Genomic DNA, 57,671 nt, shown 5'->3' with positions numbered 1-57,671 from the left:
TTTTGATATGGCCAAAAGAAATGGCTATCCCAAATTTTACATTTTAAAAGCTTCTTTACAAGAAGACGTTCCACATCTATGGTCACCTGTAGTTTCCAGATTAGCCGAGATGTACCTAAATAAAGCCGAGGCTTACGCAAAAATGGGTAATATTCCCATGGCACTAGAAAATTTAAATGTGATAAGAGAAAGGGCAGGAATTCCTGCTATCTCGGGTGAAACCGACCTGGAAGCCGGCCAATCAATACTTGATGTAGTATTAGCCGAAAGAAGAAGAGAATTGGCCTACGAAGGACATCGAAAATTTGATGTTTTTAGAAACAACAGAACTATGAATCGTGATTATCCAGGTACGCATTTAGTTGGAAATAACCCTTATTATGAAATACCGCCCACAGCAGACCGTGTTGTTGAATATATCCCTCAGGCTCAGATCAATGCACAACCTTCGTTAATTCAAAATGATTAAAAGCTCTAACTGTCATATAGGGAATCTAAAATTCAGGAGATTAATTATAAGTCTTTTAATATTGGGCTCAATTGCATGTAAGCCCGACACCATATATGACAGTGGGGATCGGTCTAAATCGCCGGAGATAAGCTTATCTGTTAGAATTCCTGCAGGAGGAAATAGCTGGGTAGTTAATGATTTGGAAAGAAATCAATTCTTAATAACAAATTCAGGTATCCATAATTGGACGAATACGAAGGATGTTATTAGGATCTATTTTTATTCGGAAGTGGCAACCAAAGTTCGGATGGGATTAAATATTAAAGTCCCATCTGGTACTTCGGTTATTCGATTAGGGCTTGATGGATCCATGAACGATTATGAGTTTAATAATGAAAGTTATAGGGATATGTATGTTGATGAATTTTACCTGGACAAGCCTGGCTATCACTATTTTGAATTCCAGGGAGTAAGTAAAACAGGTACTTATATCGCTGATATTAATGAAGTCTTATTAGGTGGTAGTATTTCTGATGAAGATATTCATTTTGTGGCTAAAGAAGAGAATTTTTATTTCGGTAGAAGAGGTCCTTCCGTTCATCTTACCTATGAGCAACCTGAGGGTAAAGATGTGATATTCTTTTATAACGAATTGACAGTACCGGAAGGAAAAGATAAGATAGGTTCTTATTTTATGGCCAATGGTTTTGCAGAGGGGTATTTTGGAATGCAGGTTAATAGTTCACAAGAACGTCGAATTCTTTTTTCAGTCTGGAGTCCCTACCAGACGGATGACCCAGATAACGTTCCCGACGATGCACGCGTTCAGCTTTTATCCAAAGGCGAAAATGTAATTACAGGGAGGTTTGGTAATGAAGGCTCCGGTGGGCAGAGTTATTTGGTGTATGGATGGAAACCTAATTTGACCTACCAGTTTTTATTAAAGGGAACACCCAATAATGATAATTCGACAACATACTCTGCATATTTTAAAAATATACAGGAAGAAGACTGGAAGTTTATCGCTGCCTTTAGAAGACCTCAAATAAATAGTTATTTAACCAGGCTTCATTCATTTCTTGAAAACTTTAATCCTGATACAGGTAATTTAACAAGAGAGGTTTTACTTGGTAATCAGTGGATATTTGATACAAATGGCAATTGGACAGAACTGAGCAAAGCCAAATTTACCACCGATGATACGGGAAGAAGCAACATTCGGTTGGACTTCAAAGGAGGAGTTGAAGGGAAAAGATTTTTTTTAAAAAATACCGGTTTTTTTACTGGTTATACAGAAATAGAGAAAGATTTTTCGCGTGGCTTAAATAATAAAAATCCAGGAATCGATCTTTCTAAATTTGAAAATTAGGAATAAGAAATCTATAAGAGAATCATGAAATCAAAAATTTTGTAGTAGTAGTTTTAGTTAATTTGAGTTAGTTAGTTGTCATTAAAGCTTATGAGCAACTTAACGGAAAGTGCACGTCAAAATAGAGTCTATCTAATGACGTGTACTTTTTTAATTAAAGATGCTGTGGTCATGGTTCGCAACAATAATTTTAGGTGTTAATAATTTTTCATAAACGTAATATTCATGAATGAAGTAAAAGTAAGGTCTATTTTTTTTAACCTTTTGTTCTTGTGGACTGGATTAGGTATGGTCGGACAAAACATTCCTTCAACCTTAAAGAACTATATTGAAAACCCACAAATGATCGGGGAAAACAAAATGCCACCACGAAGTGGATTTGAATCCTATCCTTCGGAAAGTGCTGCTTTTCAGGCAAAAAATCCTAATAAACTTGATCTCAATGGACCCTGGAAATTTAAATGGGTCCAATCACCTAAGGATCGCCCTGTAGATTTCATAAATCCTTCCTTTAATGACAGAGATTGGAATGAAATCCAGGTACCCTCCAATTGGGAAGTCGAGGGGTATGGTGTACCTATCTATGTTAATCATCAATATGAATTTGCAGATTATAAAGCGCCTATTTCGAAGGAAATGAAATTCGTAGATAAAATTTATCCTGCTAATCCAGGGAATGTACCAGATGATTATAATCCCGTAGGTTCTTATCGAAAGGAAATAACGCTGGAAAAAAATTGGATGAAAGACCAGACTGTTTTTTTGCATATAGGAGCTATGAAATCTGGAGGCTTTGTGTGGGTTAACGGAAAATACGTGGGGTATTCTCAGGGCAGTAAACTCCCGGCTGAATTTGATATTTCTAAATTCTTGGTAAGCGGTAAAAATATTATTGCGCTTCAAATTTTTAGGTGGACGGATGGCTCTTATTTAGAATGCCAGGATTTTTGGAGAATTTCTGGAATAGAAAGAGATGTATATCTCTACAAACAACCAATAGAGAGAATTCGAGACCTACAGGTCACGGGTACTTTAGACGAGAGTTTTCAGGATGGAGAATTGGATGTCACCTCATTTTTTGAGAATGCAGAGGATATCATTTTACAATATTCCCTGACTGATCCAAATGGAGAGGAAGTAGTCAAGGGAGAAATCAATGGGAAAAAGGGTGATAGTATTCATTTTCATAGAGAGATTTCAAACATAAAACCTTGGTCCGCTGAGCATCCGAATCTATATAACCTGATGGTAAAGACATTAAATGCTAAAGGTGAAACCTTGGAAGTGATTCCTTTACGAATCGGATTTAGAACAGTAGAAATCAAAAATGGTATACTAAGGTTAAATGGGCAGCGCATTACTTTGAAAGGTGTTAATACACAGGAAACCAGTCCTGAAACTGGTCATGTAATGAGTGAACACTTAATGCTGAAGGATATTCGGATGTGGAAGGAGAATAATATTAACGCTGTGCGTCTGAGTCATTACCCTCGCAGTGATCGATTTTATGAATTATGTGATGAATATGGGATTTATGTCGTTGATGAGGCCAATATTGAATCTCATGGAATGTATTATGGAAAATATTCATTAGCCAAAAATCAGGTTTGGGAAAAAGCACACTTGGCCAGGATGATCAATATGGTCGAAAGACATAAAAATCATCCTTCCGTTATTATTTGGAGTATGGGTAATGAAGCAGGAAATGGAATTAATTTCTACAAAGGCTATAAAGAAATTAAAAAACACGATCCTATCAAACGGCCGGTTCAATATGAAAGAGCTTATAAGGAAGAGGACGGTAATCTTCTGGATATGGACTGGAATACAGACATTATTGTTCCCCAGTATCCTTCTCCACAAACCTTTGAATATATAGGAAACTTGCTAACTAATAAACCTTTTATTCCATCGGAATATGCTCATGCCATGGGAAATAGTACGGGTAATTTTCAGGATTATTGGGATATCATTGAGCACCATGATAATCTCCAGGGGGGATTTATATGGGACTGGGTAGACCAATCCCTCTGGAAGACAAATGATAATGGAGATCGGTTTTATGCCTATGGAGGCGATTATGGAAAGGATATGCCCAGCGATAATACGTTCTTAAACAATGGAATCGTTTTCCCGGATCGTAATCCACAGCCCGCTTTGCATGAAGTTAAAAAGGTCTATGAATATATCAATTTCAAAGAAGAAGGTTATACGGAAAACGATGAGCTCAGGGTCTTCATTGAGAACCGATACGATTTTACAAATTGCGACCGCTTTGATTTTAAGGGAGTGGTTTGGTCTGAAGGTGATACTCTTAAAAGATTAGCTCCCATTACCATCGATATCAAACCGCATACCGGAGAATTATTAAGAGTAGATCTGGGCGATATTGCAATGGAGCCTGGTAGAGAATATTTTCTCAATCTTTCTGCTAGTTTAAAAAGTGGCTGGGGCCTTTTACCCAAGGGTTACTTAGTAGCCCATGAACAATTCAAACTTAGGAATATGGGCGAAGGAAAAGGGCAAAGAACTTTGCCTAAATATGCCCAGCTAAATGATTATCCAAAATATATTAAGTCAGAAGGGAATGATTTCGAAATACATTTTGATAAAAATTCCGGAAGAATCATCAAATATGTATTTAAAGGATGGGATCTTATTAAAGATAAAAAAGGTCCACTTCCTAATTTCTGGCGAGCTCCTACCGATAACGACCTCGGGAATAGGATGCATTTTAAAAATATAGCATGGAAAATAGCCAGTATGCCGTTAAAGGCTGACCAGGTTAAAATTATTAAGGAAAATAATCATCAAGAATTAAAGGTAGTTTACGATTTAAAACCCGTTGGAACCAGCGTTTCTGTTATCTATGAGGTTTTTGAAAATGGAGCAGTAAAAATTCAATCAACCTTATTACCTGCAAAAGATCAGAATGATATTCCACGATTTGGCTTTAGAATGCAAATGCCTGGGGAATTTGACAATCTGGAGTATTATGGAAGGGGCCCCTGGGAAAATTACCAGGATAGAAATAATTCAGCGTTTATAGGCATCTATAGCTCAAAGGTTTTTGATCAATACGTGCCATACATTCGTCCCCAAGAAAATGGAAATAAAACGGGAGCTCGTTGGATTTCCTTATCCAACAATTCAGGAGTAGGTTTAATTATTGTTAATGATACGAATAATAAAAATTATTTAGGGTTTAGTGCTTTACCCATGAAGAATGAAGATTTCGATGTAACGGCTACGGACGATTACAAAAACGCACCAGACCTAAATTTTTCTAAACATACAAGTGATATAAAAAAACAGGATTTGATCCAACTGAATATTGATATGATGCAAAGGGGAGTAGGTGGAGATAACAGCTGGGGAGCCAAACCTCAGAAACAATATCAAATAAATCCAGCTATAAAACATCAATATTCATTTTACCTAATTCCCTGTCTCTCCCAGACACAATCACTATTCGATATCTATAGAAACTATCAGCAATAATAGAGCAAATACCACAAATAATATACTCCCTGGAACCTATTCAAATTCTTTTAAAGAAATAATACCTAAAATGACGATGATTAATAAAAGAATTAATATAACGGTAATCAAAATGTTTTCATTCAATATTACTTGAGTAAAATCTGTCTTTGAAATCAATAAGTACCAGAAGATTATACAAAATGAATATCCTAATTTCTTAAATAAAGTCAGTTTCATGAAATAAAAAAGAAACCAGATGACCCCTGGATTAAATGGTATTTATAGGGCCACCTGGCTTAAAAATAAAACAAACGGTAAAATTTTAATTTTGAAATGAAGTAATGATTTCTGGATTCCTTTTCAGGAACCTAAAGATTGCTTTTTTTAAAGCCTGAACTTCCTCAATATATTTTTCAATTTTTCTTCGTATTACTAATTGAGCCCTGAGAAATGCATAATCGCAATCAATTTGATCACATTCTTTTTGATTTTCCAGCTTATTCTGTGAATTGTAGCACTCCTGAAGGTATAGATCATTCCATTTTTTCAGCTTCTTTAACTCATAGAGCAAAACATCGGCTTTTGCCTGTTTGATTTTTGTTTTCTCTTTCAAAGGATTACTGAGCAGTTCTTTATAAAAATCTAATTCTTCCGAGAGGAAACCAAGTTCTTTAATCCAATAATGATTTTGATTTTCGAACTTCACGATCTGGATTTCCTCCTCCCTATGGTGTTGTTGAATATCCTTTATCATATTTTTTATTTATTATTTCTGGGTCAATCTGAGCCACCTTTTTAATCTTTATCTGGCTTTCTCCCATTGGGAACATCCAGGTTATTTCATCTCCCTCTGCATATCCAAAAAGCGCCAAACCCATAGGCGCCAACACGGAAACCATATTTTTTCGAATATCTCCCTTTTCAGGTGTGACGATCTGGTAGGTTTTAACTACATCATATGGAGTTTCTATAGTAACTAAGGAATTCAGTCGGATAACATCCTCCGGCATCTTATTCTTAGGAATTAATTTGGCACTTTTGAGCTCTTCGCTCAATTTGTATATCGAAGCTTTATAAGTGGTATCTTTATAATATTTAGCTAAAGACATAATTTGTTTTAGAAACTCATATTCTTTTTTTTCTACAATCAGATTTCCGTATTTCATTTTATAAGTTTTTAATAGCGTTGATAATTTTAAGGGAAAATCCCGCGTTGGTTGTACGCAGTTTCAATGCGCAATATGGCGAGGATGTAGGCTGCCGTTCTCCAGTCGACATTCCGTTTTTTAACTTCCGAGTTTATTTTGTGGAAATTTTGAGTGATCTTTTTTTCAATTTTTTCCATGACCTCTTCAAGTTGCCACAATTCACCATTTCGGTTTTGTAACCATTCAAAATAACTGCCAATAACTCCGCCGGAATTACAAAAGATATCGGGAATAATGGTAATTCCCTTTTCCAGCAGGATTTTCTCACCTTCACTATTGGTAGGACCATTGGCACCTTCCGCCACTATAGCTGCTTTGATTTTAAAGGCATTATCCTGGGTGATTTGATTCCCAAGGGCGGCAGGAATCACAATGTCACAATCAAGGCCCCAGAAATCTTCCGGGTCAATCTCCGTAGCGCCCTTGAAGCCTTTGATGGAACCTTTCCGAGGTTCACAATGTTGTGCCAGGGCCTCGGTGTCGATACCATTCTCATTAAATAGACTGGCATGCGCATCCTGAACTGCTATTAGTGTACCCCCATCTTTGGAGATGAAATGGGATGCCCAATAACCGACATTACCGAATCCCTGGACTATGAATTTTTTATTCTTAAAATCTTCATTTCTAGTTTCTAAAAGGAGTTTTATACTGAGATAAACCCCAAAACCTGTAGCGCGATCCCGACCTTCCAATCCTCCTGCTCCTATAGGCTTTCCGGTAACTACATGCTGATTGTGAGATCGTTCAGATGAAGAAATGGTAGACATGTAGGTATCTGCGATCCATGCCATAGTTTGGGCATTAGTGTTTACATCAGGAGCTGGAATATCATGTTCGGGACCAATATTTTCCCCTAGTGCGTAAGTAAACCGTCGGGTGATACGTTCTAATTCTGAATCGGAATAATTACGGGGGTCGATTTTAATGCCTCCCTTGGCTCCACCATATGGGAGACCGGCTAGTGAGGTTTTCCAGGTCATCCACATGGCCAAAGCTTTGGCGGCATCAATATCTACTGTGTCGTGGTATCGTAAACCTCCTTTGTATGGCCCGAGGGCATTATTATGTTGCACCCGGTAGCCTGTGAAAACCTCCACCTTTCCGTTATCCATTTTTACAGGAAAATGTACAATGATCTCATTGTTGGTGATCCCTAAAATCTTTCGGATGTTAGGATTTAAATCTATGATATCTGCAGTGGAATTAAACTGATTCATTACAGTTTCATACATAGATTGGCGATTTATTTTCTGAGTATTTATCATTCTTTTTTACTTGAAATGTTCACATATTAATTTTCGATCTTCTTTCCAGATGCAATATTTTCGGTGGTCACAATTAAAACACAAACCTTTGAGCATCTCCTGAGGTATTTCAGTTGAAGATTTGTTCGAGGGTAACTCCTGATTTATTTTTTCTTTTGTCAAATTCATTGTTTTCAACTTTGTGTGTACCATCAAAGTCAAAGTACATGCCGGTTAATAAATTAATTTCATACTTTATTCGTAAGTAACTGTAAAAGAAATATTTAAACTTTTAAAAAAGATTTTCAAGTTCAAGGCTAGTGGAGAAGAATGATTCAGCTGGGGAGTTTTGTACCGGTATATAGGCCTGCAGAAAATGGGGTTATATAGGTAAAAAGATAAGATTTTGTATTATTAGTCTCCTTTTGAACATTTTAGGGTAGAGAAAAATATCTTCCATTTTGAATTTCACACAAATAATCCAAAAAATATGTGGTTGAGCCTCTTTGAGTTTTTTTATTTAAGCAGGTATTTCTGTGCTTGCGGAATAGCTTTTAAGGAGCTTTTTAATTTTCGCTTTTGCTGCAGGATCTGCACATTGTGAACTCCAAAGAGGCAAGGGTTTATTGTGTTCTGTACAATACTTTATTAGCCATGCAGCGCAATCATATCCTGTGGGTTTATCCTTTCCGAGGTCATGGTCAAAGCAAATTCCTTTAGGAAGGCCATAGTTGCAAATCCAATTTTGGAATTCATGAAAATTCTTCACCCAAATCACTTCAACTTCACGTCCTACCGGACTAAAAGATAACCAGTCCATTCTGGTATCCATGGGGTTTAGTCGATCATCAAGCCACAACAATGTTTTAGTATCTCCTTTAGAGCTATGAGGAGGTTTTAGATTTTTGGTACGGATCAGCTTCTGTATTATGGGTAATGAAAGCAGCACAGAAACCCAATTTCTTAAAGCAGATAGGACCATGGCTTTGGGAATAAGATAATTTAATAACAAAGAAGAGAAGAGAGCGCGGTTTCAATAAGAGCTATTATAACAAATCTTTATTCAACTTTTTTCTTCTAAGCAAGTTGATTCCCACTCCGAATAAAGCAATAAGAATGCTGATTATAAAAACTACGGTAACCGGATTATTTTCCCAAATCATGTAATAGAAATCCTTTTGTAGAAAAAGAGAACGAATGATTACTATTACTAGGACTAACATCAAGGTTTTGATAAAATTTTTGAACATATCCCGAAATTTGATGAATAAAAAATTTCATATATGGATAAGTCAAACTGTATGCCCGGAAAGAAATAACAGTATATTTTAATTTAAAAAACTGAAAAACAGTTAGTTAAAATATAAGTAAATATAATGTGCATGGGAGAAATACCCCGGCCGGGGAAAAAAGTACCGCTGGTATTATTTTAGTTTATTGCGGAGCGTCTTTCGATCGATTTGAAGTATTTCTGCTGCTTTTGTTTTATTATTCTGGACACTCGCCAGTACCCTTTTTATATGTGCTTTTTCCATTGCTTCCAGGCTCTGTAATTCGCTGCTTATTTGTGGATCTGGATACTTGAGATATTCGGGTAGATTGGCGATTTCAATTTCGGAATCGCTCATGATTATGGCTCTCTGCAGGGCATTTTCCAATTCACGAACGTTGCCGGGCCAATTATAACGGATCAAGATTTCCATGGCCTTATCAGAAATTCTTATCTGAGGTTTCCCATATTCGCGGCCGTACTTTTTCAAAAAATGTTGGGACAACTGCGGGATATCATCCTTTCTGTCCCTCAGGGGTGGAGTGGTTATATTAACAACATTTAATCTGTAATAAAGATCTTCTCGAAAACTTTCATTTTTGATCATTTCTTTTAGATTACTATTTGTAGCTGCTATAATTCGAATTTCGATCTTTTTAGCCCTTTGTTCTCCTACTTTTCTCACCTCTTTTTCCTGGAGAACACGTAATAATCGTATCTGAACATTTAAGGGGGCAGTACCGATTTCATCTAAAAAGATAGTTCCTCCAGCCGCAGCCTGAAAAAAGCCATCCCTATTTTCCACGGCTCCTGTAAAGGCCCCTTTTTTATAACCAAAAAGTTCGGATTCCAACAGATCCTTCGGAATTGCCCCACAATTAACCGCAATAAAAGGGTTCGCAGCAAAGGAGCCTTTATAATGAATAGCACGGGCGACCAGTTCTTTTCCGGTACCACTCTCTCCTTCAATTAGCACTGTGGCTCGATTGTTTTTTACTCTTTCAATAATATCGATTAATTGGTTGATCTTTTCTGACCGGCCAATAATGCCTGCATAAATTCCCTCACCAGATGCTTGAATTGATTTATAGTGTTGCTTTTCTAACGGCATTGATTTTTCTACCGACTTTATTAATTCTTCAGCAGTAAAGGGTTTAACCAAATAATCCAGAGCCCCTGATTTCATTGCTGACAAAGCTCCATCAACAGATGGGTACCCGGTAATGACCAGTTTGGGAACCTCTGGGAAATGCTCATCGACATACTTTATTAACTCCATCCCATTTATTTCCGGCATTTGTAAATCGGTGATCAGGAGATCAATTTCGTTAGATTTTAAAATGCCAATCCCTTCCTTTACCGAGGTGGCTTTGTAGCAGTAAAAATTATTTTTCTGCAAGTGTCTTTCAACCAGTTCAAGCATATCATAGTCGTCATCGACTATTAAAATATTCGCTTTTCTATATGCCATGATCACATTTTTAAAGGTAAAGTTATTTGAAAAACAGTGCCGGCAGGCGGATTGTCAAAAGTAACTATTTCGCCACGATGACTTTTAATGATTCCATGCACTACACTTAAACCCAGACCGGAACCTTCGCCTACCGGTTTGGTAGTAAAGAATGGTTCAAAAATTTTAGATTTAAGCTTTTCTGGAATCCCTGGTCCCTGATCGATAATTCTCATTTCAAATGCTTCTGGATTGCTTTTAATTTCTATAGTAATTTTACCTCCAGGGGGGGAAACATAAATAGCATTAATAAGTAAATTAAATAAGACCTGAGTAAATTGTATGCTATCTAATTGGGCCTTTAGTTGGTTATTGTCAATTCTAAATTCATAATGAACCTGGGCCTTTTTGAAATTCTGACCCAATAAACGCAATGCCTGTTCAATAACAGGTTTAACTAATATCCAATTTTTATTTTGAGGCATCTCACAGGCAAAAAACATAAGTTTTTTTACAACCTCTCTTGAATAAATGGCCGCTTTGATAATTTTCTCACTATCCGCCTGCACCTGCTTATCCTTTGTTTGAGATTTGATAAGTTCGGAAAAACCAAGAATATTGCCCAGGGGCGTATTTAATTCATGGGCTATACCTGCAGTGATTTCTCCTAAAATGGAAAGTCGGTCATTTCGTTCGGCGCTTCTTCTTAAGACTTCCTCTTTCTTTTTTGTATCCTGACGTTCAAAAAATTGTTCTATTTCCAGGGCGATTCTGTCCAGTAATTTTTGTTCTTCTTCTAAGAAATAGGCAGCTGGATGAAGCCCCAGATCATAATATATTTTTAAAAAGCCTTTTGCCTCGCCGGCAACAGTTATAATGCTTTCCTGAGAAATATTTTTGTCTGGTATACCAGAGGTTATAAGCTCATGATCCTCATATTTCAGTTGAACGATCGCGATATCTGAAAACATCCAGGCCCTTCGGGTGCTGTAACAAATTTCCCATAGTGTATCGGCAATGGAATCTGTATGTTTCCGAAGGGCAGAGGACACTTCATAGAGGCACGATAATTCTTTGATGCGCTCTTCTAATTTTTTTTCTATAGAAATATCCCTCTTTGTCATATTTAGTCCATGGATTAATTAGAGGTCCAATTTTAACTTGCTTAACTATAAAGGTAAAGATCATATTGTTTTTGGTTAGATACAAATACTTTACAAGCTTAGGCTAATGGAATGCCTGGTTAATTTACGGTGGAATAACTTTTAGAAAGGTCACTAGAAGCAATAATTTTATCCATCCTCTACAAGCTCAATTCGCAGAAAAACTGTTAGTCTATTGCTTTGCCGCTCAAATCTTCTTTAAACCTGAGGTGATTGTAAAAAATCTTTTTAGAGATGGGTAGCTCTTCTGATAGCGAAATTCCTTTTTATTTAAAGAGATCTAGGGCTATCAATTTTTTCAGATTCTCAGGTTTTCGATTTGGAAGCAGTAGATATTATAAGTCCGCTCGCTAATTTCTCTCAGCCAATTTTTTCCCCTTTGACAAAAATAGCGATTACTGGAATACTTTAATAAACATCAAATTAATCCCGAAAATTGGAAGAAGAGGCCTGGGGTGGAAAAAATTATAAGATCCCGTATATTCTAAAATATTTGCCTTCTAATACGGCTTAAAGTCTCCCTGGTAATTCCAAGGTAGGAGGCGATCATGTGCTGCGGAACTCTTTGGATAATGTTTGGAAAATCGGTTATTAATTTTCGGTACCTTTCTTCTGCGTTAGAACTTATAGTACCCATTAGACGTCCTTGGGTTGCGATGAGGTTATTTTGAATGAGCATTCGAAAATATCTTTCAAAATCGGGTAGTTTTTTTAAAAGAAGATCCCATTTTTGATTAGTTAAAAGTAATAATTCGCAATTTTCAAGGGCTTCAATATTATATAATGAAGGCTCTCCGGAAAAGAAACTTGAAAGATCGGCTGTCCATCTTCCTTCGGTGGTAAACTGGAGAATATGTTCTTTGCCTTTGGAATCGATAGTATAACTGCGAAGCAATCCTTCTTCCACAAAAATGGTAGAAGAACAGATTTCTCCCTGATTTAAAATAGAGTCTTTTTTTACTAGGTTTCGGCGCACAAATAGGCTTTCGGCAAAAGCTAATTCTTCTTCACTGATATCAATTTTCTCTTTTATGCTGTGTCTTAAATTATTTCCCATATTCCGAAGCTATAAAATACTTTATAAAAACCTGCAATGAACTTCAATATAGGGTTTAATATTAAAATTAATATGTGACTTAAGTCAATGGCGAAGAGGTATATATGTGCGAACTTTGATGGTGTAAAAATGTTATAATCACTTTTAAATCCCATAATCATGAAAAATTTAAAAGCACAGCATATCAGCAAAGTGGATGTAGCAGTACGCTATCTAATCGCTTCAGAATTGACAGTTTTTATGACTACAGGGGCAGTTCGCGGAATTCTTCTGGTCTTGATCCTTTCATTTACTCTTTTGCTAGTCTATACAGGAGTAGTTCAGAAGAGCCTGCTTAAAGGAAGGTTTTATGAATAGTCTTTTAGATCAACTCTAAGGAATATCTTCCTGCGTACAGAAGGGTAAGAGAAAGAAACTGGCATTAATTGCATTATGTAATGGGATACTCCCCATTTACTAGACCAAAACAGGTGTTTTCTTAGTTAATGATTTAGGGTTACTATTCTTTGTTTTATTTATTGATTCCTGGTAACGTTGCCCTGGGATTTCCTTGAAGGTGTGATGTATTTTTTGATGATTATAATATTCTATATAATCTCGTATTCCTTCATAGAGTTCAAGACCATTTTCAGGAGGGTTTAAATAGATATATTTGTACTTAAGTGTTCTCCAAAAGCGCTCGATCCATCTATTGTCAATAGCTCTTCCTTTACCATCCATAGATATTTTTATACCCTCTTCCTCTAGGGTTAAGGTCCATGCTGCAGAAGTAAACTGAGAACCTTGATCGGTATTAATGATCTCTGGCTTTCCATGGCGTTTGATAGCGTCCTCAAGTACCTGTAAACACCATTTTGTTTCCAGGCTGTTGGAGATACCCCAGCCCATGATCTTACGACTGTATACATCGATGATAGCCGTACAGTACATGAATCCTTTTTTCATGGGGATATAGGTGATATCAATACTCCAGACCTGGTTAGCCCTGTCTATAGGCATTTTATGTAAAAGATAAGGGCGGATGTACTTTGCCTGTCCCAACTTACTCAGGTTCTTCTTTGGATATATCGTTCTGTGGCCCATTTTACGAAGCAGTCTTCTCACTCGTTTAGGATTTACATGATAGCCCCTCAGACCTAACATGAAGACCATTGACTTGACTCCTTCAGCCGGATGTTTGATAGCATGTTCGTCCATGATACGCATGATCTTTAAATTTTCGGGTTTTTCTTCCTTGGGACGATAATATAACGAGCTTCTATTGACTGAGAGTAGTTGACATTGCTTACGGATACTCATTCGCTTTTGTCGGCTACTGATCAGGGACCTCCGATCGCTCATAGACCTGTTTTCTTTAAGCTTTTTTTTTAAAAATCATTCTCTACTTTGAGCTGACCGATCTGAGCATAAAGCTTCTCTGGATCCACCTGATCGGTTTTCTTAGGTTGCTCTTTTTCAAATGCCTGGGCCATGTTTTTCTGGAACTCCTTCTTCCATCGGGAGATCATTACTGCGCTTACTTCAAAACGCTCGGAGAGTTCTGCTAGAGTATGACGTTCTTTGATAGCTTCTAAGGCTACATTGGCTTTAAATTGTGCACTAAATTTTCTTCTGGATTTCTTCATAGGTTCGGTGAATTTAATAAACTATTTTTTAACTCAACCTATGGTCTGAATTTCGGGGAGTATTACACTAATGGATTATCACAATCTGCTTTAGAGCAAGAAACTAAAACTGAAATTAAACTAAAATATAATATTATTTTTTTCATAATTCTTTACGATTTCAATGTGGCTATTGTAGGTAACGGCCGCGGTTATCGCAAGTTGCGGGAGTAGGAACGCGGACTTGTCGGCTAACGCTTTAGTTTGTTAGGAATCTAATTTAGTTCTTTTTTGTAAAACCCGTAATTTGAGATGAACCGCTGTTGTGCGTTGTTTACTTTAGTAATAATTATATTTAATAGTTCTAATTAAAATCAATGAATCTGATTCTTTATCAAATAATTTGACTTTTGTTCTATTTCCTAATTCATCGAGTTCTATAGTTTTATAGATTATTACTTGTTTCTCATTATCAAGATCATCAAACTCTATTACCTTCCTCAAATTTCCATTCTCGTCATAAAAATTTTGATATTCTGAACTTGCTAAATATTCTACAGTAGAATAATCTTTTGGGTTGTATAGATAAAATTTAGTTCGTCCAATACTATCTCTTAAGTTTTGACTGAGATAATATCTGTATTCAGTTTTTATGGCATCATCTCCAAATGCAATAATTGTATAATTTCTATCATCTATCCAATTATAAGAACCATATTCAGATAACTCACCATTTATCTTAATTTTGAATAAACTTTTAGTTCCATCAATACTTTCTTAATATTCTTTTTCTGCGACTTTAAGTTTGCCAGATTCGTAAATTGAATCTATTATTTTAATTATGTTTCCTTTTTTATTAAAAATCGCAATTTGTTTAGAAATGAGGTCGGTTGAATCAATCTTGCTTGAGTAGGATTTAGTAATTATTGATTCTACATTTCCATGCAAACCAAGTTCTTGTAATTCGGTATAATTCTTTTGAGAATAAACATTCTGGAGAATTAAAAAGAATATTAAAAGGAATTTCTTCATAAGTAAATTACGCACAACGGCTTCGCATAACACAAGTTGGCGGAGTAGGGAAAGCGAACTTGTCGGCTTAAGCCTGGATTGTTGATCAAGATACTTATTTTCTTTAAAATTTCACCGCCTATTTGAGTTATGCGTTGTTGTGCACTGGCCTTTTGTCCAATGTATTTTAAAGCTTATCAAAAAATAGCATTATTGATAAATATCCTATATATATAATTCCACAAATTGTTATTATCCAATTCCACTTTCGGATAAATATTCTTGAAATTAGATAAATCAAAATAGTTATAAGTCCAAATACTGCGGGGAAAAATAAATTAGCTAAACCGCCAAGCTCTGCTTGATTTAAATCTGGTGCTGACATTGTAATTGTAGTAAAAACAATTACGGTTACGAAAATCACTCCGATGTTGTTCCAAGGATTGTCAATAATCTTTTTTTTCTCCGTTCTCATTTCAAAATGATTACTTACTCTTTATAAAAAATGTTTGGTATTTTTTGCTCGAACTCGGATGCTTGTGTTTTTTACTATCAATTTTATTATTCTCAGTTAACCGGAATAATCTTTCATTTTTAATAATTAATTTCGTAGGTGGATTTTGTCGGTTTTGTCCACTACTCGATAAAGCATTTGTGATTAGTTCATCTTTTTCAATCACACTTGCTTTTTGATCAGATGATAAAATTAAACTATCTGAATATTTATTCTTCTCTACAATTTTTGTAGTGTCCATTATTGGAATTACTTTCAGGAAAATTGTATCATTTTTTAAACTCCATTTTCCCTTTGACCAACTCGAAGCTAGATCAAATTTCCAATTATAAACAAAGGTTGAATCCATTTTTAATTCAATTTCTTCTCCGAATTTATTGGAATATTTTCCACTAATTTTCTTTTGACCAAATGTCAAAGTAGAAATCAAAATCAGAAATATTTGTATCGTAGTTCTCATTTTTGTGAGGCTTGTGCACAACGGCTACCTTTACTTTGAATCGTTATATTGATTATAGCAAACTAAGGGGAGAACTAGAACGGTTGCTAGAATAGAACCATTAACCGTGTGAGTCCCCTTAGCTTCTATAAATGTTGCAAAGAACTAATTGGAATACCAGGTCTAGCAGGACCCGTTAAAGGTAATAGTTACTGCAACTTCATTTAATTCGATTTTAAAGATATGAAAAATTATGAGCTAGCCGTTGGGATAGATGTATCCAAAAAAACCTTAGATGTATTTATCCATAATTACAATAAACATAGGGTATTTGATAACTGTAGATCAGGTTACGATTCACTTTTAAAATGGGTTAGTAAATTTTCTAAAATCGAAAAGTCAGTTTTATATTGTTTTGAACATACCGGAAACTATTCCTTGAAGCTAGCGATCTTCATGCAGACTAACGGTTTAAACTATGTTCAGGAAAATCCGATAGTAATCAAAAGATCTTCGGGACTTGTTAGAACTAAAACTGATCGTGTGGACGCTCAAATGATTGCCAGGTATGCCTGGTTGCACAGGGAAGAGTTAGTATGCAGTAGTATTCGTGATGAAGCTTTATTAGAACTGGGAAGGTTATTAAGTCTAAGAGATCAGCTAGTGCGAAATCGCACGGGTCTTATGGGAACATTAGAAGAACTTAGCGGACTTTTATCCAGTCCTTCAACAGATGTCAGCTGTAAGAGTTTAAAGCACACCATAGCCTATTTAAGCAAACAAATTTTGAAACTGGAAAAACAGATAGATGAGCTCGTAAAAAGAGAGGATCGTATGAGCAAGAATTACAAATTACTGACTAGCTTAAAAGGCGTAGGTAGAATTCTGGCTTGCCAACTGATTTACCACACTTGTAACTTTGAACGCTTTAGCGATTGGCGACAATTTTCGAGTTATTGTGGTACGGCTCCTTTTCAATATAGTTCGGGAACCAGTGTGTATAGAAGATCAAAAGGGCATCCAATGAGCGACAGAAAAATGAAAACATTATTAAATATGGCAAGTATCTCAGCTATTCAACATGACGGCGAATTGAGATCATATTACCAAAGAAAAGTGGAGGAAGGAAAACCGAAAATGCTAGCCTTGAACAATGTTAGAAATAAGCTTATATCCAGAGCATTTGCGGTGATCAAGCGAGGAACACCCTACGTAGATCTATGCAAATATGCTGCTTAAATTTATCGAAAAATAACTTGGATTTGATCTTGGAATACGGTTAAGGACAAGTTGCCGGAGTAGGGAACGCAAATTTGTCGGCTTACCGATTTATTATTTTGATCTCTAAAATAACACTTTTCGCAAAATACCGGCTATTTGCCTTAACCGATGTTGGCAACTGATGCGTTTTTTTCTTGATTTTCACCACAAAACATCTTTTGAAATTGTCAATTTTTGAAATCTTTTTACTTGGATTTTCTTCTATATTTTCCAGTTATTTAGTTCAAATTTTTCAAGAGGACTTTTCTGTTTTTCAGCACTAAATATTCAATAGGATTTTTTGGTTTTTTGCGGTAAACTTTCTGTAGAACTTTCTGGTTTTTTGCTCAAATTTTCCAATGAGATGTCAGTTTTTTCACGTTCTTTTCTGCTGATTTTCAATAGAACGCCAGTTTTAAATTTTTCTTCTTTTTTCAAAATTTCCTGTAGAACTTTTTGGTTCTTTAAGCGTAAACATTCATTAGAACTTTTTGTTTTTCAGTAGATTTTTTCTTGTGAAGTTTTGGGAAAACCATTTTAAAAAACATTCTTCTTAGCAGAATTTTCCATCGCATTTGTTGCCAACGGTTGTGGTTATCGCAAGTTGCGGGAGTAAGGACGCGGACTTGTCGGATTACCGGTTTGTTTCTTGGTCTCTAAAATTACAATTTTTACTCAATTACCCGTTATTTGCGATGAACCGCTGTTGTGCACTGTTTTTTTAGTTTCTTTTATCAAGTTCTAACTCTAAATCAATTCGCTTATTTTTTATGGATCTCCGACCTTTGTTATATTTAGCTTCTTTTTCCTCTCTTTTCAGGTCTTCAATTAGTATTTCGAGTTGTTCTACAGTTAATTCCGTTGGAGATTTGAAATAAAGTTTTTCATCAATTTCTGTATTTTCAACAGAAGCATTTTCCAAATTATTTATTTTATCAGTTGGTTTTTCTATATCTACTTCAACGAGTTCATATCCGCTTTTTGGTAGATCATCTTGTCCAATAATTTTTAAATATTCAGATAAGCTTCTTTTCTCCACCAAAATATTCCCACTTCCAAATCTATGTCGATCAGACATATCTTTTTTAACTCCGGATATCCAATATTCATCACCTGTTTCAAGGTCAAAATAGTTTCCTTGTATTCCTGTTCCATCTAGACTTTGAAATCCTTTTCCATCAAAATAAAGTGTTTTTCCACTTTTTGAAAATGAAACAAATCCTATCCAAGCTGGACCATTATCGGAATATCCGCTTTTTAATTCGATGTATTTTAGTTCTTTTCTCAATTTTTAATAAAAATAGTGCACAACGGCTACGGTTATCGCAAGTTGCGGGAGTAGGAACGCGGACTTGTCGGATTAGTTATTTTCTTTCCTGGTTTTTAAAATTACACTTTTTCGACTAAGCCCGTTATTTGCGATGAACCGAAGTTGGCATTAGTACTTAGTCCACAAATGTTTCTTTAAGCACCTCTTTACACTTTTTGATTTCCGAGTTGGATAATGATTCAAAGATTTTTACAATTCTTAGTTTATCAATTGTTCTAATTTGATCAATTGCAATCATTCCTTTTTTTCCATTTGATTTTACCGGAATTCTTGTCGGATATTTTTTCGTATTTGTTGTCATAGGAGCAACAACAATCGTTCTTAAATATTTATTCATCTCATTTGGAGAAATGATTACACAAGGTCTGGTTTTCTTGATTTCACTTCCAACAGTCGGATCTAGATTAACTAGAACTATATCGTATTGATTTAAATCCATTCATCGAAGTTTTCATCATCAAACACATCATTCATCAGAAGTTGATCATCTTCATTTTTGGCCATTTTCTTAAATTTTTCTTCCCAATTTTTTCTTGGCGAATCAATTGGTCGGAGTATAATTTGACCTTTTTCTAAAATGAGTTCTACTTTATCTTTTATGTGATATTTTTCAAGAATCGTTTTGCTTAAACGAAGTCCTTTTGAATTTCCAATCTGTATAATTGAAGTTTCCATAACTTTTATTTTGTAAATACAAAGTTATTACTTTAAATCAAGTTTCAAAATTAAATTTTTCTCTGTTTAAGTATTAATGCCAACGGTTACGGCTATCGCAAGTTGCGGGAGTGGGGATGCGAAGTTGTCAGATTAATCATTTTCTTTCCTGGTTTCTAAAATTACACTTTTTCGACAATACCCGTTATTTGCGATGAGCCGATGTTACCCACAGGCCAGGATACTTTTGTTTTTTAGTTTTAACAGCAACTTTTATTCTCCTGAATTGGTGGACAAGGTACAGTGCCGTATGAGCAATAAACACAACAATCTCCTTCCTTTGGTTTAAGAACTTTTTTGCAATTCTTACACTGGTAAAAGAATTGACAAGCGTTTGTCGGCATATCTTCCACCTCTTTATGTCCGCAATTTGGACAGGTTATTTCTGATTTTAATATAGTTTTCATTTTTTCTTTTTTTAAAGCATATGTGGAATGTCTGAAGCCATCGTAGGATATGAGAAAATCATTTTCTTAAGATCATTCACCTTCATTTTAGTATGTATAGCCATCGCAAAGAGATTTATAGTTTCTTCAGTATGCGGACCAATTAATTGTGCGCCCAAAATTGTCTGGGTATCTTCATCAATAACAGTTTTAAATGCATATTCTTCTACCTTCAAACGTTTGGCATTGAACCAATCTAAAGCCTCTTTATAATTTACTTGAATATTCCTATTTAGCTCTTTAGCTTTTGATTCATTATAACCAACAGAGGCCATAGTAGGCAATGTAAAAACTACCGTTGGCATTGGTGGGTAACTTATTTCTTTAGAATTACCTTTAATTATATTCGACGCAACTGTGTGACCTTCCAAAACTGCAACGGGAGTTAAAGGCAAGCCTTCCGAATCTGCAGCATCACCTGCTGCATAAATATTTTGGTTTGAAGTACTTTGAAGATATTCATTTACTGAAACACCATTTTTAGAATAAGCAATGTTGGCTTTTTCCAAGTCCAAATCAAATATCGCCGGAGGTCGCCCGGCAGAATTAAAAACAGTTTCAGCTTCAAAATATTCTGTTTTTTCTTCAGATTTACCTTTCACTCTATACTTATTACCGATTTTTTCAATAGCTTCCACTTCTGTTTTAAGGAAAATTTTTATTCCTAATTTTTTTGTGGCTGAAACAAGATGGGTAACAATATCCTGGTCAAAATTCTTAAGCGGATTTCTTCCACGATGAACTATAGTTACTTCTGCTCCACATCTTGCTGCAATTTGTGCAAACTCAAAAGCAATATAGCCACCACCAATAAATAATAAAGATTTCGGTAATTCTTCTAAATTCAAAAAATCAGTACTGGACTTGGCAAAATGACCACCTTCAAATTCTAAAACCCTTGGTTTGGCACCGGCTGCAATTACAATTTTATTAGCCTTTATTTCGTCATTTCCAACTCTCAAGGTGTTTTCAGTTAAAAATTTAGCTGTATGATGAAAAGTATCTATTCCCTTTTTTTCATATCCTTTTTCAATTTTTGGGGGCATTGCCTTCACAAAAGATTGTTTGAATGACATTATATCTTTCCAATTGACTTTAGGAATTGTATCAATTCCACTGCTTTTAAGTCTTTTAGCAAATTCCCGGACTTCTGTAGCTCCTAAAATGACTTTCTTGGGGTCACATCCTCTTAATGCACACGTACCCCCGTAAGGTAATTCATCTGTAATTCCGACTGTCAATCCTTTGGAGGCACATTTGTTGGCGATTGTCATTCCTGACATTCCTGAACCAATTATAAATACATCATATTCCTTCATACTAATAGATTTCTTTTTTGTCAGTTACTTTATAACCTGTTGAGTTAATTGCTTTCTCAATTTCCATTTCATTGGTTTTGGCTTGGTCAAATTCAATGGTAGCATTTCCATTTTCGTAGGAAGCTTTTGAGTTGATAATTCCGTCAAGTTTATATACTTCGTGGTTTACGTGTTCTTCGCAACCTGTACAGGTCATTCCGTTGATTTTAAATTGAACTGTTTTAATGTCCGATTTGTCAACTACGATTATTTGCTTTTCTGTGTTTGTATAAAAAATCCCTGAATAATATGGGAATGCCAACATTACAACTGCAAACACAGTTACAATTCCTAAAAATGTTTTTGATTGAATAAACTTTGGCTTTTCGTCCGTCTCACATTGACAATCAATTTCTTTTTTGGGTTTTAGTTTTTGGTACCAGGCAAACCCAAGAACTAAAACTGTAAGTCCAATCAGGTAAGGTCTAAAAGGTTCAATCCAAGAAAATGTTGAAGCAATTCCACTTGTTCCTGCGATTAAAGCCAAAACTGGTGTAATACAGCATAATGAAGCTGTGATTGCAGTTAACACACCTGCACCGAGTAATTTGTTTTCACTTTTCATACCGCTTTTAAAATTTTGTTTTTATCAAGTATTTCAAAGAATGGATTTAGTAATTTTTCATATTCAGCCGTGAGTGAGTAAAAAATAGTTTGGGCTTCTCTATCAGTTTCCAAAAGATTGCGGTCTTTCATTTTCCTTAAGTGTTGAGAGATAGCAGAAATGTTCATACCGAGAATGTCGCTTAGATCACAAACACATAGTCTTTTTTCCTCAAACAGAAGGTAAAGTATTTTTAGGCGAACACTATTGCCTACTAATGATAGTCCGTTTGCTAAATAGTTGAAGGATTCGTCTAATCCGGAAACTGTGTCTTTACACCGATTTATTTGTTCAATATCGGCTTGTTGTCTTATGCAAGAAGTTTTTTCCATAACATAAAATTACAAATATTTCTTATTTAAGCAAATACTTAAATATATAGAATAATGTTTCTGGTTCTTTACGGAATTAAGGTGCTTGTGGGTAACGGTTTCGATTAACGACAAGTGCCGCGGAATTATGAAAACGGATTTGTCGGCTGAAGATTTTTAAATGTTGGAATCTAAAGTTAGTTCTTTCTTGAAAAACCCGGTATTTGCGTTAATCGTTGTTGTTGTGCGTTTTATTGTTGACTATATTTTTTGAAGTGTGCGCTTATTGGCAATTAGTTATTTGCATTTTTTTAGTTGAAATATTCTCAATTAGATTCTTGAAATCCATATTCTTTAATAGCGTTTAAATCATCTATTTTCACTTTAATGAAAATCCTCTTTCCAGTTAAACATATACATGCGTTACAGAGTTGTGGAGTTCCTTTATTGTCAAATTCCACATCTAAAATTTCAATGTTTTCTGTCTCAAAAAAATCTTTTACTTTTTCTGCTAATTCGTATTTATCATTGGAATAGCCCCATATATCAGCACAAGATGTTTGATTATAAAAAGCATAAGCAAATTCTGCAGAATTATCATCTTTTGAGCAACTCACATCAAGAAATACTACCGTAAAGAAAATAAGTATAAATATTTTTTTCATAATTCTTCTTTTGTAGTAGATACAATTTCCCCTAATTGGTTGCTTTAAAATATTGATAAATAAGTAGCTAACTTTATTCGTATTTTTCGCTTCTTTAAACTTTCTACAGAAAAATCTAAATTTAGGATTTGTTGCGTTAAGTTATTGAACTCAGGATTTTTGTATAAAATGCACTACAACGGTCTCGGCTATCGCCAGTTGCGGGAGTTGGGACGCGGAGTTGTCGGCTTATTTGATTTAGTCCCTGGTTTCTAAAAATACACTTTTTTGATGATACCCGTTATTGGCGATGAGCCGTTGTTGTAAAAAGTTTTTTTTGTACAAATTATTTAAGGATACTATCTGCTATTTCCTCTGGCCAGACAATAAATTTACCATAAGCACCTTCTTTTTGTTCTGCACCAAATTCATTACCTTTTTTGGTGTAATACCAATCATCATCTTTTTTATACATCAATTCTTTTTTCACCAATATTGAATTGACTTTTCGACTACTTAGTCCAGTTTTTTTAGAAAGCTCTTTAGTCGTTAAGTATTTTGAGTTGGAGAAATCTTTTGTTGGTTTATTTGGCTTTTTATTTTCTCTTACTTTATCCTCAGCTTGCTTATCGACTTTTTTGACCGTAACCCGAATCTCTTCGCTAATTGTTAATAGTCTTTGCGCTTCATTGTATATATCATTATATAAATCAGGGTCTTTTTCTTTTGAAACATATATTCCCATCTCATCATTATTTTGTTGAGAAAATGAATATAAATTCATTGATGTTACAATTGCTTCACTCTCGTTTAAATAACATTTTGCGTGTAAAGTAGAACATACACTTGTTCTAACTCCAATCTGACTTTCTAGCCAATTACTTTCTTCTAATTGTAGTTTACTTTCTCTGTAAACGATTCTTATATCCTTTTTCTGGATATTCAAATTATGTATATGATCTTTTATTCTATTATGAAATTGTAGATATGGACTTATTAAAATTAATCGATCATTCGTGTTTTTAATTAATTCTTCAAGATGATAAGAAACACCTGTGGTGTTAAGAAATTTGGACATTTTTATTAATCTATTTTTTCGGTTAAAAATTTTTTACAACGGTCCCGGTTAACGCCAGTGTGCGGAATTTAGCACGCGGAGTTGTCGGCTTATGGTGTTGTTGTTTGGAGTTCTAAGTTATCGATTTTCTTCAAATACCGCATATTGGCCGTTAACCGATGTTAGCTCGCGTATTTTACTACGAACTTACTTCTACGTCAGCTTTTTTATTTTGGACTTTTATAATTTTAGTATTAGCCCAAAGATCTCCTAATCTCTGGTTATGTTCAGTGTTTTTTATTGTAATTATTGCGGGAATTCCAAACATACATATATCAATAAAATCCAATAATCTTCTTCTTAGAGCTTGTGTAAATTCAATTTTACTTCCATCAATATTCCTAACTTCTAATTCAAATAATTGGTGTCCTAAAGTCGCATTAAAGGTTAACTCAAATAAAACAAAGTAAATAAACCAAACTAGTATAGGAATCAATGCTAATGCTCCAGTTACTTGTCTAGCACCTTCTTCATTATCTTCTCCGAAAAACATTATAAAAACGAAGACAAATAAGTAATAGATACCATAATCTATTAGAGTTGCTATTATTCTTTTTGTCAAATGAGGTTTGGTATTGGTTACAATCATTTTTAGTTAAAATTCAAGTTGCGGATTTAGTTTGTGAATTAAATTCTTTCTTATTCATCTAGGCTGCTATGGTATAATTCCTTCTGTCTGTTTTTTTATCTGATATTTTGAAATCAGTAATTTTGTGCTTAGGATTATATCTGTGAATATGCGTGCTAACGGTTCGCGGTTAACGACAAGTGCCGCGGAATTATATAAACGGATTTGTCGGCTTAACGCTTTGGTTTGTTATGGAAACTAATTTAATTCTTTTTTGTAAACCCGGCATTTGCGATAACCGCTGTTGGCACAAGTATTAATAACTATATTACTTTCTTTAACTTAACCGAATTTATATGAAATGTATGGCTATAATTTATAATAAGGACGGGTAAGAATTTTTTATTTTTCGAACGTCACAAATTGTAAAGGATCAGGATCTTCAGGTATGCTTGCATAAAAAATATTTTGTATCTCAAATTTCTTATTACTTATAATATTAATTTTTAAATCCCAATTTTTGGATAAATCCCGAGTTGGAGTAAGTTCTATAATATTATCCCTCAGGACGTAAATATATTCTTCTTGTGTTGAATTTCTAGCATTTACAATTAACCTGTTATTGTCAACAAAGTTTATTGTATGTGTTTCGGAAAAGGGTGAAGTCTCAGTATAAATTCCTAATAACACTGGCTTGCTATTGTCTTCATTTTTGCTACAGGAAGCAACAATAATTAGAAGTCCGATTAAGATTAGTTTTTTTAAATTCATAATTTCTTTTTTAAAAGATGCTAATAAGCTCCAAAAGTTGCGTCAATTAGACTCTATTTTGCTAATAATAAGAATATTATGTTAATGATATTCTGAAAAATATAATATGTTCTTTGTAAATCTCAATCTAAATATTTGTGCCAACTAGTTATATGTCTATAAATATATATTTTTATCCGAGTAGATGGCGGGATAAACGAAGGTGTGGGTCTTCTTTACTGTTTTGAAGTTAATGCTTATTCCTTACAAACTGAAGTTCTGGTAATACATATATTTTAAAATCATAATTGCTTTTATTTTTTTAGGGGTTCAATAATTTTAAACTTATCAAAACTGGAAGAAATTTTATTAATTTTGGAAGAATATCAATTTTATAATTGATAAAAATTGTTAATAACTTTATCAATTCTCGAAAAATTTAAATTCGGTGATAAATTCGGTGCTTTATTTTTCTTAAAAACTGGCGTAAGCCCAGTAAATAAGGTAGAAATAAAATTTTGGATAGTTCCTCTTTCTCCGCTAAAAAGCCCCAATCACATTGATCGGGGCTTTTTTTCTACCTGATTCTAAATGATCCAGCCTATATTTTCTTTAATACAGTTCATTTAGAAGCTGAAATAAAACAATCTCTGGAAATATTATTATGTGATCTATATCAATGTGAATGATAATGCTTTATCCGAACTTTGTTATATAAATTAAAAGGTTTTATGAATTTTTAATCCCAGAAATCATGAAAAAGTTTAAAGCACATCATATTAGTAAAATAGACGTTGCTGTACGTTATTTAATTGCATCTGAACTGACTATTCTTATGACTACTGGAGCATTGCGGGGTTTCCTGCTCGTTTTGATTCTGGTTTTTACGATTTTACTGGTTTATACGGGGGTGGTCCAAAAGAGTTTGCTTAAGGGAAGGTTCTATTAATATAAATTATAGGATCCTAAGCGGAATAGAAAAAGAAATGATTTTTTGGCGATTTGTAGCATATGAAAATGCTGCTGAAAAATTGAAAGCCAAATTGAATTCAGCAGCAAAATTGTTCTCGTGAGAAGCGAGTTTCAATTTTTATGAGAAATTCTATTCAAACCGATCTCCGTGAATTCAGAGAAACTTTTATCATAAGCATTTTGCAAATTTATCTTTAAGTAGATATTGAAATTCCAATTTTATCTTTGGGATGCTATGTTATCAGACTCATCCAAATGAAGAAAACTAACCGCATTATTATAAAAGATATCGCGTTTTTGCTGCTTCGTTAAAAAGGGAGCCTGCTCAATCGCTTCTATGGCTTCAGCGATCTTTTCCGGCCACACCATCTGGTCTGAACCAAACATGATCCTCTTGCCCAAACCTGCCTTTATGAGGGATTCCAAATAATTGTAAAACTCGGTGCGCGGGATCACCCAGGTAATGGTTGAAACATCGGCGTAAAGCTGCGGATACTGATACATCATGGCAATCATTTCTTCTTTATAAGGATATCCGGCATTCTCAACGTACAGGCGCAATTTAGGATGTTTCAAAAGTACGTCTTCCAGCAGTAAAGGATTTCCTGCCGCAGAGCGAAAATTGGCCATATACGGACCAATTCCGAGGGTATGGATGAGGACGGGAAGGTCTTGTCCTTCGGCCAGGGCAAAATAGGGTTCTAGTTTTGGATCATTTGGGGGAATTCCCATTAATTGAGTGCCTATTTCTCCCATTCCCTGTAGATTGCCGGCAGAAATTTCTTCCCTGAGTTTCTGTACATCAGGTTTTCCTGGATTTAAAATGAAGTGGGAGGTAATAAATCGGTTTGGCGCCGCTGTTTTCCATTTATGGATATTTTGAAGGTCAAAACCGCTTACAAAAGCCTTCACAATATTGTACCGATCCATAATCTCTAAGGTTTTTTTAAGATGAGCAGCGGGATCAATAGTGGCTGCCACATCGCCTTCACAGGGTTCTGGCCGGCAAAGGGAAAGTGTTCCTGGAGGAACCGGATGGGGAAGACCTGTATGCATATGCATGTCTATAATTGGCTCAGGTTTCAGATTGGTTTTAACCTGCGAATAATTATTCTGAAATAAAATCATTAGAAATAATAAAACCACCAGATTTTTCATAATTCTCAAATTTGAATCTTTTATACTTCAAAAATAAAACGGTACAAGCCTGCAAAGCATCGGGGTAACTACCCAATTTGGAGGAAGATAGAGAATGGGTAATTTTACCCAATTGAGTTAATTACCTTAAAAGGTCAAATTCTAAGTGTAGGTATAAAACCTATTATTCCGGGTTTTTACTTAATAGATTATTTGTGAAGGCAAAAGCGGTGGCTTCCACTCTGGAAGAGACGCCTAGCTTATTGAAAATATTACTCACGTGGCGGTCGACGGTGCGTTCACTGATAAACAATTCATCAGCCAAAGTTTTGTTGGTCTTACCCGATGCCACCAGGCGCAACACCTGTAATTCACGAAGTGAGAGGCCATACGTATTAAGCTTTTCCTCCTTGTTAAGCGTTTTTTTTAGCCTTTCCAGATCCGGTTTGGCATTTAATTGTTCGAAAATCCACTTAGCGGCGATTAATTCTGCTTCCGAACTATCTTTATCCTTCAATTTTGAATAGAGTAGTCCTTTTAATTCCCTGGCACACGCCGTTTCATAGGGAAAGTTTAAGCGGTTCCAGGTCTTCAATGATTTTTGGAGATGTTCCAATGCTGGCGGGAAATTTCCCTGGGCGTAAAGTACCGTACTATTGCAATACCTGCTCAAGGCTTGAAGATAGGGCACCTCCAATTTTGCAGCAATTCCCGATAATTCTTTTTCCGCTGCCGCAGCTTCTGTCAGGTTTTTTAAGTATGTCTTTATTTTCACTACCGCAGGTAAAAGCTCGGCACGTTTTTTAGGATCTTTCGTTTCCTGTAAAGTATTATTGATTGATGTTTCAGCCATTTCCTTTTGCCCCTGTAATAGGCGTAATAAGGCCAGACCGGGTTGCGGATTTTTCCCTCTTTTCGCAGCTTCATGATAGCAGGATTCTGCTTTTTCCATATTTCCTGTCAGGCGATGAAGTTCAGCCTGCCGATAAAAAGCCTCTGCCGTAGCCGAAACTCGAGAGTGCTGCACCAGGAATTCACAGGCTTTTATTATTTGCTCCAGGGCTTCTTTCCATTCTCCATGCAACTGAAAGATCTCTGCTCTTCGCACCAGGCACTCTCCCCTGAAGGGAACAATATCGGGTTGCAGGTCGCACCAACGGCTAAGAGCTGAGGTCCACTCCTGTGCTCTTTTCATATCCCAAACGTTTCGGCAGGTTTCAATAGCGGCGCAATAGACGATCCCATTTACCAGCGGATAGATCTCTTCTGTTTCCAGCATGATCATAATTTCATCCAAAAGTTTAACACCTTCTGAATAATCATCTTGCTGGATCATTGCCTGTGCCAATCCCAATCGCCCAAGTACGAGAAGATCGTTGTTTCGGAATTTTTCACCGGCTGAAATTACACGTTCGAAGATCTGCTGGGCTATGGCGCCTCGTCCGGCAGAAAGTTCGCCAAGCGCCTGCGGGACCAGAAGGAATCCTTTCTCTGCACAATCTTTATTCCCTAATTCGGTTAAAAGCCTTTGGCCTCTGGCCATCCAACCGCCACCTCTGGCTTTTTCACCGGCATTTATAAGCATTAATCCCAGCCAAAATGCACAGCTTACGGCTTTGTGGGTATTTTTTCCATCCAGGTAAGCCTGGTGCGCTTTTTCTAAGATCTGAAAACTTTCTGAATCCCTGCCGGTTAGGTAAGCGGCAAGAGCATATTTTTCCAAATCATTTGGTTCTAAAGCCTGTTTCTGTTCAGCTTTTTGTAGTTGAACATATATTTGCGTCCAATTTTGGAATTTCTGATTCATCGGAAGTATCAGATTTGAAATTTAAAATGGCAATTCCGGTAATTAGGGCCTAAGGAAATAATCTAGTGTTGTATTCTTTTGGATGATCTCTTTCCCATTATAAAGTACGGAAATTTTCAGTTTAAGGTAAGTTTGATCGTCTTAATCACAGCTTTTAAATTTTTAAAATTCCTCTAAATCCCCTGGCTGCGTAATACGAATCGGCGCCATTGTGGTAAATAAATACCTGTCCATACCTGAAATCGCCAAATATTGCGCCTCCTAATTTTCTAATTTTATCCGGAGTTTCTAACCAGCTGGAAGTTTTCGTGTCGAAATCACCAAGCGCCTGTAATTTTTTGTACTGGTCTTCATCCATTAATTCTACACCCATTTTTTCAGCAACATCTTTTACACTGTCGGCAGGTTTAAATTTTTTTCTTGATTCCAGGGCCTTCCTGTCGTAACAAAGACTTCTTCTATGCGCCGGACTTTCTTTAGAAAAATCACAGAAGATAAACCGGTTTTCCTCCTTATTATATTCCAATAGATCTGGTTTGCCGCCTGTTTTTTCCATTTCATTAATAGACCATAATTTCTCAGGATTTTGTTCCAGTTTTGACTTAATATCTTCCCAGGTAATATTCTGAAATCTCTCCTGATTTTTCTCAAAACGATCTTTCAGAATTTTGAAAATCGACTCCTTTTCCTGTTTGTCTAAAATTCTTTCCGACATGATTTTTAAAATTTATTGCCTTTTATTGTAGGGTTGATGGTTATTATTGCTCTTTATTCCTTCGCAGTACTCTTTAAAACGCTTCAGAATATAATCCCATCCCATTTCAGAATCCATTGTTTTACAGTAGTTTTCGAAACCTTCTCCGTGGTTTTCAAAATTAAAATGAGTAAACTTTAGAAGGCCTGATTCTCCTTTTTCCAAAAAATGAATATAGATGTCGCTTGCTTTTTCAGGATCAGGCACCGGTTCCCGTTTAGGGCTAATTTGCCATTTAAGGCAGATCTTTGAATTTTCCTCAATTTCTGTGACCCTTCCCCAATCACAACGAAATCCGAAAGGACCAATTTCAGTGCACAGGCCATCCTTTCTTCACTGAATACTTATTTCTACCAATTTATCTTTTGACCAGGTATATTCCTTCGGCCACCATTCGTTGAAATCGTCAGGGAATTTACGGAATGCCTGATCTTTAGATATACTAACAGTTACCTCTTTAGTTATCTTCATAAAAAGATAATTTTTTTCGGTTTTTATTCACAAAATAGCAAGCCTATAAAGATAATATTAAATTGGCGGATAGGTTTTCAGACCTTTTTGAGTGGTTCCACGGTTATTCCCTCTCATATTATTTTCAATAAAAATATAATTAATAATCATAGGCATAATATTTGTGCTTAATATTACGAACTGATTTATAGCTTTCAATTATTTTTGAAAGTTCAATATCCAGAAAACAGGTTCTGACGCTTATATCTGAATAGTCTTCCGTCTAAGTACTTTTTCCCTCTTTTCTATTCAAATATATTCACCTTTGCAACATCCAAAATTTTCCAAATCGGCTGACAGAAAATTTGTCCGCGAATTACAAAAGAGGGTCCGTAAGTACTTTAAAGATAACAACTTGTCTACTCATGCCAACTTAAGCATGAAATTGAAAACGGTGCTCATGCTTTCCCTTTTTACTATTCCTCTGTTAATTCTTTCCCTCGGAATTGTGCATTCTGTCGGGATGCTTTTCACTCTTTATATTATTAGTGGTTTCGGGATGGCTGGTATTGGCATGGGAGTTATGCACGATGCCATTCATGGTTCTTACTCGAATAATTCACGCCTGAACAGGTTTTTGGGATATACCATGAATTTTATCGGAGCGAATTCCACGGTTTGGAGACTTCAGCATAATGTGCTTCATCATACTTTTACAAATATTCCCGAATCTGATGATGATATAAATATGCCATTTTTCCTCAGGTTTTCACCTCATAAAAAGAAATATAAAATCCATAAATTTCAGTTTATCTATGTCTGGTTTTTTTATGGTATTTCCACCCTGGCGTGGATTACAATGAAAGATTTTGTAAAATTATTCAGATATAGAAATATTGGCCTGATCGAATCCAAAAAGGAATTTCAGGAAAAATTAATAGAACTTTCCATCTGGAAATTGTCATATTATATCTACGCGCTTGTTTTACCGGCCATCTTTTTACCATTTTCCTTCTGGATCGTTCTACTGGCATTTGTTTGTATGCATCTCGTTACCGGATTAATGATAAGTTGTGTATTTCAGGTGGCTCATATAATGCCGGGAATTGTATTTCCTGAAATCAATAAGGATGGGGAGATCAAAAATAACTGGTTGGTACATCAATTCTTGACCACTACTAATTTCGCTCCTAAAAGCAGAATTTTATCCTGGATGATAGGCGGATTAAATTACCAGATAGAGCATCATTTATTCCCCAATATTTGTCATGTGCATTATCGACAAATTTCACCCATTGTAAAAAGTACGGCTCTGGAATACGGAATTCCCTATAATGAAAAATCCAGTTTTGCCGGCGCCATTTCAGATCATGTTAAAATGCTGAAATCGCTGGGTAAATAAAGCTGAACAACATAAAATAGAGGTGTTATTTCCTATTCTTCACGGCTGATATTTTACGCGCTCTTTTTTCCATGGGTAAAAGACACTCATAAATTAGCGTATTTACCGGCACGGCAATGTTTTCTTTTCGAGCTTCCTGAACCACATAGCCATTAAAAGTTTCAAGTTCTGAAGGTCTTCCCTCCATCAGGTCGCGTTGGGTGGAAGCCGTGCTTTCGGGATCCTGGTCATTTATGATCCTGAAAACCCGCGATACATCGTTTTGATCCAGATTTATTCCTTTGGCCTGTGCCAGTAAAACAATTTCATGAGCTGTTTTTTGCATCATTTCATATAAATACTCACTCTCCCGCATAGCTCCAATAGGCACTCGTGTAAGTCCGCCAAGACCACTAATCGTGCATATAAAAAGGAATTTTTTCCAGATCTCCCGATGGATATCGTCAGCTATCAAATGTTTGATTCCGGCTTCTTCAAATAAATCACTGATCATTTGAATACGTGAAGTCTTAATATTGTTAAGTTCGCCGAAGGTTATACCGGGATTAAAGGCTGAATGTCTTATCACTCCCGGAGATTCAATAAAGCTAATAAGATTGCAGAGGCCGCCCAGAATTTGATTTTGAGGAAAAAACTCCATCAAAATTTCTGAATTTTTCACTCCGTTCTGCAAGGGAAGGAATATAGTTTCAGATTTTACGTAAGGCTTTAGATTTTTAGCGGCTTCGGCTAATTGCCAGCTTTTAACACCAAAAATCACCAGATCGGGAGCCGGTATTTTCTTTAAATCATCAGTGGCGAGGCCGGGACGTGAATGAAAATCACCAAGGATGCTTTTTACCGTGATTCCATTCTTTTTAATGGCCTCTAAATGCGCGCCGCGTGCTATAAAAGTGATATGGTGTTTTGTGATGGCCAGTTTTGCGCCAAAATAGCCTCCCACGCCACCGATTCCGTATATTAAAATATTCATTTTACGTGTGTCTATAAAAACAGAAACAGGATTTCTTCAAGAATTTAAATGAAAAATAAATTTAAAAAGAATTGTTCATTTTGGGTAAAGGCTAAAAAGATCTCTCCATTTCCGGGAAAATTCGACACCTGAGCAATCCAGAAGTTGCAGGATAAAATGATGAGTCCTGGCAGAAATTCAGAAGGTTTCAGCCATGGAAAGCACTTGCTAAAAGTACTAAAATGAGTAAATATCAGCTTTAGTCAGTTTCTTCTCCCTGCCGGAAATCGGTAGCCCTGGAGTTATTAGTCCCTTCTAATTCTGTATGCCGAATCTGACCACCCAGGAACCCGGTATACGCGACAAGTCCGAAACTAATAAAAGCCATAAATAAGATAATAAAGCTGACGTATTGTGTACCGGCCCAATTTTTTAGGGAGAAGAATAAGCCAATAATGCCTGCAATACCCAGGATAATAAATCCCCAGAGGGCTGAGAGCGCAAAGTCTTCATGCTGATCAACTTTACCCTTATTGAGCAGCTTTAGACCTTCAAGGGTTTCTTCTGCCGATTCTCCGGTCGCATAGGCGATTCCTGCGCCAAGAGCAGAAATAATAAAAATAAAATAAGCAGCGACCACGGTAGGTGAGCTTTTGGCCCAAATTCCGTAAGCTAAAACAAATCCTCCTAAAATTGAACCATAAATTGGAAGATGAGTGACTAACAAGTGTACGTGAGTAAGATCCATAGTGGTAAATTTATACATAAAGGTCAGTCTTGTTATCTTTTAAAAATATGATGAATATCATTTTTCAGATGAAAAATGTTTGTTTCCAGATGTTCAAAAAATGGTTCCGATTAAAGATAGTTTTTAAATAATGTGAAGTTACCGGAACTATATTAAAAGCTGGATTAGAATATCAGGTAGTGAAGGAACAACTGATCTTTAGATTAGGATCTTTATGTTCAGTTTAGCTCCATCTCCTGGGTTTCATCAATTTTGCTAACGTCTATTACGAGTCCGCTGCCCTGTTGCTGGGTGAGATATACAAATTTTCTTCCCCATTTTATTTCTGGAGCTTTATAGGAAGAACGGGAATAAACCGTTTGGGAAAAAGATTCATCAAAGGCTTTGAGCATTACAATAAATTCCGCATCCCTTGCCAGTAATTCAGGTTCTGAAACTCCGTGAAGCGGACTGCTTTTATCAACGGGATGTACGATCGTCCACATGGTTGGGAAAAAGACTACTTTAGATCGTTCGGTTTCAAGAGTGTAAAAATCCCTTTTTTCAGAATCTGATCTTTTTAGGGAAAGCGTCAGGTTTACTTCAACTTCTACCAGCTGATTCTTCTTCGGATTCACCACCCGAAGCATAAAAGCATTAATATCTTCATAGGGACCCATTACCGCGATCTTACTGTATTTGATAGTCGCCGTGGGTTTTGAAAAGCGACCGTACATGAGTCCGGTGGCCAGGGCAAAAGTGAGTAACCCCAGCATAGATTCGGTTGCCGCGACTATATTGGCCAGGGTGCCAATGGGAGCAACCCTTCCGTAACCGAGCGTGGTGATGGTCTGCGCACTGAAGAAAAAGGCTTCCATAAATTTTTCTGATAAGGTCCTCCCGACAATGCCCGTAAGATGTTCAAGGCCTACCGCCAGGTAAATGGTCGCGAACACCAAATTGATCACGAAATATACGATCCCGATAACTACAAAAAATTGAAACCATGACATAGAGACAAGAGAGTGGAAACTGTTGAGCCTTTCAAAAAAGGAAACATTCTTTTTCTCGACGTTAAAACTTCCGTCTTTATTCAACGCCCGGTAGCCTTTGGAATGAGATTTTGTATCCAGCCCGAGATCACTATATCTTCGTTTTTTTATTGCCATTTAATGTGCCGTAGAAATTAAAACCCTTTGTAAAAAAGTAAATATACTTAAATATCTGAAGTGCCATTTTAGAACTAATCTTACCTATTATTTTGGGTTTGGTTGCTAAAAATCTAAATCAATATCTTTATACGGTAAACTCTTCTAAGAAAAAATAAGGAAATGCGTCAAAGATTTATTGTAATGCTCTGTTTGATTCTCATAGCTCAGACTTCTTTTTCTCAGGGATCAGATGTAGAGATAGTAAAAAGCAGGAGTGGTAAAGAATTGGGATATAGTAAAAGTTCCGGAGTAAAGATCCTCAGTGCAGATGGGGAAAAATTTAAAGATCTCAACAAAAATGGCAAAGTTGATCCCTATGAAGATTGGCGTTTATCTGCTGAAGAGAGAGCGAAAGACCTGGCTTCCAGAATGACCATTGAGCAAATTGCGGGTTTAATGTTATACAGTGCCCATCAGAGCATTCCTGCCAATCCTTTTGGTTTTGGAGCAGGCACCTATAATGGCAAAGCTTTAAAAGAAAGTGGAATGCCCGCTTCGGCCATTTCAGATCAACAAAAAAAATTCCTGAAAGAAGATAATTTAAGGCATATCCTGGTCACTTCAGTAAGATCGCCTGAAGTGGCTGCAGAATGGAATAATAATGTACAGGCTTTTGCGGAAGGTTTGGGATTAGGCATTCCGGCTAATAACAGTTCTGATCCCCGAAATACTGCAAAAGTTACTTCAGAATTCAATGCGGGTGCAGGAGGGCAAATCTCCTTATGGCCTGACGGACTGGCGATGGGAGCTACTTTCGATCCTGAACTGGTAAAGCAGTTCGCCACCATGGCATCAAAAGAATACCGGGCGCTGGGAATAACTACAGCTTTGTCGCCTCAGGTTGACTTGGGAACAGAGCCACGTTGGTATCGCATAGCAAATGTTTTTAGTGAGTCGCCAGAGCTGGTTAAGGATATGGGAAAAGCTTATATAGAAGGATTTCAATCTTCACAGGGGGATGCTGCAATTAAAAATGGCTGGGGTTATGAAAGTGTCAACGCGATGGTAAAACACTGGCCGGGAGGGGGTCCTGAAGAAGGAGGTCGTGACGCGCATTGGGCCATGGGAAAATTCGCTGTTTATCCCGGGGATAATTTCCAAACCCACCTGAAACCTTTTGTAGAAGGAGCCTTTAAACTCGATGGAGGAACAGAGGAAGCGTCGGCAGTTATGCCTTATTACACAATCAGCTTTAACCGTGATGAGGTCTATAATGAAAATGTGGGAAACGGTTTCAGCAAATATATGATCACCGAATTACTGCGTGATAAATACGGTTACGACGGGGTAGTGTGTACAGATTGGCTCATTACTGCTAATGAAGGAACTACTCCGGGAACTTTCGCTGGAAAACCCTGGGGCACAGAAAAACTATCGGTAGATGAAAGGCATTATAAGGCTATAAAGGCCGGTGTTGATCAGTTTGGAGGGAATAATGATAAGGAACCTGTTCTAGCCGCTTACCAAATGGGAATAAATGAATTTGGGGAAGATTTTATGCGGAAAAGATTTGAACGTTCAGCAGTAAGATTGCTTATGAATATTTTCAGGGTGGGATTATTCGAAAATCCATATGTAAATTTGAAAGAAACAAAAGCTATTGTAGGAAATCCTGTTTTTATGAAGGCCGGTTATGAGGCACAGCTAAAATCTATTATTCTATTAAAAAACAGGGCGCAGGTGCTTCCGCGAAAAAAAAGGTCTACCGTTTATATTCCCAAAATATATAGTCCTGTGAAAGCCGACTGGTGGGGAAATGCGACACCTGCAAGTCTGAAATTTCCGGTAGATACCAGTGTGGTAAAGAAATATTATAATCTCACCGAAGATCCCAAAAAAGCCGATTTTGCTATAGTGTTTGTTGAGAGTCCTCAGAGCAAGGAAGGCGGTTACAGCGAATTTGACAGGAAACAGGGAGGCAACGGCTATGTTCCCATTTCGCTTCAATATGGAACCTATACAGCCACAAATGCACGGGAACAGAGTATTGCTGCCGGTGATCCCGTGGTTGATCCAGATATCACAAATCGTTCTTATAAAAACAAGACCAGCACCGCCACTAATATTATGGATCTGCGAACCATTGAAGACACCCGAATGCTAATGGAAGATAAACCGGTAATCGTTTCGGTTACTGCGAACAAACCCATGATTTTTTCCGAATTTGAAAATATGGCAGATGGAATAGTATTAAATTTTGGAATTTCCACTCAGGCCGTGCTTGATATTATTTCTGGAAAAACCGAACCTTCGGGTTTGCTTCCTTTGCAGATGCCCGTGAATATGAAAACTGTAGAACAGCAAAATGAAGATGTACCTTTTGATATGATTCCATATAAAGATTCAGAAGGTCACGTATATGACTTTGGCTATGGATTAAACTGGAACGGAGTAATAAAAGACCAGCGAACAGAAAAATATGTGCCTGACAAATAGTGCCTGATCTTGCATCTATCCGGTTAGTAATTTCTGAAAGTGTTATTCAATAAAACGTTTTGTCTCAAATTCGGAAATGGGTTTGATTAATGGGTATAATTAAACCAAAATCAGCCAATTTGAACCGAATTATGATTCTTTCTTATATTCGGGAAAAGACCGAAATATTTTTTAGAATTACAGCTTTTAAATTCTTATTTTAATTATGCATTTGAAGAGAGGATGCGCCCTCGGTGATTTTTAATATTTAAACTGGCTTATTATGCTGTTATTATTGTACTATATAATCGGGGGAATAGTAGTATTGACAGCTGTCGGGCTATGGTTTAGAATGATGTCCCGAAACAAAACCCTCAACCAGATCAGGTTCGAGGACAGTGAAGAAATAAGACATCTCTTTGATAAACACGCCTCGAAAGAAATGTGCAGTGAAAAAAATAAGGGAAAGATATCGCTTAACCAAAAATAATCTTCCGCTGTTTTCCCAAAATCTTTTTATTTAAAAATCTTTTTTTGTTTTGGACCGGGTTCCAGGTTTGTTTCATTCCAGGGTAATTTTTGTGGTTTAATCTCAGCTGAAAATATTTCCGAAGCATCAGCTGAAACTGGCGGAAAGGAAAGTGGTTTCCCGATTAGAAAAGGAAAACTATAATTTTAAAATAATTTTTAAAGTTTTTTCACTTTAATAAATTTATTACTTATGTTTAGGTTTTAACTAATTTATTTCTATTTTTATAGAATAATATTTAAAAAGGTATCTTTTAAACATAAAACAAGGATAAAGACCCAAATATCACTCAGGAATTATAAACAATGAACACTAATACTTTGAACAAAACGATCAGCCTTACCGCCAAAGACCGGCGCATCGAAGCTTTACTTAAAAGCCTTTCGGTACTTTTTTTAGCTGCAATGCTAATGAGCTTAGCCTCCTGTAATTCTTCTAAATATACCGAAAGGGATAACCAGGAAGCTGATTATTACATAGTCCCCAAGCCTTCAAAGCTAATTCCTGATGAAGGTGCTTTCCTTCTTTCAGACGATGTGGACCTACAGGCAGGAGAATTCGAGAATGAAGCGAATTTTTTAAAAGACTACGCGCAATCTGATTTTCAGAAGGCCATTGAAGTTTCTGAAGATGGCAAACCGGTCATTTTTACCAAAAATCCTTCTCTTGGTGAAGAAGCCTATCATTTAAAAGTTACTCCGGAAGAGATCAAGATTGAAGGTGGTTCAGCCAAAGGTATTTTCTACGCTGTTGAAACTCTTCGGCAGCTTATATTAACCGAAAACGGAGACCTTATAGTTCCTTCGGTTGAAATAAATGATTCTCCCGAATTCGCTTACCGCGGAACTCATCTTGATGTGGGAAGGCATTTCTTTGATGTAGATGAGGTTAAAAAATACATAGACATTCTCGCCCTGCACAAGATCAATACATTTCACTGGCACCTCACCGAAGACCAGGGGTGGAGGATAGAAATAAAGAAATATCCTAAACTTACCGAAGTTGGTGCTTACCGCAATGGAACTATTGTGGGGCATAAACCCGGTACTTCTAATGACAATGAGCGCAGCGGCGGATTTTATACCCAGGAAGAGGTTAAAGATATAGTGGCTTACGCCGGAAAAAGACATATTACTGTAATTCCGGAAATCGAAATGCCCGGTCACAGCAGCGCCGCAATTGCCGCATATCCTTACCTGAGCTGTTTCCCTAATGAAAAAACAGAAGTTGATAACGACATGATGTCTGAAAAAAGCAAACAACTTCAGGCAGAAGGGAAAAATAAGATCGTTCAGGAAACCTGGGGAATCTTTGATGATGTGTATTGTGCGGGGAAAGATTCCACTTTTGTATTCCTTCAGAATGTGATCGATGAGATCGTTCCTTTATTTCCTTCAGAATACATCCATATTGGCGGTGATGAATCTCCAAAAGCCAATTGGGAAAGATGCCCCAGCTGTCAGAAACGAATAGCAGAGCTTGGTCTTAAGGATGAGCATGAATTGCAGAGCTATTTCATTCAGCGAATGGAAAAATATATCAACAGCAAAGGCAAAAAGATCATTGGCTGGGATGAGATCCTCGAAGGCGGACTTGCCCCTAATGCCACCGTGATGTCATGGAGAGGTGAAGAAGGCGGTATCGAAGCTGCCAAACAGGGCCATGACGTGATCATGACGCCTACAGATTACTGTTATTTCGATTATTACCAAAGCAAGGATAAAGAGAACGAACCCCTGGCGATTGGCGGTTATCTTCCCGTTGAGAAGGTGTATTCTTATAATCCCCTTCCGGAAGAATTAACTCCGGAACAACATGAGCATATCCTGGGAACGCAGGCGAATATGTGGACGGAATATATCCCGACTATGGATAAACTGGAATATATGTTGTTGCCACGACTGGCCGCGATCGCTGAAGTAGCCTGGACCGATAATGCCGATAAAGACTGGAGCGGATTCAAGGAAAGACTCACCGGACTCCGAAAAAAATATGATCAGATGGGACTGAATTATGCCACGCAGGTTTTTTCAGAAACCGAAGCTGATAATAGTAAGTAAATACTACGACTCGATTTGTTTAATAGTTTGTTTGTGTCGATTGGAAAGCCTTTTCTTTTGAAAGGGCTTTTCTTTTTAAGGTGCTTCGTATCGAAGGTTTACTTTCAAAAAATGACAGACTGAAATAAAATCTGAAAACGTAAATTCCTCTGCAACAAGCTATCACTGAATACTTATTCCCGCACCGAAATTGAGATTTGAAGTGAATTCTTCGGTTTTAAGAGGTGTGTTGCTGTCATAATAATAGTTGTAGATCGCAAAGACCCTGAACCATTTTGCCAGGGGAATATCCAGGCGAAATTGTTCCAGAATTCTGTAATCGCTGAGATCTTTATACAGCGGCTGATAATACAGCGTGTTGGCCACCGAAAACTTATTCGATTTTGGGAAATAAGAAAGCGTTAAATAAGTGCTGTTACGGTGGTTATAGTAAGTGGTGTTTACGGTGTCGCTGTGTTCCATTTCGTACATATAACTGTTTCCCACATAACCTTTAAAATTATCTTTTTCAACCCATTTTACCCGGAGTCCGAGGCCCACGAGGTTTCGTTGTTCCACCACCAGCAACTGATTATACTGTGCCTGTAAAAAGGCTTCCAGCCTCAAAATTTTAGTAAGCTTATAATTAAACCTGCCGTGGAGGAACCAGGTATTCTGCAGATTTTCATTTTTGCTATCGATGAGGTTATAGCTGCCAATAAAGAAATAGATCTTTTTCAGGTCTTTAGATTTCAGCTGGGTGGTCAGTGCCGCATCGATCTGGTTCACCTTATCCCCGTCGTTATTGGTGTAATCAAAGGCGAAATCGGCATTCAGCGCGAAGCGAACCGAATCTGTTTGCATGCGTTTCGATTCAATATTAACGAGTTGCGCATTTGCCAAAACAGGAAATATGATCAAAAGAAGGAGGAAATAGTTCTTTACCAAAATTCAAAGTTCAAGATTCAAAGTTCAAAGGTAAAGGGAAAATGTGTCAATGTGAAAATGTGTCAATGTGAAAATGTACCAATGTGAAAATGTACCAATGTGAAAATGAATCAATGTGAAAATGAATCAATGTGAAAATGTATAATTGTGTAAATTAATCAATTTGGAAATTTGGTGATTTGAAAATTTGGAAATGGCTTTGGCTTAATCAATTCAAAATTCAAAATTCAAGAGTCAAAAAATCGTGCTTCATTGCTCTAAGCTCCAGTCTCTAGACTCTAAGATCTAAACTCCCGACTCCTGTTTTTTTTCCTGGCTCTCAAATTCAAGAATTGTACTTCCAACTTCGTACTTCTAACTTGGTTCCTTGTTAATTGGAATGCCAGCCCTTCTACTAATAAATCGACCCTACCCAATTTATCAGTTTCCGGAACTGGCATATTTTATTAGATCAGTTTCAGGTCCTTGGCGATACTAATCAGGTGTATCGTGGTTTTGGCCTGAAAAACCTCTTTCATTTCTTTCAGCTTTTTTTCGATGGCACTTTTACTGCTTGGCTTAATGTCTTTTTTCCGGAGTTCCTCCTGGATCTCATCCTGGGTCTTTCCTTCAGCAAGCAGATTCAGAATATTTACCTCAAATTCATTAAGGACAAGAAGATTGTTTCGCTGGAGAATCTTGTCAATATTCGGGGAATTATAAGTTTTACCGGTAGCAACTGTTTCAACGGCTTCTTTTAGATATTTCAGGCCCTGCCGGTCTTTGCAAACATAGGCGTCGATATTTCCTGTATCCCACAATTCCCTAAGTGTTTGTGGATGATCTTCTATAGAATTGACGATGATCTTCAAATCAGGGTCTTCCGATCTCAAAATATTTATAAGCTCTTTTCCGGAAAGGATCTTTTCATTGCGGTGATCTTTTTTAAAAGACAGGTCGCAGATAAGCAGGTCAAAAGGCTCTTTATCCTGAATGGCTTTCTTTGTCATCAGCCAGGCCTGGTCGCAATACTGCGCGTGGGCGATGTTCTCAATTCCAATTTCTTTAAGAGAAGCGGCAACAGCAAGGTTGATACTATCCATATCTTCAGCTATCAGAACTTTTTTAAACATCTAAACCGGGATTTTAATAGAGATCTTTACACCCTTTCCTTTTTCTGTTTCAAAGGTAATGGAGCCATGCAGAGAAAAAATACGGTTTTCCACATTTTGGATCCCATTGCCGTTTTTAATCGATTTTTCAGTACAACCAATTCCGTTATCAGAATAACTGATCTCTAAAAACCTGTTCTTCCTGGAGAAAATAATGGCTACCAGGCTGGCCCGGCTGTGTTTTTTCATATTGACCATTACCTCCTGCAAAACCCGAAAGATCACCAGCTTTTTCTCTTCCTTTACTGCATTCCAGTCAATAGTATCTTCACCGCGAATAATCAAACGTGTGTTTTCAGGGCAGATTCCCGATAATGTAGAAATAAGATTGTCACGGTAGCCGGCACCGGTATTGATAGAGGCATTTTCCCTGGATATATTGCGGGTACGGATGTAAATATTCTCCAGGTTATCGAGGATCTCAGCGGGCGCGATCGGTTCCATACGGCTCATGATATTATACAGGTCATTGGCGAGTTCATCATGGATCCTTTTGGAAATGCGCGTCTCTGTTTGATGCACGGTCTGGATCTTCTCGCGTTTGTTTTTCTGCCGGAAATAGTACAATATAAAGCTTCCGAGGCTAAAAATCAGCAGACTCCCCAGCGAAAGGATGATCATCTGATTCTTGAGATTTGCGGTTTCTATGGCCTGTTCCTTCGTGCGTGTCTCTAAATTCTGAATCTCCTCCCGTTTCTTTTTTTCATCAAAATCTATTTTCGCGAAGAGATTGGCCGATTGCAGTTTAGATTGCTGAAGGCTGTCATTAAGCGCGATAAACCTATTGGTAAAAGCCTTACTTTCTTCTGGAGGAAAAAGATTGATCAGTCTTTTTAAGGCCTGTAATTCTGAATTTTTACCTGCGCCTGCCTTTGCGGTTTCCATTGATTTCAGGGCATACTCCCGGGCAAGTTTCGGGTTGGTGCTTTCGTAATATTCAGAAAGATGCTCATAGCTCGAAAACAAACCATCGAGATCATTTTCCTGTAGCCTCATGTTCATAGCCTTTTTCAGATCGTCAAGAATATTGACCGAGGGATCTGCCAGCCACCGGGTATAGGCATAATTATCGATATAACGCGCTTTGGAATCGGCATCGGCAACATCAGCTTTTTCCAAAACCGCTTCCAGGCCGGCAATTGCTTTTTCATAATCTCCGAGGTCCTGGTAAACAAGGGCGATATTGTTTAAATAAGGAAGGCTGTCGCGGGTATTCTGCGAAAACCGAAGGGCATTCTGATATTCCTTTAAGGCATCCTGCCGGAATCCGCGGTCGCGATAAGACATGGCAATCACATTAAACGCGCTGCTGACGTAGGCCGAATCTTTTTCTTTAGAAAGCAACTCCAAAGCGGTGGTGGCCGTTTGCTGGCTCCCGGTATAATCGGCCATTCGGTGTTGCGCATTCGCCATTTCCAGCGTTCGCCTTCCAGCTTTAGAACTATCTCCTAATTTCAGGTATATATTTCTTGAACTAAAGGCATTTCGATAGACTTCTTCCTGCCTGTTGAGATAACGGTTTACCGTAGCTTTTCGGTAATAACCTTTCGCGATAAAAGAAGAGTCGGCCTGTTTTTTAGCCGAATTTATCAGGGTATCGGAATAAACCAGCGAACTGTCATAAGCTTTTAAGCGGTTAAACGAATAGATCTTCCCGTCCAATAAAAAGAGCCTGATGCTGTCACCTGGCGCGGCAAGCGCTAAACCTTTGTTGAAATCCTGAAGCATTTCTGAAGGCTTGCTCCCTATCAGTCCTTTTTGATAGTAGAACTCAGCGGAATCGGGTTTTATTTGTATTTCCGATTCCTTTTTATTTCCACAGGAAAGTAAAAAAAGACAAAGCAGGAGGGGGGCGATCAATCTTTTCGAAATCATATAACGAAGGTAAGGATTTATCAATTTGAAAACGGATTTCTATGATCAATAAACAATAATCAATAAACAATTATCGTCATCGCGAGCCTTCGCATTTGGCATCAATGTGAAAATGGATCAATGTGGAAATGTATCAATGTGGAAATGTACTAATGTATCAATTTGAGAATTTGGAAATTTGAAAATTTGGGAATGGTTTTTTGCTCTAAGCTCTAGGCTGTAAAAAGCTCTATGCGCTAAGCTCAGACTCCTGGATCTAAAAATTCAAAAATTCGTACGTCCCAATTATTAACTCGTACTTCAATTCCGTCATCGCGAGCCTTTGCATTTGGCATCAATGTGAAAATTTATCAATGTGGAAATGTACCAATTTGAAAATTTGACAATTTGAAGATTTGAAAATGGTATTTGCTTCAGCCCCTAAGTTCTATGCTTTAAGCTCAGACTCCTGGATCTAAAAATTCAAAAATTCCTACTTCCCACTTCTTGACTCGGGCTTCAATAGCGAAAGCATAGAGGAGGTATAGGGAAGGTATAGGGGAGGTATAGGGGAGATACGGCATACCTATATAAAAAGTAGGGGAAAAATACCCGGAAATAATTGAGAATTATGATGTAATTTTTCTCCAAAATAAACAAGGGTCTGATGGCGGTACAAAATGATCTTTTCATGTTTAGCGGTACACTGGGAGAAGTGAACTACTACCAGGTGGGAGAGAAGTATTTTAAGCGGAAGGCAGGTGGCGGATTCACTAAAAAAGCTATTAAGAATAAGGCTTCCATGCAAAAGGTAAGAGAATTCAATACGGAATTCGCCAGATGTTCGGCAGCTAAAAAGGGTTTCAGACTTGCTTTAGAGCCTTTCCTGGGTGCTATCAGGAGCAGGGAGTTGCATAGCAATATGACGCGGCTGTTCCTGGAGCTGAAGAACCTGGACCCGGTGAATCCAATCGGAAAAAGGAGTATCAGCGAAGGTTTTAAAACCAAAGAAGGAAAGCAGCTGATCAATAATTTTAGTTTCCTGCCGGAGCTGGATCTTTCTGTTGGACTGGGAACAAATAAAGATCAGGTGGAAATAAAAATTAACGAGCCTGGAAATTTAGACACAGAAGCTAATCGAATTGAACTGAGTTGTGCTCTGCTGCACTGCGATTTTGAGTCGGCTGAATTTCTGCTTCAGGAAGAGAAAATGGTCGTTTCTGGTAAGCTACCTTTAACCCTGGCCTTTAGCAGAAATGCTTTTTTGGAAAACAATCTGTTAATACTGGGATTAAAATGCTTTCAGAAAAGAAAGTTGGTAAAAATAGGTTTGAAGTTGAAAAAAGTGTAATTGTTCACAAAAAACCGGAAATAAAAAAAGCCGCAATGATTACGGCTTAAATAATAATTATTTGATTGTTTATTCACCTATTGGTTCTTCAGGAGGATCGGAAGGATCGTCATCTCCATTGGATGCAAAATCTTTATGGGGAGTATTTAATTCATCTTCGAGATTTTGTTTGGTGCAGGAAGTTATCAAAGAATTTGAAATGATAACGAAAAGAATTAGATAGATTTTTTTCATGACTTTATTTTAAATGAGACATTAAATGGCCGGCCCGCATTTTTGCAGATTTTAATTAGCGGAGTTTATTAGGCCTTGCCAGAACAGGAGGGAAGTCATGATTTGATACAGAAGAAAGTTGTTACTTCCCTTTTACAAGCATTCGCCCGTACCAATCATTAAATTGAATATTGCTTTTTAAATTTTTATTTACGGTCCAAAGTAAAGCCGGGAAGTTTGCTCAGGGGTAGACAAGCCTTAGACAATATTTAGACAGTTTTGTCCAACAATATTGTCCAAGAGATTTGATATTTTTATGGTCCTAATTTTTGACAACATGACTAACCAAATAGTATTAGAAGCGTTTAAAAAAGCAGAGGATGACTCGGGAAAAGGATCGGTAAATGGGAAGGCAGAATTTCTGTCGGAATATATTTTGGAAAATTATAAATATTCAATTTCAACAAAATCTTTAACCCGATACTATAAAGGGCAATCCTCTCCTAATCTGCAAATAAATGATTGTTTGGCTCTTTATCTTGGTTATGAAGATTACAAAGCTTATTTAAAGCAAAACCCCGGAAATAAAAAAAATGTTTTTTCTGGCGGAATGAGATATAACCTGTATTCGAAAAGGAACCTTGTGATTTTATTGATGCTCATTTTACTTATCGTAACTTCAGGCTATATAGGATTCATAAGTAGTAAAAAAGAATGCATGGTTTGGAATCAAGACCATTATGTAAAAACTGAATGCAAGGGTCTTAAAAGTGAAAGAAGGTTTATACCTTATATCTATAATAACTTCAAAAAAATTCAAGTATCTGATAGTATTTCATTCTTTAAAAATGGAAAAGCAAATATCTGGTATGATAAAACGGACGGGGAAATAGAACTCTTTTCAGCACCAGGTATTCACCCCATAAATGGTAATACTTTAAAACCTATTACAAAATATATGGTGAATAAGTATTTTTATGACATAAAGGGAGAGTAGACTTATATTTTACGGAAAACCGTAATGAACCTATCCAATTGTACTATAATTTTACCTGTGCAGGGGATTGAAAAATCACTAATTGTTTTTGAAGCATAATAACCAGATTGGTTATAATTAATTGATTTGTAATTTTTTATAAAAATCAATAAAATACCAATTAGACTTTTCTTAAAAAAATCTTAATATAAATCTTGTAGGGAATTGAAAATTTTAGTAATTATACAATCCCTACGCTGAAGTATTAACTAACCTACGATCTTCATGAAGCAATTAACTACTATTGCTATAATTATAAGTATAATATTTTTTTCCTGTAAAAGGAATGAAAGTAATTCTCCAAAATCGCCTGATGGCGACAGTGTACCAAAAAAAACTTTATCTGTCACTAACTTGCCTCTTGATGCTATAGTTAAAATATACTTTGAGAATACTCTCAGCATGGATGGGTATATCAATGGAAATACAGATTTCAAAAATATTTTCAGAGATCTTCTTGTGGCTCTAGAAAATGAAGATGATATTGATTTCGATACTAAGTTTTATTTAATAAATAATAAGCTGACTCCAACGAATTTTGGGGCTAAGACGACTCATATTTCAGAAAAACTCACACCGCAGAATACGGCTGGAAAAGGAAATAAAGGGAGCAGTGATTTTGAAGAAATACTAGATAAAATTCTTGAGAAGCAGGAAGGTAATACAATATCAATAATAACGGCGGATTTTATTTATTCACCGAAAGGAGGGTCAGATGTTCCTTCAGCTCTCGAGAAACTTAAAACATATACTGAGGATGCTTTTTTGAAGGCTGGAAAAAAGAATGACTTCGATACCAGAATATATCGCTTCACGAGTGATTTTAATGGTATTTATTACGATTATAACAACAAGAAAATTCCAAATATTCAAAAAAGGCCATTTTATTATATAGTGATTGGACCTAAAAATTTAATGGGACTTTTTGATTCGGAGATAGCATCACAACTCAGGAATCATTCAGGGTTTGAGAATGAAGCATTATTTACCAACGCCAATTTTAAATCAATACCAATAAAGATAATTTCCACGGGTCATAACGGGCGAATAAAGACAAGGGGAGGGGATCTTGAAGTGATGAGTTATCCCAGAACCGGAAATCTGGAATTCATTGCTTTAGTGGATTTGGAAAAATTACCTGTTAGTCAAAGCTATATTTTGGATAAAAACAATTATCAACTTTCAAATCCGGAGTTTACGATAGAAGAAATTGGAGTGGTAAAAGGAAAGAATATTAACTTTTCAAATTCGGGGAGTTTGAAAATGGATCCTTCAACATTAGTAAAAATAAAAGGAGAAAAATACACACATGCTATTAAATTTTCGGCTGATGGATTAGTGTCGGAAAATTTGAATTTTTCTTTAAGAAAAAAAATTCCCACGTGGGTGGATAAGGTAAACAGCAATGATGACAGGCAGATTCAATCGGATTCACTTGAACAAACCAAAACTTTCAGTTTTGGCTATCTTGTTTCGGGAATATCTGAGGCTTACGAACAACAGAGTGGAAGTAACAAATATTTTAATATCACCATACCAGTAACTCAAAATTAAACAACCAAACAATGCTAAAAGATCTCATCGCAAACTTCTATGAATTATGGGGAGGAGCTTATTTAGGTGACTTTTCAGAACAGATGTATAGTAATGATTTATATTTTTCTGTAGCTCTTTACTCTGTTATTGTAGCTCTGATTTTAACAATTGCATATTATTATGTTGTAGATCGTCCCGGAACTGCTAAGTTAAGTATATGGTCATTAAACCTTTTAATGGGAGCTATCATTAATTTCATAATTGCTTTTGTTTCGGCAAATAATGATCTAACCGATATTTTTGCTTCTGTTGGAGAGCCAATTCCGGCTTCATTTACTTCAGATATGATAGTTTTCTCCATTATTAATTCAATGTGGACTGTGCTTTTAATGTTCCTGGTTTCCATAATGATCAAGTGGAAAAGTACGAACTCATCATATGTTCCATTCTAATACATTCAACTATGTCTAAATTATATGTTTTTGGTATTGGTGGAACCGGTGCCAGAGTCTTAAAATCTCTTTCTTTCTTATTAGCTGCCGGCGTTAGATGTAAGAGTTCTTCTGTGATCCCAATGCTAATTGATCCCGATGCGGCAAATGGAGATGTTAATAAGACAGTAGATATACTTCAACGATACCAGAGTGTCAGGGAAAAATTATCTTTTGACGGAGAAACCTCTAATGAGTTTTTTAAGACCCCAATTCAACCTTTAAATAAGAACTGCAGGATCAATATTCAGGACTCGAAGAAAAAGTTTAAAGAGTTTATTGATTACCAGGACCTGGACAAAAAAAATAAGGCACTTATTTCCTTATTATTTAGTAAGAAGAATCTGGAATCCGATCTCGAGGTAGGATTTAAGGGAAACCCCAATATGGGAAGTGTTGTTTTGAACCAGTTCAATACATCTGAGGATTTCGAAAATTTTGCAAGTAGCTTTTCACAGGGAGATAGAATTTTCATTATTTCATCAATTTTTGGAGGAACCGGAGCAGCAGGTTTTCCTTTGCTACTTAAAAATATAAGATCTGCCAGCCCGAGTCTCAGTAATCATTCATTACTGCAAAGAGCTCCTGTTGGTGCGGTATCGGTACTACCTTACTTTGGTGTACAAAAGGATGATGAGAGTGAGATTGAAAAATCAACTTTCATTTCAAAAACAAAAGCCGCGCTAAGATATTATGAATATGGAGTGAATGATTCTGTAAACTCTATGTATTATTTAGGGGATAAGCTAGTTAAAGATTACAAAAATAATGAAGGGAGTGTTTCACAGGAAAATGATGCTCACTTTATTGAATTGGCTTCAGCACTTGCAATTTTAGATTTTGCTAATGATACAGATGTTTCTTCGAATAAAGTGAAAGAATTTGGAGTGGAAAACGAAACCCCGAGTATAACCTTCAATGATTTAGGTGATGAGACTAAGTTGAATTTAGTTAAACCACTCAGCAAGTATTACTTCTTTCATCTGTACCTAAAAAATCGATTAAGATCTAATTTGGGAGCAGATTTCGCAAAAAACCTAAAAATTAAGGAACCTTTCCTAAATGAAGACTTTTATCGAAAACTATCCAAATTCAATGATTATTTCTGGCAATGGCTTCAACAAATGAGTAATAATCAAAGAGGTTTCGCTCCTTATACAATGTCTTCGACTCAGGATATTTTTGATGGAATAAAAGGATTTAAAGCTCATAAAGGATTTCTTGAAAAAACCAAAGACTATGAACGAATTACAGCTTTCTTGAATAAAGAGGCAAAGAAAATGAATACCTCAAACAGTATTGAAAACAGATTTTTGGAGGTTTTTTACGGGACTACTGATAAGTTAATGGCTGATAAATACAAATTATAATTATGGCGTACGTTTTTAGATTTCATAGTGGAAAAAATTTAAAAGGATGGGAAGATTCTAATCCCTTGAATTCGGTTGCCATAAACGCGATTGAAGATCCAAACGGAGCTCACTCCAGTAGAGAAATAACTTCTATTCCTAGTCCTTACGCAAGAATTGATTTGGTTAAGACTGCATTTAAAGAAGTTGCTAGTTTGGGTCCAGTTGGAAATACCACATTTCACAAAATGGTATCTGATGCTCTGGATATTGGCCAAATCTTTTTCAATGCAGATAAGTATAAGAATCAAATAGAAATCATCAGTTGGGATAGAAAGGCAGATCTTGATAAATTGATTAATTCGCCGAATCCTCAACATAAACTACTTGGTGAAAGTTTAAGGTTATATCTCGAGCAGGATGCGAAGACTTATAATTTTGATTCTCTGGCAAAGCTCTATTTAATTAACTATACCAGAGGTCCGGAACCTTTAAATATTATTGGAGGTACTTCTCCATCAACGCTTTTCTTTACTTCAGCAAATAAATTCGATTTAAAAGGATTTCAGGAAGGTAGTGATAAGCTCTTAGATGATGAGTACCAGCCGCTGCATGAAAGAGATCCCGAATACATAAAATATCTTTTTGCTCTTCGGAATAATATATCAGGATTTTCATCAAAAATGAAAGAACTGGATGATTACTTAAATCAGACCTATATAAACTTATCTCAAGGATTAAAATTGGAGATAAATCAACTGGATGGATATTATAAAAATCTACCAAATTTGAATATTGCAGGAGGAGGAGAAATTGTAGAAGTTCTTGGTGTTAACCTTAAAAAAGCAAAAGGGAAAGAAGACGCTATCAAGGATAGCGATTTTGTAATAAAATCAGAAAAAGGCCATAGTGATGAATATCCTCCATTGGTATTGCCAAATGAGGTGTTTAATTCACCATTAAGATACGTTAGTGCCCCCTGGGAATCTAAAGCGAAAGCTCCCCATTTTGATGAAAGGGCATTGGAAGACCGGACATTGCCGGTGGATGGAAATAAATATCCATATATGACCATCAGCGATTTTCTTGAACCTGTCATTATAAGAACCGAGTTCCCTGTAGACAAAAATTACTTTTTAGATGGAGGGTTAAAATCAGCAAATACAGAAGGAAAAGGTTTTTTAATACCAATCAAGCCTACTTACTTTAAATATTTTGAAACATCAAGTCTAACCCAAACTATTAATGGAGAGAAGCGATTTGAATTAAATCCCCTCTCCAACGGTTACGTTGAAGCCATTCTAAGAGTTCCAGTACAGAAAGGTCATCATATTACATTTAGGAGAACATATAATAATCCAGTAAATGAAGCCCAAAAGCCGGAGTATAACGAAAAAGCGAATAAGGGAGCAATTATAGAGAATAGAATTAATGTAGGGATTACCCCATTCTATAGTTTTCCTCAATCTATAAATCCGGAATATAATGTTGCCTTATATGATGCCGACTTTATATTCGATAATAATCGATTTGAACTTACATATTTTGATCAGGAGAATAAACCAATTCCCACCAATCAGATTCATAAAGTTCAAAGAAGGTTTAAAGAGGAAGAAACTTATAATATGTTTGGAGATGTAGTCAAATCTAACTTTGATTACATTCAACTTAAACATGATTTCGCCAAAGGAATTTTGGTTCCTCAATTCTTTGATCGAATAGGAGGAACATCAGAGTTTGCTTTTTCCATTGATTTTGGGACAACCAATACTCATATAGAATACTCTGTTGATGGAGGAAAGCCTCAGCCTTTAGAGATCGATAAATCCGAAAAATATCATATAGGAAGTCTAATAGCCTTTAATGATCTTAAAGAAGGATATTTAAAAGCTTTACGAGACGATTTGATGCCAGAAGAGATCCACGCAGAAGGCAATTATCAATTCCCTCAGAGAACGGCCATTAATTTTCATAAAAAGACAAATTTCAACCAGCCGGTTTTCTCGTTGGCAAACATCAGTATACCATTCAAATACGAGAAAGAGTCTTTTGACCTATCATCGAAGGTGAAGACCAATTTAAAGTGGAATAGCAAGACAAATGAAAATCAGAAAATGCTTTTTGCATTTTTTGAAGAGCTCATCAAAATCATACGAAATAAAGCTTTATTGAATGGTGGATCTATTGATAATCTGGAAATTACATGGTCTTATCCTGCAAGTATGCTTAAGCATCAATTGAATTTAATGGAAAGCGACTGGGAAAAGATCATACACGCTTATTTAGGTGATAAAGTCAGGATTAGAAAAGTTTGTGAAAGCTTAACCCCATACTATTACTATTATAAATTTGAGGGGATACCAGCTATGGAAAAACCTTTGGTATCTATTGATATTGGCGGAGGAACTTCTGATGTAGCTGTGTATAGAGAAGAGGCACCTATTTTATTCAGCTCATATAAGTTTGCCGGTGATGCAATTTTTGGAGATAATTTTAATAGAAACATTAATATCAACGGCTTTGTTAATAAGTACTATTCTAAAGTTATCCAAAAACTTGAAGAGAACGATCAAAGAGTACTAATAGAGGCGGTAAATAAGATAAAGGCCAGTGACTCATCCCACGATGTAATCAACGCTTTCTTCAGTCTTAAGGATAATAAATCGTTGAATGATCGCAATGTTGATGTTGATTTCCTTCGATTCCTAAAAACCGATTCAGATTTTAAGGTCATTTTCCTTATCTTCTATGTGAGTCAGTTATATCATATAGCACAACTTCTTAAGAAGAAAGACATTCCTGTTCCCGGGGTTATTAGTTTTTCGGGAACAGCTTCCAAACTTTTAACCATTATCGACTCTAGTTCCAGTCAAGAAAGTTTAAAAAGACTGGCATCAGAATCATTTAAAAATGTTTTTAAATTAGATTCTCTACCCGAGATTGATATTAAATTACCATCTAACCCGAAACAGATCTCAAGTAAGGGAGGCCTTTCTATGGGAGACAATCATCAGTTAAATTTGGATGATATTAAAGCAACCCTTATTACTAATTCTGAGCTGCAATCCCATAACGGTAGTAAAATAAGCTACGAGAGAGTGAAAGAATTTGAAAGTGATGCAATAAGAAGTTTTGATGAATTCCTGGATTTCTTCTTTAAGTTGAATAAATCATATTCCTTCAGAGATAACTTTGGAGTAGAGAAGGCTTCCCTTGATTTTACGGAAGACTTCCTGAACAAGAAAAAAGTGAATGCGCTGAAAACCGGGATAAAGAATAAACTGGATGAAATAAGCAATGAAAGCGATGAAGAAATAAGCGAAACTTTATTCTTCTATCCACTTGTTGGAACCCTGGGTGAGTTAGCCTATGAATTGGAGAAAAAGAAAGTTAATTAATATGAATTTATTAAAAATCACCTTTCTCGTACTGCTGCTTTTTATCAGTGCGTCTTGCAATAGAAATACGCCAGATATAAATGCAAATTCTCAGTCTTTAACTGAAAAAAATGAGGTTCAATCTGAAGTTATCGGGAATAATGGAAGTCTTAAAGAAAACTCAGAGGCCCATGACTCCATCGTGGCCACTGAAAACAATTCTCAAGAAGAGGTTGTAAAATCGCAATCACAAAATGAGAAATCTGATTTAGTTACTTTGGAAGAATCACGCAACTCAGGTTGGAATTGGTGGTTGTATGGAGCGCTTTTTTCTATAATTTTTAATTTAATTTTAATTTTTCTCCTTCTAAAGACGATTAATTCAAAAAACACCTATAAATGGGAACGAGATGATATCACTATTGGAAAAGATAAATATAAGGAAGAAGCTAAATTTTATAAAGAAAGGCTAGCGGCACTTGAAGATGAAAAAAGAAAGAAACAAGTTCCTAAAACTGAATCGCCCAATACCTCAGTTCCCCAGAAAACTCCAAATTCTTCCATTGATACAGAGGAAAAGGCTGTTGAAGTGGATTTATCAGTAGAATCATCATCTTCAAGAAATAGAAATCAAACTGAAATTATCTCAAGGCCAGTTATTTTTTACTCAGAAAAAGCTAATGAAAATAAAATTTTCACGTCTGTTTCCGAGCAAAAAAATGAATATAAAAGCATTTTTAAACTAATCCTAGATAATATAGACTCCGATAAAGCAGCTTTTGAAATAGTTGATTCAGACTTTGTATTAAGAATGGCAGCCAATTCTCCTGATACCTATTTATACCCGGTTTGTAAACCTGAAAACAGTAATCAGAATTATAGTAGTGAAATCATTACCACCAAAAGAGGTATCGCCCACAAAGTAGACGGCAAATGGCAAGTAAATGAACAAGACAAAGCAACTATTAAATTCCAGTAGAGATGCATGATTACGTAATAATCTTAATAATCGCAGTAATTATTGGGATACAGATATTCATTTTTGGAAAGAATATGTCCAAAATAAAAAACTATAATCGGACTATCGAAAATGTGAAAGATTTTGAGATCGTGGAGGTATCAGTACCCGAAGAGTGGATCAAGGAAATTAAAGTAGAAGATATTTTGCAAAATCCTGAAAAGTTTCAGGAACTATCAGCGAATTTTTCCTCGACTATGCAGGAAACATCTGAAGATCCTGAATTAGAATTAAACGATAAGGACCAGGTTGATGTTGAAGTTGATGAGTTCAAAACAGAAGAAGATGAGCCTTTGGAGTTAAAACTAAAAGATGGGAAAAAATCTGATCCAGAATTAGATTTTCCTGAAGGGGTTGATCCCGAAATAGAGGAGTTCGAGGAGGAAGATTTTGAAGATTACAAAACAAACCGTTAGGTTAACAGGTTATTTATGAATGATAAAATAAACATTTCCTTAATCGATTATAAGCGGTATCAAAATGATACCCTGAATGATATTTTGACTTCGGTTAATGGCTACTTACTTAGAAATAAAGGTGCCGTTAGCGATTTTAACCTGGTCAAGGATATTGTAGACAGAAATATCGACAAAGTTGATGATGAGATCAGTAATAATATACCTACTCCATTGTATCTGGGACTAATGGGGACTATGCTTGGAATTGTAGGAGGTTTGTTCTTTATGCCTGAAGTCTCGGGGCAAAATACCGAAAGCGCCATAGGAGGGATAGATGCATTACTGGGAGGGGTGAAAATTGCCATGTTGGCGAGTGTTTCAGGTCTGTTATTAACGATCATCAGCAATTATTTTTTCTTTAAAGCAAGAAAGAAAGTGGAGCATCAAAAGCACGATTTCTTCACTTTTATTCAGACCAGGCTTTTACCAATACTTTCAAAAAATACTTCATCGAGTATTTATTCTCTTCAAACAAATCTTTTAAAATTTAACCAGGATTTCTCAACTAATATGAGAAGTTTTAGTAGTACTGTTAACGAGGTTAAACAAACTTTTAACAGTCAGCTGGAAGTAGTCCAGGAACTAAAGAGGATAGATGTTGCCAATATTGCCAAATATAATATTGATGTGATGCAGCAAATGCAAGCGTCCTTTCAAAAACTAAAGGATCTATCAGCTTATCTGGATAATATGAATGGATTTATTGGGAATACAAGGGAACTTAATCTAGCAGTAAACAAACAACTGCAAAAAGTAGGTGAGATTTCGGAACTCATCAATCGATTTGATAATAATGCCGGAACCATTTCTGAGACATCTACCTATTTTAAAAACCAATTTAAAACCTTTGATTCGAGGGAACAGGCAATGCAAGATCGATTAGCTGAGTTTGATAAAAACACCAGTAAAATGATCGATAATTTAGAATCTTCATTTTCGGAACGGCTACAAAAATTTAATGATAAGGATGTTGAGATTAACACTGGTTTTGAGACTCTTTTTTCCAATCTGAGAAAAATGACAAAAGAAGTATTTGAGGATGAAGGAAGTAACATTGGCGCTATTAAAAAAGAAGTTGATAATATCAAGGAAGTAAAAAATGAACTTTCCGATTTAAATACCAAAGTCAACCAGCAGGACTCTGCTATCCGGGAATTATTAGATATCCTTAAGGACAAGCCGGTGCAGATGAAACAATCATTGGTCATCAAAGTAGGAACTATCATCCTGGCCAGTGTCGGAACCATCACCTGCGGAGTGATCATTTATAAACTTTTGACTGTCTGATGGCTGGAGGAAAGAAAAAGAATGATTATTTCTGGGTTAGTTTTTCTGACCTGATGACTACTTTATTCTTTGTGATGTTAGTTTTATTCGTTCTAACAGTGGTCTACTTAAAAATCGAGCAGGCCAAAACCGAGGCTACTTTAGACCAGTATAAGAAAATAGTACAATTAGAAAAGCAGTTTGAGCCCCTTCAGAAGGATGGGGACTTTTTTTATCTGCCGGATTGTAAAAAATATGTAGCCAGTGATTTGATGGGGGTTGAAATCTTTGAACCAGAAAAGACGCAAATTCTTCCAAGATATGTAGGCAAAACCATTGCGGTTGGACAAAAGCTGGAAAGCTTTCTTAATGGTTTAGAGAAAGAGAATCCAGACTTTTCTTACCTCTTGGTGATTGAAGGAAATATGGCAAACACCTATGATCATAGGATAAGTAAAAATTCAGATTATGGCTATAAAACCAGTTATGAGAGAGCCCTTGCTGTTTATGATCTTTGGTTAGAGAACGGCATTAATTTTCGAAAGGACAATGTAGAGGTACTTATTTCTGGAAGTGGTTTTAACGGTCTTTGCAGAGAAGAAAAAGAAGAAAACAATAAACGTTTTTCAATACAAATCATTCCTAAAGTGAGTAATAAAATATGAGAATTCTTTGTGGCTTTCTTTTAGTTAGTTTGGTCCTTTTCAGTTGTAAAAGACCTAACCGAAATCCCCGGAATAATAATGTCAAATCCCCAGCTCAAAGAGAATATAGGGGTGAGGATAGGGATATAAATCAAAATGCAAATCCCAGTAATACATCTATAAAGTCTACTGCAGAACCTGCTAAATCTTTACCCATCGGAAATAAAAGTGTTTCTGAATTATTTAAAGAATTAAATCCAGCTGTTTTTAGAGTGGTAGGGGTTCTTGGAGAAGATCAGTACTCCACTGGAAGCGGATTCTTTATAGGCAAGGGGATAGGCGTTACTAACTTTCATGTCCTGGAGGATAGTCAGGAAGCCTTTATATTGATTGGGGAAGAATTTTATGATATTACGAATATACTTTCCAAAAGTTTCCCACAAAATCTGGACTATGTAATATTTGAAACCGAATATGCGAATGCGATTAGCTTACCTATAGCAACTAAAAACCCACAAGTTGGTGAAGATGTTTTTGCTATTGGAAGCCCTAAAGGCCTCTCCAATTCATTGACGAAAGGAACGATTTCCGGGTTCAGGGAGAATAGGAGAATTCAAATCGATGCTACTATTGATCATGGTAGCTCCGGAGGACCATTATTTAATATGAAAGGGGAAGTAATCGGAATTACCACCTCGGGTATGGGAACTGGATCGGAATTGAATTTTGCTGTGGATATACAGGCTTTACCTTATGAAAAATATATTCACTACTAATTAAACGAATCGTGAACCTAAAACTTCTTTTTATATATGGTTTAATTTTGTTGTCCGCTTGTAATCGTTCAGGAAAGGAGAGTGCAGAGGTATTGGATTCCTCGCTCCCTAAAACAGAGTTGAAAGGAGAACCAAAAACTGATTCTGGAGAAAATAAAAAGCCAGAAGGGCAAATTTCTCTAAATGCAAAAATAATAAGAATCGTAGATGGGGATACCGCAGAATTGCTTTATGATGAACTCCCCATTATGCTCAGACTTCAACATATAGATGCACCTGAAAAACGCGGAAAACAGCCTTATGGAGTAAAAGCCAAAGCTGTTTTATCTGATCTCTGTTTTGGGCAGGAGGTAACAATAATAACCGAGGGAGATTTTGATATGGGAGGTCGAATGATTGGAGTAATCATTAACAAAGATGGTTTAAATGTTAACAAAGAA

Annotated in this window: 57 protein-coding genes (2 of these 57 running past the window's edge); 21 read left to right on the top strand and 36 right to left on the bottom strand. The window is 36.3% G+C overall.

The window, feature by feature from the left end; all coding sequences use genetic code 11:
• The 3 genes from C7S20_RS18710 to C7S20_RS18700 form a co-directional block, all read left to right on the top strand.
• A protein-coding gene (locus C7S20_RS18710) for a RagB/SusD family nutrient uptake outer membrane protein (RefSeq protein ID WP_107013884.1) crosses the window boundary here: on the top strand, positions 1 to 469 show its end. It extends 1,181 nt beyond the left edge of the window; the window shows 469 of its 1,650 coding nt (coding positions 1,182-1,650); its start codon lies off the left edge, out of view; it ends in the stop codon at positions 467 to 469.
• 70 nt (positions 470 to 539) lie between these two features.
• Positions 540 to 1,820 carry a DUF3472 domain-containing protein gene (locus C7S20_RS18705; protein WP_423738339.1) on the top strand — a complete coding sequence of 427 codons (1,281 nt, stop codon included), beginning with the start codon at positions 540 to 542 and terminating at the stop codon, positions 1,818 to 1,820.
• A 225-nt stretch (positions 1,821 to 2,045) separates the two neighbouring features.
• Positions 2,046 to 5,321 carry a glycoside hydrolase family 2 TIM barrel-domain containing protein gene (locus tag C7S20_RS18700; RefSeq protein ID WP_107013882.1) on the top strand — a complete coding sequence of 1,092 codons (3,276 nt, stop codon included), beginning with the start codon at positions 2,046 to 2,048 and terminating at the stop codon, positions 5,319 to 5,321.
• A gap of 304 nt (positions 5,322 to 5,625) precedes the next feature.
• Here the strand turns inward: C7S20_RS18700 and C7S20_RS18690 are convergent, their stop codons facing one another.
• The 7 genes from C7S20_RS18690 to C7S20_RS18655 all read right to left on the bottom strand — a co-directional run bounded on the left by C7S20_RS18690 (position 5,626) and on the right by C7S20_RS18655 (position 12,698).
• Positions 5,626 to 6,057 (bottom strand): hypothetical protein, encoded by a 432-nt coding sequence (locus tag C7S20_RS18690; RefSeq protein WP_107013880.1) that lies wholly within the window; start codon positions 6,055 to 6,057, stop codon positions 5,626 to 5,628.
• On the bottom strand, positions 6,029 to 6,469 hold the full coding sequence (locus C7S20_RS18685) for a GreA/GreB family elongation factor (RefSeq protein WP_107013879.1): 441 nt from the start codon (positions 6,467 to 6,469) through the stop codon (positions 6,029 to 6,031). The genes C7S20_RS18690 and C7S20_RS18685 overlap by 29 nt, the downstream gene beginning before the upstream one ends.
• Before the next feature lie 29 nt (positions 6,470 to 6,498).
• Positions 6,499 to 7,746, bottom strand: a complete 1,248-nt coding sequence (locus C7S20_RS18680; RefSeq protein ID WP_423738323.1) for a Glu/Leu/Phe/Val family dehydrogenase — start codon at positions 7,744 to 7,746, stop codon at positions 6,499 to 6,501.
• 532 nt (positions 7,747 to 8,278) lie between these two features.
• Positions 8,279 to 8,707: a cyclic-phosphate processing receiver domain-containing protein gene (locus C7S20_RS18675; protein ID WP_159039991.1), complete on the bottom strand. Its 429-nt coding sequence runs from the start codon at positions 8,705 to 8,707 to the stop codon at positions 8,279 to 8,281.
• A 475-nt stretch (positions 8,708 to 9,182) separates the two neighbouring features.
• Positions 9,183 to 10,499, bottom strand: a complete 1,317-nt coding sequence (locus C7S20_RS18665; protein ID WP_107013875.1) for a sigma-54-dependent transcriptional regulator — start codon at positions 10,497 to 10,499, stop codon at positions 9,183 to 9,185.
• Positions 10,500 to 10,501: 2 nt separating this feature from the next.
• Entirely contained in the window at positions 10,502 to 11,602 is a 1,101-nt protein-coding gene (locus C7S20_RS18660; protein ID WP_107013874.1) for a sensor histidine kinase, read from the bottom strand.
• 523 nt (positions 11,603 to 12,125) lie between these two features.
• Positions 12,126 to 12,698: a Crp/Fnr family transcriptional regulator gene (locus C7S20_RS18655; RefSeq protein ID WP_107013873.1), complete on the bottom strand. Its 573-nt coding sequence runs from the start codon at positions 12,696 to 12,698 to the stop codon at positions 12,126 to 12,128.
• A 159-nt stretch (positions 12,699 to 12,857) separates the two neighbouring features.
• Between C7S20_RS18655 and C7S20_RS18650 the strand changes: the two genes are divergently transcribed.
• The gene (locus C7S20_RS18650; RefSeq protein ID WP_107013872.1) at positions 12,858 to 13,055 is read left to right on the top strand and encodes a hypothetical protein; all 198 of its coding nucleotides are present in this window, start codon (positions 12,858 to 12,860) and stop codon (positions 13,053 to 13,055) included.
• 99 nt (positions 13,056 to 13,154) lie between these two features.
• On the opposite strand, the gene C7S20_RS18645 is transcribed toward C7S20_RS18650, so the two are convergent.
• From C7S20_RS18645 to C7S20_RS18620, 5 genes are all read right to left on the bottom strand, one after another.
• Positions 13,155 to 14,039 carry an IS3 family transposase gene (locus C7S20_RS18645; RefSeq protein WP_107013871.1) on the bottom strand — a complete coding sequence of 295 codons (885 nt, stop codon included), beginning with the start codon at positions 14,037 to 14,039 and terminating at the stop codon, positions 13,155 to 13,157.
• A 26-nt stretch (positions 14,040 to 14,065) separates the two neighbouring features.
• Positions 14,066 to 14,323, bottom strand: coding sequence for a transposase (locus C7S20_RS18640; RefSeq protein WP_107013870.1), 258 nt, complete (start codon positions 14,321 to 14,323; stop codon positions 14,066 to 14,068).
• Between the two features lie 756 nt (positions 14,324 to 15,079).
• Positions 15,080 to 15,334 carry a hypothetical protein gene (locus tag C7S20_RS18630; RefSeq protein WP_107013868.1) on the bottom strand — a complete coding sequence of 85 codons (255 nt, stop codon included), beginning with the start codon at positions 15,332 to 15,334 and terminating at the stop codon, positions 15,080 to 15,082.
• A gap of 166 nt (positions 15,335 to 15,500) precedes the next feature.
• Positions 15,501 to 15,788 carry a hypothetical protein gene (locus tag C7S20_RS18625; protein ID WP_107013867.1) on the bottom strand — a complete coding sequence of 96 codons (288 nt, stop codon included), beginning with the start codon at positions 15,786 to 15,788 and terminating at the stop codon, positions 15,501 to 15,503.
• A 10-nt stretch (positions 15,789 to 15,798) separates the two neighbouring features.
• Positions 15,799 to 16,287 (bottom strand): hypothetical protein, encoded by a 489-nt coding sequence (locus C7S20_RS18620; protein WP_159039990.1) that lies wholly within the window; start codon positions 16,285 to 16,287, stop codon positions 15,799 to 15,801.
• 222 nt (positions 16,288 to 16,509) lie between these two features.
• On the opposite strand from C7S20_RS18620, the gene C7S20_RS18615 reads away from it, so the two are divergent.
• Positions 16,510 to 17,505 carry an IS110 family RNA-guided transposase gene (locus tag C7S20_RS18615; protein WP_107013865.1) on the top strand — a complete coding sequence of 332 codons (996 nt, stop codon included), beginning with the start codon at positions 16,510 to 16,512 and terminating at the stop codon, positions 17,503 to 17,505.
• 309 nt (positions 17,506 to 17,814) lie between these two features.
• Here the strand turns inward: C7S20_RS18615 and C7S20_RS19605 are convergent, their stop codons facing one another.
• From C7S20_RS19605 to C7S20_RS19600, 17 genes are all read right to left on the bottom strand, one after another.
• Positions 17,815 to 17,964: a hypothetical protein gene (locus C7S20_RS19605; protein ID WP_159039989.1), complete on the bottom strand. Its 150-nt coding sequence runs from the start codon at positions 17,962 to 17,964 to the stop codon at positions 17,815 to 17,817.
• A gap of 283 nt (positions 17,965 to 18,247) precedes the next feature.
• Entirely contained in the window at positions 18,248 to 18,814 is a 567-nt protein-coding gene (locus C7S20_RS19690) for a hypothetical protein (RefSeq protein WP_193510780.1), read from the bottom strand.
• A gap of 157 nt (positions 18,815 to 18,971) precedes the next feature.
• Positions 18,972 to 19,295, bottom strand: coding sequence for a type II toxin-antitoxin system PemK/MazF family toxin (locus tag C7S20_RS18605; RefSeq protein WP_107013864.1), 324 nt, complete (start codon positions 19,293 to 19,295; stop codon positions 18,972 to 18,974).
• Entirely contained in the window at positions 19,286 to 19,531 is a 246-nt protein-coding gene (locus C7S20_RS18600) for an AbrB/MazE/SpoVT family DNA-binding domain-containing protein (RefSeq protein ID WP_026915895.1), read from the bottom strand. The genes C7S20_RS18605 and C7S20_RS18600 overlap by 10 nt, the downstream gene beginning before the upstream one ends.
• Positions 19,532 to 19,770: 239 nt before the next feature.
• Entirely contained in the window at positions 19,771 to 19,977 is a 207-nt protein-coding gene (locus C7S20_RS19840) for a GDCCVxC domain-containing (seleno)protein (RefSeq protein ID WP_107013863.1), read from the bottom strand.
• A gap of 11 nt (positions 19,978 to 19,988) precedes the next feature.
• Positions 19,989 to 21,335: a dihydrolipoyl dehydrogenase family protein gene (locus tag C7S20_RS18590; RefSeq protein WP_107013862.1), complete on the bottom strand. Its 1,347-nt coding sequence runs from the start codon at positions 21,333 to 21,335 to the stop codon at positions 19,989 to 19,991.
• A gap of 1 nt (position 21,336) precedes the next feature.
• Positions 21,337 to 21,939: a mercuric transport protein MerTP gene (merTP, locus tag C7S20_RS18585; RefSeq protein WP_107013861.1), complete on the bottom strand. Its 603-nt coding sequence runs from the start codon at positions 21,937 to 21,939 to the stop codon at positions 21,337 to 21,339.
• A complete protein-coding gene (locus tag C7S20_RS18580) occupies positions 21,936 to 22,310 on the bottom strand; it encodes an ArsR/SmtB family transcription factor (RefSeq protein WP_107013860.1) in 375 nt (124 codons plus the stop codon). The genes merTP and C7S20_RS18580 overlap by 4 nt, the downstream gene beginning before the upstream one ends.
• Before the next feature lie 305 nt (positions 22,311 to 22,615).
• Complete coding sequence (locus C7S20_RS18575) at positions 22,616 to 22,954, bottom strand: hypothetical protein (RefSeq protein WP_107013859.1); 339 nt, start codon at positions 22,952 to 22,954, stop codon at positions 22,616 to 22,618.
• Between the two features lie 325 nt (positions 22,955 to 23,279).
• Positions 23,280 to 24,011: a phospholipase D family protein gene (locus C7S20_RS18570; RefSeq protein ID WP_107013858.1), complete on the bottom strand. Its 732-nt coding sequence runs from the start codon at positions 24,009 to 24,011 to the stop codon at positions 23,280 to 23,282.
• 178 nt (positions 24,012 to 24,189) lie between these two features.
• Positions 24,190 to 24,639 carry an RDD family protein gene (locus C7S20_RS18565; protein WP_107013857.1) on the bottom strand — a complete coding sequence of 150 codons (450 nt, stop codon included), beginning with the start codon at positions 24,637 to 24,639 and terminating at the stop codon, positions 24,190 to 24,192.
• Between the two features lie 381 nt (positions 24,640 to 25,020).
• Entirely contained in the window at positions 25,021 to 25,389 is a 369-nt protein-coding gene (locus tag C7S20_RS18560; RefSeq protein ID WP_107013856.1) for a hypothetical protein, read from the bottom strand.
• Between the two features lie 1,170 nt (positions 25,390 to 26,559).
• Positions 26,560 to 27,498: an amidohydrolase family protein gene (locus C7S20_RS18550; protein ID WP_107013854.1), complete on the bottom strand. Its 939-nt coding sequence runs from the start codon at positions 27,496 to 27,498 to the stop codon at positions 26,560 to 26,562.
• Positions 27,499 to 27,661: 163 nt separating this feature from the next.
• Positions 27,662 to 29,284, bottom strand: a complete 1,623-nt coding sequence (locus C7S20_RS18545; protein WP_107013853.1) for a helix-turn-helix transcriptional regulator — start codon at positions 29,282 to 29,284, stop codon at positions 27,662 to 27,664.
• 154 nt (positions 29,285 to 29,438) lie between these two features.
• The gene (locus C7S20_RS18540; RefSeq protein ID WP_107013852.1) at positions 29,439 to 29,999 is read right to left on the bottom strand and encodes a DUF4256 domain-containing protein; all 561 of its coding nucleotides are present in this window, start codon (positions 29,997 to 29,999) and stop codon (positions 29,439 to 29,441) included.
• A 12-nt stretch (positions 30,000 to 30,011) separates the two neighbouring features.
• Positions 30,012 to 30,347: an SRPBCC domain-containing protein gene (locus C7S20_RS18535; RefSeq protein ID WP_257791356.1), complete on the bottom strand. Its 336-nt coding sequence runs from the start codon at positions 30,345 to 30,347 to the stop codon at positions 30,012 to 30,014.
• A gap of 24 nt (positions 30,348 to 30,371) precedes the next feature.
• Positions 30,372 to 30,509: an SRPBCC family protein gene (locus C7S20_RS19600; RefSeq protein WP_159039988.1), complete on the bottom strand. Its 138-nt coding sequence runs from the start codon at positions 30,507 to 30,509 to the stop codon at positions 30,372 to 30,374.
• 418 nt (positions 30,510 to 30,927) lie between these two features.
• On the opposite strand from C7S20_RS19600, the gene C7S20_RS18530 reads away from it, so the two are divergent.
• Entirely contained in the window at positions 30,928 to 31,890 is a 963-nt protein-coding gene (locus C7S20_RS18530; RefSeq protein ID WP_227009053.1) for a fatty acid desaturase family protein, read from the top strand.
• Positions 31,891 to 31,915: 25 nt separating this feature from the next.
• Here C7S20_RS18530 and C7S20_RS18525 read toward each other — a convergent pair whose 3' ends face one another.
• The 3 genes from C7S20_RS18525 to C7S20_RS18515 form a co-directional block, all read right to left on the bottom strand.
• Positions 31,916 to 32,863, bottom strand: a complete 948-nt coding sequence (locus tag C7S20_RS18525) for a ketopantoate reductase family protein (RefSeq protein ID WP_107013849.1) — start codon at positions 32,861 to 32,863, stop codon at positions 31,916 to 31,918.
• A gap of 238 nt (positions 32,864 to 33,101) precedes the next feature.
• Positions 33,102 to 33,608 (bottom strand): hypothetical protein, encoded by a 507-nt coding sequence (locus C7S20_RS18520; RefSeq protein ID WP_227009052.1) that lies wholly within the window; start codon positions 33,606 to 33,608, stop codon positions 33,102 to 33,104.
• Between the two features lie 200 nt (positions 33,609 to 33,808).
• Positions 33,809 to 34,738, bottom strand: a complete 930-nt coding sequence (locus C7S20_RS18515; RefSeq protein ID WP_107013848.1) for an ion channel — start codon at positions 34,736 to 34,738, stop codon at positions 33,809 to 33,811.
• 162 nt (positions 34,739 to 34,900) lie between these two features.
• Between C7S20_RS18515 and C7S20_RS18510 the strand changes: the two genes are divergently transcribed.
• The 3 genes from C7S20_RS18510 (at position 34,901) to C7S20_RS18500 (ending at position 39,784) form a co-directional block, all read left to right on the top strand.
• Positions 34,901 to 37,216 (top strand): glycoside hydrolase family 3 protein, encoded by a 2,316-nt coding sequence (locus C7S20_RS18510; protein WP_107013847.1) that lies wholly within the window; start codon positions 34,901 to 34,903, stop codon positions 37,214 to 37,216.
• Between the two features lie 262 nt (positions 37,217 to 37,478).
• Positions 37,479 to 37,685, top strand: coding sequence for a hypothetical protein (locus tag C7S20_RS18505; protein WP_107013846.1), 207 nt, complete (start codon positions 37,479 to 37,481; stop codon positions 37,683 to 37,685).
• A 344-nt stretch (positions 37,686 to 38,029) separates the two neighbouring features.
• Positions 38,030 to 39,784, top strand: coding sequence for a beta-N-acetylhexosaminidase (locus tag C7S20_RS18500; RefSeq protein WP_227009051.1), 1,755 nt, complete (start codon positions 38,030 to 38,032; stop codon positions 39,782 to 39,784).
• A 162-nt stretch (positions 39,785 to 39,946) separates the two neighbouring features.
• Here C7S20_RS18500 and C7S20_RS18495 read toward each other — a convergent pair whose 3' ends face one another.
• The 3 genes from C7S20_RS18495 to C7S20_RS18485 form a co-directional block, all read right to left on the bottom strand.
• On the bottom strand, positions 39,947 to 40,627 hold the full coding sequence (locus C7S20_RS18495) for a DUF481 domain-containing protein (protein WP_159039987.1): 681 nt from the start codon (positions 40,625 to 40,627) through the stop codon (positions 39,947 to 39,949).
• 530 nt (positions 40,628 to 41,157) lie between these two features.
• Entirely contained in the window at positions 41,158 to 41,823 is a 666-nt protein-coding gene (locus C7S20_RS18490; protein WP_107013844.1) for a DNA-binding response regulator, read from the bottom strand.
• Positions 41,824 to 43,737, bottom strand: coding sequence for a tetratricopeptide repeat-containing sensor histidine kinase (locus C7S20_RS18485; protein WP_107013843.1), 1,914 nt, complete (start codon positions 43,735 to 43,737; stop codon positions 41,824 to 41,826).
• 646 nt (positions 43,738 to 44,383) lie between these two features.
• On the opposite strand from C7S20_RS18485, the gene C7S20_RS18480 reads away from it, so the two are divergent.
• Entirely contained in the window at positions 44,384 to 45,067 is a 684-nt protein-coding gene (locus tag C7S20_RS18480; RefSeq protein ID WP_107013842.1) for a hypothetical protein, read from the top strand.
• 69 nt (positions 45,068 to 45,136) lie between these two features.
• Here the strand turns inward: C7S20_RS18480 and C7S20_RS19595 are convergent, their stop codons facing one another.
• Entirely contained in the window at positions 45,137 to 45,301 is a 165-nt protein-coding gene (locus C7S20_RS19595) for a hypothetical protein (protein ID WP_159039986.1), read from the bottom strand.
• Between the two features lie 316 nt (positions 45,302 to 45,617).
• Here C7S20_RS19595 and C7S20_RS18475 point away from each other — a divergent pair, with 316 nt between their 5' ends.
• The 11 genes from C7S20_RS18475 to C7S20_RS18420 all read left to right on the top strand — a co-directional run.
• Positions 45,618 to 46,277 carry a hypothetical protein gene (locus tag C7S20_RS18475; RefSeq protein WP_107013841.1) on the top strand — a complete coding sequence of 220 codons (660 nt, stop codon included), beginning with the start codon at positions 45,618 to 45,620 and terminating at the stop codon, positions 46,275 to 46,277.
• A 264-nt stretch (positions 46,278 to 46,541) separates the two neighbouring features.
• Positions 46,542 to 47,870, top strand: coding sequence for a hypothetical protein (locus tag C7S20_RS18465; RefSeq protein ID WP_159039985.1), 1,329 nt, complete (start codon positions 46,542 to 46,544; stop codon positions 47,868 to 47,870).
• A gap of 11 nt (positions 47,871 to 47,881) precedes the next feature.
• Positions 47,882 to 48,304, top strand: coding sequence for a hypothetical protein (locus tag C7S20_RS18460; protein WP_107013838.1), 423 nt, complete (start codon positions 47,882 to 47,884; stop codon positions 48,302 to 48,304).
• 11 nt (positions 48,305 to 48,315) lie between these two features.
• Entirely contained in the window at positions 48,316 to 49,713 is a 1,398-nt protein-coding gene (locus tag C7S20_RS18455) for a hypothetical protein (protein ID WP_107013837.1), read from the top strand.
• Positions 49,714 to 49,715: 2 nt separating this feature from the next.
• Positions 49,716 to 53,090 carry an acetate and sugar kinases/Hsc70/actin family protein gene (locus C7S20_RS18450; RefSeq protein ID WP_107013836.1) on the top strand — a complete coding sequence of 1,125 codons (3,375 nt, stop codon included), beginning with the start codon at positions 49,716 to 49,718 and terminating at the stop codon, positions 53,088 to 53,090.
• A gap of 1 nt (position 53,091) precedes the next feature.
• Positions 53,092 to 54,048: a hypothetical protein gene (locus C7S20_RS18445; protein WP_159039984.1), complete on the top strand. Its 957-nt coding sequence runs from the start codon at positions 53,092 to 53,094 to the stop codon at positions 54,046 to 54,048.
• Positions 54,049 to 54,122: 74 nt separating this feature from the next.
• Positions 54,123 to 54,503, top strand: a complete 381-nt coding sequence (locus C7S20_RS18440; protein ID WP_107013834.1) for a hypothetical protein — start codon at positions 54,123 to 54,125, stop codon at positions 54,501 to 54,503.
• Between the two features lie 15 nt (positions 54,504 to 54,518).
• Positions 54,519 to 55,832: a hypothetical protein gene (locus tag C7S20_RS18435; protein ID WP_107013833.1), complete on the top strand. Its 1,314-nt coding sequence runs from the start codon at positions 54,519 to 54,521 to the stop codon at positions 55,830 to 55,832.
• Positions 55,832 to 56,476: a hypothetical protein gene (locus C7S20_RS18430; RefSeq protein WP_107013832.1), complete on the top strand. Its 645-nt coding sequence runs from the start codon at positions 55,832 to 55,834 to the stop codon at positions 56,474 to 56,476. The genes C7S20_RS18435 and C7S20_RS18430 overlap by 1 nt, the downstream gene beginning before the upstream one ends.
• Entirely contained in the window at positions 56,473 to 57,231 is a 759-nt protein-coding gene (locus tag C7S20_RS18425; protein WP_107013831.1) for a S1C family serine protease, read from the top strand. The genes C7S20_RS18430 and C7S20_RS18425 overlap by 4 nt, the downstream gene beginning before the upstream one ends.
• 11 nt (positions 57,232 to 57,242) lie before the next feature.
• Positions 57,243 to 57,671: the 5' portion of a thermonuclease family protein gene (locus C7S20_RS18420; RefSeq protein ID WP_107013830.1), read on the top strand. 141 nt of this gene lie beyond the right edge of the window; 429 of the gene's 570 nt are visible here — the first part of the coding sequence; its start codon is at positions 57,243 to 57,245; its stop codon lies off the right edge, out of view.

The organism is Christiangramia fulva, assembly GCF_003024155.1.
In the GTDB taxonomy this organism is placed as follows: domain Bacteria; phylum Bacteroidota; class Bacteroidia; order Flavobacteriales; family Flavobacteriaceae; genus Christiangramia; species Christiangramia fulva.
The sequence above is the reverse complement of the archived record's forward strand: the minus strand, read 5'-3'. Positions and strand labels throughout refer to the sequence as shown.

Coding starts and splice junctions, on each gene's coding strand:
- C7S20_RS18700 (WP_107013882.1), top strand. CDS start 2,046: ATGAATGAAGTAAAAGTAAGGTCTATTTTTTTTAACCTTTTGTTCTTG.
- C7S20_RS18690 (WP_107013880.1), bottom strand. CDS start 6,057: ATGATAAAGGATATTCAACAACACCATAGGGAGGAGGAAATCCAGATC.
- C7S20_RS18685 (WP_107013879.1), bottom strand. CDS start 6,469: ATGAAATACGGAAATCTGATTGTAGAAAAAAAAGAATATGAGTTTCTA.
- C7S20_RS18680 (WP_423738323.1), bottom strand. CDS start 7,746: ATGTATGAAACTGTAATGAATCAGTTTAATTCCACTGCAGATATCATA.
- C7S20_RS18665 (WP_107013875.1), bottom strand. CDS start 10,499: ATGGCATATAGAAAAGCGAATATTTTAATAGTCGATGACGACTATGAT.
- C7S20_RS18660 (WP_107013874.1), bottom strand. CDS start 11,602: ATGACAAAGAGGGATATTTCTATAGAAAAAAAATTAGAAGAGCGCATC.
- C7S20_RS18655 (WP_107013873.1), bottom strand. CDS start 12,698: ATGGGAAATAATTTAAGACACAGCATAAAAGAGAAAATTGATATCAGT.
- C7S20_RS18650 (WP_107013872.1), top strand. CDS start 12,858: ATGAAAAATTTAAAAGCACAGCATATCAGCAAAGTGGATGTAGCAGTA.
- C7S20_RS18645 (WP_107013871.1), bottom strand. CDS start 14,039: ATGAGCGATCGGAGGTCCCTGATCAGTAGCCGACAAAAGCGAATGAGT.
- C7S20_RS18640 (WP_107013870.1), bottom strand. CDS start 14,323: ATGAAGAAATCCAGAAGAAAATTTAGTGCACAATTTAAAGCCAATGTA.
- C7S20_RS18630 (WP_107013868.1), bottom strand. CDS start 15,334: ATGAAGAAATTCCTTTTAATATTCTTTTTAATTCTCCAGAATGTTTAT.
- C7S20_RS18625 (WP_107013867.1), bottom strand. CDS start 15,788: ATGAGAACGGAGAAAAAAAAGATTATTGACAATCCTTGGAACAACATC.
- C7S20_RS18620 (WP_159039990.1), bottom strand. CDS start 16,287: ATGAGAACTACGATACAAATATTTCTGATTTTGATTTCTACTTTGACA.
- C7S20_RS18615 (WP_107013865.1), top strand. CDS start 16,510: ATGAAAAATTATGAGCTAGCCGTTGGGATAGATGTATCCAAAAAAACC.
- C7S20_RS18605 (WP_107013864.1), bottom strand. CDS start 19,295: ATGGATTTAAATCAATACGATATAGTTCTAGTTAATCTAGATCCGACT.
- C7S20_RS18600 (WP_026915895.1), bottom strand. CDS start 19,531: ATGGAAACTTCAATTATACAGATTGGAAATTCAAAAGGACTTCGTTTA.
- C7S20_RS19840 (WP_107013863.1), bottom strand. CDS start 19,977: ATGAAAACTATATTAAAATCAGAAATAACCTGTCCAAATTGCGGACAT.
- C7S20_RS18590 (WP_107013862.1), bottom strand. CDS start 21,335: ATGAAGGAATATGATGTATTTATAATTGGTTCAGGAATGTCAGGAATG.
- merTP (WP_107013861.1), bottom strand. CDS start 21,939: ATGAAAAGTGAAAACAAATTACTCGGTGCAGGTGTGTTAACTGCAATC.
- C7S20_RS18580 (WP_107013860.1), bottom strand. CDS start 22,310: ATGGAAAAAACTTCTTGCATAAGACAACAAGCCGATATTGAACAAATA.
- C7S20_RS18575 (WP_107013859.1), bottom strand. CDS start 22,954: ATGAAAAAAATATTTATACTTATTTTCTTTACGGTAGTATTTCTTGAT.
- C7S20_RS18570 (WP_107013858.1), bottom strand. CDS start 24,011: ATGTCCAAATTTCTTAACACCACAGGTGTTTCTTATCATCTTGAAGAA.
- C7S20_RS18565 (WP_107013857.1), bottom strand. CDS start 24,639: ATGATTGTAACCAATACCAAACCTCATTTGACAAAAAGAATAATAGCA.
- C7S20_RS18560 (WP_107013856.1), bottom strand. CDS start 25,389: ATGAATTTAAAAAAACTAATCTTAATCGGACTTCTAATTATTGTTGCT.
- C7S20_RS18550 (WP_107013854.1), bottom strand. CDS start 27,498: ATGAAAAATCTGGTGGTTTTATTATTTCTAATGATTTTATTTCAGAAT.
- C7S20_RS18545 (WP_107013853.1), bottom strand. CDS start 29,284: ATGAATCAGAAATTCCAAAATTGGACGCAAATATATGTTCAACTACAA.
- C7S20_RS18540 (WP_107013852.1), bottom strand. CDS start 29,999: ATGTCGGAAAGAATTTTAGACAAACAGGAAAAGGAGTCGATTTTCAAA.
- C7S20_RS19600 (WP_159039988.1), bottom strand. CDS start 30,509: ATGAAGATAACTAAAGAGGTAACTGTTAGTATATCTAAAGATCAGGCA.
- C7S20_RS18530 (WP_227009053.1), top strand. CDS start 30,928: ATGAAATTGAAAACGGTGCTCATGCTTTCCCTTTTTACTATTCCTCTG.
- C7S20_RS18525 (WP_107013849.1), bottom strand. CDS start 32,863: ATGAATATTTTAATATACGGAATCGGTGGCGTGGGAGGCTATTTTGGC.
- C7S20_RS18520 (WP_227009052.1), bottom strand. CDS start 33,608: ATGTATAAATTTACCACTATGGATCTTACTCACGTACACTTGTTAGTC.
- C7S20_RS18515 (WP_107013848.1), bottom strand. CDS start 34,738: ATGGCAATAAAAAAACGAAGATATAGTGATCTCGGGCTGGATACAAAA.
- C7S20_RS18510 (WP_107013847.1), top strand. CDS start 34,901: ATGCGTCAAAGATTTATTGTAATGCTCTGTTTGATTCTCATAGCTCAG.
- C7S20_RS18505 (WP_107013846.1), top strand. CDS start 37,479: ATGCTGTTATTATTGTACTATATAATCGGGGGAATAGTAGTATTGACA.
- C7S20_RS18500 (WP_227009051.1), top strand. CDS start 38,030: ATGAACACTAATACTTTGAACAAAACGATCAGCCTTACCGCCAAAGAC.
- C7S20_RS18495 (WP_159039987.1), bottom strand. CDS start 40,627: ATGCAAACAGATTCGGTTCGCTTCGCGCTGAATGCCGATTTCGCCTTT.
- C7S20_RS18490 (WP_107013844.1), bottom strand. CDS start 41,823: ATGTTTAAAAAAGTTCTGATAGCTGAAGATATGGATAGTATCAACCTT.
- C7S20_RS18485 (WP_107013843.1), bottom strand. CDS start 43,737: ATGATTTCGAAAAGATTGATCGCCCCCCTCCTGCTTTGTCTTTTTTTA.
- C7S20_RS18480 (WP_107013842.1), top strand. CDS start 44,384: ATGGCGGTACAAAATGATCTTTTCATGTTTAGCGGTACACTGGGAGAA.
- C7S20_RS19595 (WP_159039986.1), bottom strand. CDS start 45,301: ATGAAAAAAATCTATCTAATTCTTTTCGTTATCATTTCAAATTCTTTG.
- C7S20_RS18475 (WP_107013841.1), top strand. CDS start 45,618: ATGACTAACCAAATAGTATTAGAAGCGTTTAAAAAAGCAGAGGATGAC.
- C7S20_RS18465 (WP_159039985.1), top strand. CDS start 46,542: ATGAAGCAATTAACTACTATTGCTATAATTATAAGTATAATATTTTTT.
- C7S20_RS18460 (WP_107013838.1), top strand. CDS start 47,882: ATGCTAAAAGATCTCATCGCAAACTTCTATGAATTATGGGGAGGAGCT.
- C7S20_RS18455 (WP_107013837.1), top strand. CDS start 48,316: ATGTCTAAATTATATGTTTTTGGTATTGGTGGAACCGGTGCCAGAGTC.
- C7S20_RS18450 (WP_107013836.1), top strand. CDS start 49,716: ATGGCGTACGTTTTTAGATTTCATAGTGGAAAAAATTTAAAAGGATGG.
- C7S20_RS18445 (WP_159039984.1), top strand. CDS start 53,092: ATGAATTTATTAAAAATCACCTTTCTCGTACTGCTGCTTTTTATCAGT.
- C7S20_RS18440 (WP_107013834.1), top strand. CDS start 54,123: ATGTCCAAAATAAAAAACTATAATCGGACTATCGAAAATGTGAAAGAT.
- C7S20_RS18435 (WP_107013833.1), top strand. CDS start 54,519: ATGAATGATAAAATAAACATTTCCTTAATCGATTATAAGCGGTATCAA.
- C7S20_RS18430 (WP_107013832.1), top strand. CDS start 55,832: ATGGCTGGAGGAAAGAAAAAGAATGATTATTTCTGGGTTAGTTTTTCT.
- C7S20_RS18425 (WP_107013831.1), top strand. CDS start 56,473: ATGAGAATTCTTTGTGGCTTTCTTTTAGTTAGTTTGGTCCTTTTCAGT.